51 protein-coding genes, 2 tRNA genes and 1 pseudogene (1 of these 54 running past the window's edge) are annotated in these 56,501 nt (G+C 63.7%); 26 read left to right on the top strand and 28 right to left on the bottom strand.

Translation table 11 applies throughout. The features are described from left to right. Positions 1-98: 98 nt before the first annotated feature. From CR105_RS02785 to ybiB, 10 genes and pseudogenes are all read right to left on the bottom strand, one after another. A complete protein-coding gene (locus tag CR105_RS02785; RefSeq protein ID WP_099786929.1) occupies positions 99-932 on the bottom strand; it encodes a hypothetical protein in 834 nt (277 codons plus the stop codon). Between the two features lie 172 nt (positions 933-1,104). Beyond that, positions 1,105-1,183: transfer RNA gene (locus tag CR105_RS02790), tRNA-Ile, on the bottom strand. Between the two features lie 101 nt (positions 1,184-1,284). After that, entirely contained in the window at positions 1,285-3,489 is a 2,205-nt protein-coding gene (gene rpoD / locus CR105_RS02795) for an RNA polymerase sigma factor RpoD (protein WP_099787418.1), read from the bottom strand. Between the two features lie 489 nt (positions 3,490-3,978). Beyond that, entirely contained in the window at positions 3,979-5,775 is a 1,797-nt protein-coding gene (dnaG, locus tag CR105_RS02800; RefSeq protein ID WP_099786930.1) for a DNA primase, read from the bottom strand. Positions 5,776-5,914: 139 nt separating this feature from the next. Beyond that, positions 5,915-6,364, bottom strand: a complete 450-nt coding sequence (locus tag CR105_RS02805) for a GatB/YqeY domain-containing protein (protein WP_099786931.1) — start codon at positions 6,362-6,364, stop codon at positions 5,915-5,917. Positions 6,365-6,488: 124 nt separating this feature from the next. Continuing rightward, complete coding sequence (gene rpsU, locus CR105_RS02810) at positions 6,489-6,701, bottom strand: 30S ribosomal protein S21 (RefSeq protein WP_008451879.1); 213 nt, start codon at positions 6,699-6,701, stop codon at positions 6,489-6,491. 126 nt (positions 6,702-6,827) lie between these two features. Further along, on the bottom strand, positions 6,828-8,039 hold the full coding sequence (locus CR105_RS02815) for a BaiN/RdsA family NAD(P)/FAD-dependent oxidoreductase (RefSeq protein ID WP_099786932.1): 1,212 nt from the start codon (positions 8,037-8,039) through the stop codon (positions 6,828-6,830). Further along, a pseudogene (locus tag CR105_RS29430) lies at positions 8,018-8,077 on the bottom strand (hypothetical protein); the annotation flags it as partial. The gene CR105_RS02815 and the pseudogene CR105_RS29430, both read right to left, overlap by 22 nt. 19 nt (positions 8,078-8,096) lie before the next feature. Further along, a complete protein-coding gene (cobA, locus tag CR105_RS02820; protein ID WP_099786933.1) occupies positions 8,097-8,870 on the bottom strand; it encodes a uroporphyrinogen-III C-methyltransferase in 774 nt (257 codons plus the stop codon). Further along, a complete protein-coding gene (gene ybiB, locus CR105_RS02825) occupies positions 8,854-9,843 on the bottom strand; it encodes a DNA-binding protein YbiB (protein WP_099786934.1) in 990 nt (329 codons plus the stop codon). The genes cobA and ybiB overlap by 17 nt, the downstream gene beginning before the upstream one ends. 111 nt (positions 9,844-9,954) lie before the next feature. On the opposite strand from ybiB, the gene CR105_RS02830 reads away from it, so the two are divergent. The 3 genes from CR105_RS02830 to CR105_RS02840 all read left to right on the top strand — a co-directional run bounded on the left by CR105_RS02830 (position 9,955) and on the right by CR105_RS02840 (position 13,078). Further along, entirely contained in the window at positions 9,955-11,028 is a 1,074-nt protein-coding gene (locus CR105_RS02830; protein WP_229413591.1) for a 3-deoxy-7-phosphoheptulonate synthase, read from the top strand. A 64-nt stretch (positions 11,029-11,092) separates the two neighbouring features. Next, complete coding sequence (tsaD, locus tag CR105_RS02835) at positions 11,093-12,133, top strand: tRNA (adenosine(37)-N6)-threonylcarbamoyltransferase complex transferase subunit TsaD (RefSeq protein ID WP_099786935.1); 1,041 nt, start codon at positions 11,093-11,095, stop codon at positions 12,131-12,133. A gap of 102 nt (positions 12,134-12,235) precedes the next feature. After that, a complete protein-coding gene (locus CR105_RS02840) occupies positions 12,236-13,078 on the top strand; it encodes an endonuclease/exonuclease/phosphatase family protein (RefSeq protein WP_099786936.1) in 843 nt (280 codons plus the stop codon). Here CR105_RS02840 and CR105_RS02845 read toward each other — a convergent pair. From CR105_RS02845 to metE, 6 genes are all read right to left on the bottom strand, one after another. Then, entirely contained in the window at positions 13,075-13,881 is an 807-nt protein-coding gene (locus tag CR105_RS02845; protein WP_099786937.1) for an ABC transporter ATP-binding protein, read from the bottom strand. The two genes, CR105_RS02840 and CR105_RS02845, sit on opposite strands and share 4 nt — an antisense overlap. Before the next feature lies 1 nt (position 13,882). After that, positions 13,883-14,788 carry a nitrate ABC transporter permease gene (gene ntrB, locus CR105_RS02850; protein ID WP_099787420.1) on the bottom strand — a complete coding sequence of 302 codons (906 nt, stop codon included), beginning with the start codon at positions 14,786-14,788 and terminating at the stop codon, positions 13,883-13,885. 14 nt (positions 14,789-14,802) lie between these two features. After that, on the bottom strand, positions 14,803-16,038 hold the full coding sequence (locus tag CR105_RS02855; protein ID WP_099786938.1) for a CmpA/NrtA family ABC transporter substrate-binding protein: 1,236 nt from the start codon (positions 16,036-16,038) through the stop codon (positions 14,803-14,805). A 242-nt stretch (positions 16,039-16,280) separates the two neighbouring features. Beyond that, on the bottom strand, positions 16,281-16,922 hold the full coding sequence (locus CR105_RS02860) for a DsbA family oxidoreductase (RefSeq protein ID WP_099786939.1): 642 nt from the start codon (positions 16,920-16,922) through the stop codon (positions 16,281-16,283). 434 nt (positions 16,923-17,356) lie between these two features. Next, on the bottom strand, positions 17,357-17,992 hold the full coding sequence (plsY, locus tag CR105_RS02865) for a glycerol-3-phosphate 1-O-acyltransferase PlsY (RefSeq protein WP_099786940.1): 636 nt from the start codon (positions 17,990-17,992) through the stop codon (positions 17,357-17,359). A 142-nt stretch (positions 17,993-18,134) separates the two neighbouring features. Next, positions 18,135-20,462 carry a 5-methyltetrahydropteroyltriglutamate--homocysteine S-methyltransferase gene (gene metE, locus CR105_RS02870; RefSeq protein WP_099786941.1) on the bottom strand — a complete coding sequence of 776 codons (2,328 nt, stop codon included), beginning with the start codon at positions 20,460-20,462 and terminating at the stop codon, positions 18,135-18,137. 96 nt (positions 20,463-20,558) lie between these two features. Between metE and CR105_RS02875 the strand changes: the two genes are divergently transcribed. Beyond that, a complete protein-coding gene (locus tag CR105_RS02875) occupies positions 20,559-21,485 on the top strand; it encodes a LysR family transcriptional regulator (protein WP_099786942.1) in 927 nt (308 codons plus the stop codon). A 3-nt stretch (positions 21,486-21,488) separates the two neighbouring features. Here the strand turns inward: CR105_RS02875 and CR105_RS02880 are convergent, their stop codons facing one another. Both CR105_RS02880 and ltrA read right to left on the bottom strand, forming a co-directional pair. Beyond that, positions 21,489-21,977, bottom strand: coding sequence for an aminoacyl-tRNA deacylase (locus tag CR105_RS02880; protein ID WP_099787421.1), 489 nt, complete (start codon positions 21,975-21,977; stop codon positions 21,489-21,491). Positions 21,978-22,092: 115 nt separating this feature from the next. After that, entirely contained in the window at positions 22,093-23,796 is a 1,704-nt protein-coding gene (gene ltrA, locus CR105_RS02885; RefSeq protein WP_099786943.1) for a group II intron reverse transcriptase/maturase, read from the bottom strand. Positions 23,797-24,872: 1,076 nt separating this feature from the next. On the opposite strand from ltrA, the gene CR105_RS02890 reads away from it, so the two are divergent. Then, entirely contained in the window at positions 24,873-25,847 is a 975-nt protein-coding gene (locus CR105_RS02890) for an endonuclease/exonuclease/phosphatase family protein (protein ID WP_099787422.1), read from the top strand. On the opposite strand, the gene CR105_RS02895 is transcribed toward CR105_RS02890, so the two are convergent. Continuing rightward, the gene (locus tag CR105_RS02895) at positions 25,828-28,308 is read right to left on the bottom strand and encodes a sensor domain-containing protein (protein ID WP_229413596.1); all 2,481 of its coding nucleotides are present in this window, start codon (positions 28,306-28,308) and stop codon (positions 25,828-25,830) included. The two genes, CR105_RS02890 and CR105_RS02895, sit on opposite strands and share 20 nt — an antisense overlap. A gap of 334 nt (positions 28,309-28,642) precedes the next feature. On the opposite strand from CR105_RS02895, the gene CR105_RS02900 reads away from it, so the two are divergent. Both CR105_RS02900 and CR105_RS02905 read left to right on the top strand, forming a co-directional pair. Then, positions 28,643-29,872, top strand: coding sequence for an efflux RND transporter periplasmic adaptor subunit (locus tag CR105_RS02900; protein WP_099786944.1), 1,230 nt, complete (start codon positions 28,643-28,645; stop codon positions 29,870-29,872). A gap of 3 nt (positions 29,873-29,875) precedes the next feature. Further along, positions 29,876-33,007, top strand: coding sequence for an efflux RND transporter permease subunit (locus tag CR105_RS02905; protein WP_099786945.1), 3,132 nt, complete (start codon positions 29,876-29,878; stop codon positions 33,005-33,007). 91 nt (positions 33,008-33,098) lie between these two features. Here CR105_RS02905 and CR105_RS02910 read toward each other — a convergent pair whose 3' ends face one another. The 4 genes from CR105_RS02910 to CR105_RS02925 form a co-directional block, all read right to left on the bottom strand. Next, positions 33,099-33,284, bottom strand: a complete 186-nt coding sequence (locus tag CR105_RS02910) for a hypothetical protein (RefSeq protein WP_099786946.1) — start codon at positions 33,282-33,284, stop codon at positions 33,099-33,101. A gap of 77 nt (positions 33,285-33,361) precedes the next feature. Beyond that, complete coding sequence (xerD, locus tag CR105_RS02915) at positions 33,362-34,318, bottom strand: site-specific tyrosine recombinase XerD (protein ID WP_180288071.1); 957 nt, start codon at positions 34,316-34,318, stop codon at positions 33,362-33,364. Then, positions 34,291-34,833 (bottom strand): methylated-DNA--[protein]-cysteine S-methyltransferase, encoded by a 543-nt coding sequence (locus CR105_RS02920; RefSeq protein ID WP_099786948.1) that lies wholly within the window; start codon positions 34,831-34,833, stop codon positions 34,291-34,293. The genes xerD and CR105_RS02920 overlap by 28 nt, the downstream gene beginning before the upstream one ends. Before the next feature lie 441 nt (positions 34,834-35,274). Beyond that, complete coding sequence (locus CR105_RS02925; protein ID WP_099786949.1) at positions 35,275-36,267, bottom strand: TRAP transporter substrate-binding protein; 993 nt, start codon at positions 36,265-36,267, stop codon at positions 35,275-35,277. Between the two features lie 128 nt (positions 36,268-36,395). Here CR105_RS02925 and CR105_RS02930 point away from each other — a divergent pair, with 128 nt between their 5' ends. The 4 genes from CR105_RS02930 to CR105_RS02945 all read left to right on the top strand — a co-directional run bounded on the left by CR105_RS02930 (position 36,396) and on the right by CR105_RS02945 (position 39,978). Continuing rightward, positions 36,396-38,378: a two-component system sensor histidine kinase NtrB gene (locus tag CR105_RS02930; protein ID WP_099786950.1), complete on the top strand. Its 1,983-nt coding sequence runs from the start codon at positions 36,396-36,398 to the stop codon at positions 38,376-38,378. Positions 38,379-38,419: 41 nt separating this feature from the next. Continuing rightward, entirely contained in the window at positions 38,420-39,004 is a 585-nt protein-coding gene (locus CR105_RS02935; protein ID WP_099786951.1) for a response regulator transcription factor, read from the top strand. A gap of 104 nt (positions 39,005-39,108) precedes the next feature. Then, positions 39,109-39,525 (top strand): MarR family winged helix-turn-helix transcriptional regulator, encoded by a 417-nt coding sequence (locus CR105_RS02940; protein WP_099786952.1) that lies wholly within the window; start codon positions 39,109-39,111, stop codon positions 39,523-39,525. 51 nt (positions 39,526-39,576) lie between these two features. Next, positions 39,577-39,978 (top strand): tautomerase family protein, encoded by a 402-nt coding sequence (locus CR105_RS02945; protein ID WP_099786953.1) that lies wholly within the window; start codon positions 39,577-39,579, stop codon positions 39,976-39,978. Here CR105_RS02945 and CR105_RS02950 read toward each other — a convergent pair. Continuing rightward, positions 39,975-40,688 carry a hypothetical protein gene (locus tag CR105_RS02950; RefSeq protein ID WP_099786954.1) on the bottom strand — a complete coding sequence of 238 codons (714 nt, stop codon included), beginning with the start codon at positions 40,686-40,688 and terminating at the stop codon, positions 39,975-39,977. The two genes, CR105_RS02945 and CR105_RS02950, sit on opposite strands and share 4 nt — an antisense overlap. Next, the gene (locus tag CR105_RS02955; RefSeq protein ID WP_099786955.1) at positions 40,657-41,259 is read right to left on the bottom strand and encodes a hypothetical protein; all 603 of its coding nucleotides are present in this window, start codon (positions 41,257-41,259) and stop codon (positions 40,657-40,659) included. The genes CR105_RS02950 and CR105_RS02955 overlap by 32 nt, the downstream gene beginning before the upstream one ends. A 204-nt stretch (positions 41,260-41,463) precedes the next feature. Here CR105_RS02955 and CR105_RS02960 point away from each other — a divergent pair, with 204 nt between their 5' ends. Next, positions 41,464-41,838, top strand: a complete 375-nt coding sequence (locus CR105_RS02960; RefSeq protein ID WP_099786956.1) for a DUF3052 family protein — start codon at positions 41,464-41,466, stop codon at positions 41,836-41,838. Positions 41,839-41,851: 13 nt separating this feature from the next. Here CR105_RS02960 and queG read toward each other — a convergent pair whose 3' ends face one another. Further along, positions 41,852-42,958: a tRNA epoxyqueuosine(34) reductase QueG gene (queG, locus tag CR105_RS02965; protein ID WP_099786957.1), complete on the bottom strand. Its 1,107-nt coding sequence runs from the start codon at positions 42,956-42,958 to the stop codon at positions 41,852-41,854. A gap of 62 nt (positions 42,959-43,020) precedes the next feature. Here queG and tsaE point away from each other — a divergent pair, with 62 nt between their 5' ends. Genes tsaE through CR105_RS02980 form a run of 3 tightly spaced genes read left to right on the top strand, consistent with a single transcriptional unit; the run spans position 43,021 to position 45,660 of the window. Continuing rightward, positions 43,021-43,509: a tRNA (adenosine(37)-N6)-threonylcarbamoyltransferase complex ATPase subunit type 1 TsaE gene (tsaE, locus tag CR105_RS02970; protein WP_099786958.1), complete on the top strand. Its 489-nt coding sequence runs from the start codon at positions 43,021-43,023 to the stop codon at positions 43,507-43,509. After that, positions 43,470-44,840 (top strand): N-acetylmuramoyl-L-alanine amidase, encoded by a 1,371-nt coding sequence (locus CR105_RS02975; protein WP_099786959.1) that lies wholly within the window; start codon positions 43,470-43,472, stop codon positions 44,838-44,840. The genes tsaE and CR105_RS02975 overlap by 40 nt, the downstream gene beginning before the upstream one ends. A gap of 10 nt (positions 44,841-44,850) precedes the next feature. Further along, the gene (locus tag CR105_RS02980; protein WP_099786960.1) at positions 44,851-45,660 is read left to right on the top strand and encodes a D-hexose-6-phosphate mutarotase; all 810 of its coding nucleotides are present in this window, start codon (positions 44,851-44,853) and stop codon (positions 45,658-45,660) included. Here the strand turns inward: CR105_RS02980 and CR105_RS02985 are convergent. Then, complete coding sequence (locus CR105_RS02985) at positions 45,644-46,693, bottom strand: carbonic anhydrase (protein ID WP_099786961.1); 1,050 nt, start codon at positions 46,691-46,693, stop codon at positions 45,644-45,646. The genes CR105_RS02980 and CR105_RS02985 overlap by 17 nt on opposite strands. Positions 46,694-46,768: 75 nt before the next feature. Continuing rightward, positions 46,769-47,413, bottom strand: a complete 645-nt coding sequence (locus CR105_RS02990) for a VTT domain-containing protein (RefSeq protein ID WP_099786962.1) — start codon at positions 47,411-47,413, stop codon at positions 46,769-46,771. A gap of 180 nt (positions 47,414-47,593) precedes the next feature. On the opposite strand from CR105_RS02990, the gene CR105_RS02995 reads away from it, so the two are divergent. From CR105_RS02995 to CR105_RS03045, 11 genes are all read left to right on the top strand, one after another. Next, positions 47,594-48,514 carry a peptidylprolyl isomerase gene (locus tag CR105_RS02995; protein ID WP_099786963.1) on the top strand — a complete coding sequence of 307 codons (921 nt, stop codon included), beginning with the start codon at positions 47,594-47,596 and terminating at the stop codon, positions 48,512-48,514. A 169-nt stretch (positions 48,515-48,683) separates the two neighbouring features. Continuing rightward, positions 48,684-50,555, top strand: a complete 1,872-nt coding sequence (gene mutL, locus CR105_RS03000) for a DNA mismatch repair endonuclease MutL (protein ID WP_099786964.1) — start codon at positions 48,684-48,686, stop codon at positions 50,553-50,555. Then, positions 50,552-51,781: a multidrug effflux MFS transporter gene (locus CR105_RS03005; RefSeq protein WP_099786965.1), complete on the top strand. Its 1,230-nt coding sequence runs from the start codon at positions 50,552-50,554 to the stop codon at positions 51,779-51,781. The genes mutL and CR105_RS03005 overlap by 4 nt, the downstream gene beginning before the upstream one ends. 20 nt (positions 51,782-51,801) lie before the next feature. Then, the gene (miaA, locus tag CR105_RS03010; RefSeq protein WP_218968656.1) at positions 51,802-52,719 is read left to right on the top strand and encodes a tRNA (adenosine(37)-N6)-dimethylallyltransferase MiaA; all 918 of its coding nucleotides are present in this window, start codon (positions 51,802-51,804) and stop codon (positions 52,717-52,719) included. Positions 52,720-52,789: 70 nt separating this feature from the next. Continuing rightward, positions 52,790-52,866: transfer RNA gene (locus tag CR105_RS03015), tRNA-Met, on the top strand. Positions 52,867-53,031: 165 nt separating this feature from the next. Then, positions 53,032-54,303, top strand: a complete 1,272-nt coding sequence (locus CR105_RS03020; protein WP_099786967.1) for a tyrosine-type recombinase/integrase — start codon at positions 53,032-53,034, stop codon at positions 54,301-54,303. 9 nt (positions 54,304-54,312) lie between these two features. Beyond that, positions 54,313-55,065 (top strand): hypothetical protein, encoded by a 753-nt coding sequence (locus CR105_RS03025; RefSeq protein ID WP_099786968.1) that lies wholly within the window; start codon positions 54,313-54,315, stop codon positions 55,063-55,065. A 117-nt stretch (positions 55,066-55,182) separates the two neighbouring features. Beyond that, the gene (locus CR105_RS03030) at positions 55,183-55,362 is read left to right on the top strand and encodes a helix-turn-helix transcriptional regulator (RefSeq protein ID WP_229413598.1); all 180 of its coding nucleotides are present in this window, start codon (positions 55,183-55,185) and stop codon (positions 55,360-55,362) included. Continuing rightward, positions 55,362-55,805: a helix-turn-helix domain-containing protein gene (locus CR105_RS03035; protein WP_099786969.1), complete on the top strand. Its 444-nt coding sequence runs from the start codon at positions 55,362-55,364 to the stop codon at positions 55,803-55,805. The genes CR105_RS03030 and CR105_RS03035 overlap by 1 nt, the downstream gene beginning before the upstream one ends. Beyond that, positions 55,802-56,098 carry a hypothetical protein gene (locus CR105_RS03040; protein WP_099786970.1) on the top strand — a complete coding sequence of 99 codons (297 nt, stop codon included), beginning with the start codon at positions 55,802-55,804 and terminating at the stop codon, positions 56,096-56,098. Before CR105_RS03035 ends, CR105_RS03040 begins: the two co-directional genes overlap by 4 nt. Next, positions 56,095-56,501 carry the 5' portion of a DEAD/DEAH box helicase gene (locus tag CR105_RS03045; protein ID WP_218968648.1) on the top strand. Its footprint extends 1,225 nt past the window's final position, so only the first 407 of its 1,632 coding nucleotides appear in the window; its start codon is at positions 56,095-56,097; its stop codon lies off the right edge, out of view. The genes CR105_RS03040 and CR105_RS03045 overlap by 4 nt, the downstream gene beginning before the upstream one ends.

Genomic DNA, 56,501 nt, shown 5'->3' on the forward strand with positions numbered 1-56,501 from the left:
CCAGTGTCCGTCGTCCACCTCAATCCGGAAAAGACCATCAGTGATGGCGCCCGAGTAGAGGAAACCGTGCTGCAAAAGAAAGCAGCATAACGACTATATTAGGCGACAACTAGCTTGACGGCCACCGCGAGCAGCGCGGCCGAAACTAACTCAACGCGGCTGAATGCCTTTGTGCTTACCAGGGTCGTAGAAGTTGCGCCATCAAAACCGAGATGCCCTACCGCTTTTTGAACGAGGTTCCAAACATATCTTCCCCGTCCAGGAAATCGACGATCGCCGGCCACGTAGATTTTATTTGACGCAGAGGTGCCAGATGAGAAAAATGACGCAAGCGTCGAGAGCTCAGCTTCAGTTAGCGCGACCGCCGCCCTCTCTTTCCAAGCAGCGTCGTTGGGACGCACAGAGCCAGCTGCAGGTAGGAGTTTGGGGACGTTGATCGCCAACGACGATAGTCGAATATTTAAGTAGCGGTCAAGCGTCATCCACTCGCACGTATCCGCGTCAGTCAACGCTTCGCCCAAGCCAAGTGAGCGGAAGAAATCAATCGGGATCCCCCGATGGATGGTGATCGGCCATACGTCTTGGACTTGGCCCACTGAGAGAAAATCTTCGAAGCACGTTAGACCGGTCAACTCTCTGAGTGCGATGCCCTGCCGCGCGTGTTCGGTATTGTTGTACTCCTCGGCTGCGCTCCCAAACATGAAGTCACGCACGGAACCTAGTTTGTATCGCACTGGCCCTTTCACACCCCACGGCTTCATTGCCGGTGGCGGATTTCCAACCTTGCGGTCTTCATCGAGCTGATCGACAGAGCGAGCAAGGAGCATGGCGACCTGAGCAGCGATAATCCATAAGGCGTCGGAAAGTTTGTCACGGTCAGCCACATGAGCGAAGAGCAGTTCGTTGGGTATCCCGGGCGATCTCTTCGGCATGCCTACTTTCTATAGTTTACTGCCGTCTCAACTAGCCTGCCGAAGAGTCGGTCATCGAAAAGTCCAACCGTTCCAGGGAGCCATAAAGGAGCCATGCCAGAATCCCAGGAACAAAAAATAAAAAGGAGTTGCCAGAAAACGTCAGCAACCCCTTGATTCGATTAACTAATTTTGGTGGGCCTCCCGTGAGTCGAACACGGCACCAACGGATTATGAGTCCGCTGCTCTAACCAAGCATGAGCTAGAGGCCCGAAATCGGTGCGGCGGGAGATGCAGCCATCTCGCCACCGTCCGGACAGTGCCGGAACGAAGTGGCGAGAGGATATTGCCTTTGCCCTTACGCCGTCAAGCCTTAGTTTCCTTCCAGGAAGCTCTTCAGCTTGTCGGAGCGTGAAGGGTGACGCAGCTTGCGCAGCGCCTTCGCTTCGATCTGGCGAATGCGCTCACGCGTGACGTCGAATTGCTTGCCCACTTCTTCCAGCGTGTGGTCGGTCGACATCTCGATGCCGAAGCGCATGCGCAGCACCTTCGCTTCGCGCGGAGTCAGCGAATCGAGCACGTCCTTGACGACGCCGCGCATCGACGCGTGCAAGGCGGCATCCGACGGCGCCAGCGTGTTGTTGTCTTCGATGAAGTCGCCCAGGTGGGAGTCGTCATCGTCGCCGATCGGCGTTTCCATCGAGATCGGCTCTTTGGCGATCTTCATGATCTTGCGGATCTTGTCCTCGGGCATTTCCATCTTGATCGCCAGGGTTGCCGGATCGGGCTCGGCGCCGGTTTCCTGCAAGATCTGACGCGAGATGCGGTTCATCTTGTTGATCGTCTCGATCATGTGCACCGGAATACGGATTGTGCGCGCCTGGTCGGCGATCGAACGCGTGATCGCCTGGCGGATCCACCACGTCGCGTACGTCGAAAACTTGTAGCCGCGGCGGTATTCAAACTTGTCCACCGCCTTCATCAGGCCGATGTTGCCTTCCTGGATCAGGTCGAGAAATTGCAGGCCGCGGTTGGTGTATTTCTTGGCGATCGAAATTACCAGGCGCAGGTTGGCCTCGGTCATTTCGCGCTTGGCCTTGCGCGCCTTCATTTCGCCGGCCGCCATCTGGCGGTTGATGTTGCGCAGGTCCGGCAGCGGCAGCACGACGCGCGCTTGCAGGTCGATCAGGCGCTGCTGCAGTTCCTTGATGGTCGGGATGTTGCGGCCAAGGATGGCGCTGTACGCGTGCCCAGCGTTGACTTCGCCATCGACCCATTCCAGGTTCGTCTCGTTGCCCGGGAATACCTTGATGAAGTGGGCGCGCGGCATGCCGCACTTGTTTACCGCGACGTCGAGGATCTGCTTTTCGATGTGGCGCACTTCGTCGACCTGGCCGCGCAGGGTGTCGCACAGTTTCTCGACGACTTTTGCCGTGAAGCGAATGCCGAGCAGCTCGTTGGAAATGGTTTCCTGCGCCTTGACGTAGGCTTTCGAGTTGTAGCCGTCCTTTTCAAACGCCTTGCGCATCTTGTCGAACTGCACCGAGATGATCTCGAACTTGTCGAGCGCCTGCACTTTCAGCGCTTCGAGTTGCTCCGCCGAGAAACCGGCCGCGCCCGAGGCATTGTTTTCCTCCTCTTCGACTTCTTCCTCTTCGTCGCCTTCTTCGTCTTCTTCGTCGTCATCGGACGGCACCGGCGGCGCCACGACAGCCGGGCCGTCTTCCGAATCGACCATGCCGTCGACGATCTCGTCGATCTTGGTTTCGTCGTTCTGGATGCGGATGGCGGCGGAAATGATCTCGGCAATCGTCACCGGACAGGCGGAAATGGCCTGGATCATGTCCTTCAGGCCGTCTTCGATGCGCTTGGCGATTTCGATCTCGCCTTCGCGGGTCAGCAGCTCGACCGAGCCCATCTCGCGCATGTACATGCGGACCGGGTCGGTGGTGCGGCCAAAGTCGGAGTCGACCGTCGACAGCGCCGCCTCGGCGGCAGCTTCGGCTTCGTCGTCGCTGGTGACGGTGGCAACGTTGTCGGTCAGCAGCAGCGACTCGGCGTCCGGCGCGTGCTCGTAGACGGCGATGCCCATGTCGTTGAAGGTGCCGATGATGCCTTCGATCGCTTCCGGATCGACGATGTTCTCGGGCAGGTGATCGTTGATCTCGGCGTACGTGAGGAAGCCGCGTTCCTTGCCGAACTTGATCAGGGTCTTCAGTTTGTTGCGGCGGCGCTCGAGTTCTTCCTCGCTCGCTTCGGTGTCCGAAGAGAACGCGTCTTTCAGCAACGCTTTTTCCTTGGCCTTGCGGTCCTTCGCCTTGGCCTTGTCGACGGCCTTCAGCTCGGCACGCTCGACGGCGTTGAGGGCGGCCACTTCGTCGTTCTCGGGCTGGAATTCTTTCGGTTTGCGGCCGCGCCGGCCGGGCACCTTCACCGACGGCAAGACGTAGCCGGACGTGTCGATCGCGGCCAGGGTGGCGGCATCGGTGGTCTGGCTGACGGCAGTCGTGCTCGACACAGGAGCGGTCGGCGCGCGCGCTTCGGCCTTGTCTTGCGCTTTGTCTGCTTTGGCGGACATGTTCATTGGCTTTTCAACCACTTGGGATTCGGGTTTCTTGATTGGCACAGGCGCTTTCGATGTCACAACGACTATAGATTAAGTTTGTTGCCGCCCTTTCGGGCCTACGTCTCCTGGCCGGCCCTCGCAGGCCTACCTGGCATTACCGCATTCAACCACCTTTACTGCATCCTGCAGGCACGCTCCACGCTGCCGTTTTCCGCAGCATGTTTCCCTGCAGAACAGCGGCGGTTGGGGGCATAGACCATCTGGCTGCAAAGCGAACTGATGTTCGCCTGATGAGGGCAAACGCCCCGTTCGCAACCCAAGCCGGCCCTGGCCGCCGGCGCCGTCTTGCGCGCCGATCAAGAGCCTGACTGTCGAAGATACTGTGCCCATGCGAATCCACAAAACGCTTTGTAAGAACACAATACTTATCGTTTTATTATAGCACGCACCCCAACTTTTTCCAGTCTCAGCAACCCCTTGAACGAGAGCAACATCCACCCATCAACGGGCGGCTTTCTCCGCATCTTCTTCCGCTTTCAGCTGGTTCTGGATCGCCGTGATTTCGCGGTACCGGATACCTATCTGATCTGAGGTCAGTCCCTTTGAAAACAACTCGTTTAGCTCCCGTTTTAATGCGTCCGCCTTGAGCTGCCTCACAGTGGCGACGAGCCACATTTTGACGCTGTCGACGTCCGATTCCGGCTCGGAAGCGATCTCGGCAATCAGAGAGTCGTATTCCACGCTCGATTCCTTCAGTTGCTGAGACAACGCCGCGAAGCCGCCGTTCGGTCCGAGCGCCTGTCCGGCCGCCACTAACTGCCGCAACCGCTCGGCCGACTCCGGTCCGAAGTGATCAAACGACTGCAACGCTGCGTCGTCGAGCTCCACGCACAGTGGCGGATGGGCCACCAGATGCCGCAAGATCTGCAACTCCAGCCCCACCGGTTGCGGCCGTCCCTGGCGCGGCGGCGCCCGGCGCGCAACCGATACCGGCTTGGCCAGTTCGAATAACGCTTCGATCTCCGCCGGGGTTGACTGGGTGATGCTGGCCAGGCCGCGCACGATCTGCAGGCGCAGCGACGACGGCGCCATCGATTGCAGCAGCGGCTTGGCGTCGAACTGGGCGCGCGCGCGCCCTTCCGGCGTGGAAAGATCGTGCTCGCCGGCCGCTTCGCGCAGCAGAAATTGCGACAGCGGCATCGCCTCGTGGATTTCCTGCTCGAACGCCTCGTAGCCGCGCTCGCGCACGAAGCTGTCCGGGTCATGCTCGCTCGGCAGGAACAGGAACTTGATGGTCTTGTTGTCGGTCACCTGGGGCAGGCACGCTTCGAGCGCGCGGCGGGCAGCCTTGCGGCCGGCGCGGTCGCCGTCGAAGCTGAAGATGACGGTGTCGGTCTGGCGCAACAGTTTTTGCACGTGGGTCGATGTGCAGGCGGTGCCGAGCGTGGCCACCGCTTGCGGAAAGCCCAGCTGCGCCAGCGCCACCACGTCCATGTAGCCCTCGGTCACCAGCACGTAGCCAGCGTCGCGGATCGCCTGGCGCGCTTCGAACAGGCCGTACAGCTCGTAGCCTTTTTGAAACAGCGGCGTTTCCGGCGAGTTCAGGTATTTCGGCTCGCCCTGGTCGAGCACACGCCCACCAAAGCCGATGACCTGGCCTTTGGTGTTGCGGATTGGGAACATGATGCGTTCGCGGAAACGGTCGTAGCGCTTCTTGTTGCTGCCGTCCTCGTCGACCTTGTCGATGACCAGGCCCGACTCCACCAGCGCCAGCGCATCGTAATCGGGGAACACTGCCTTCAGGCTGTCCCAGCCGCTGGGCGCGTAGCCCATGCTGAAGCGAGCGGCCACTTCGCCGGTCAGGCCGCGGTTCTTGAGGTAGGCGATGGCGTTGTCGGCGCCGCGCAACTGGCCGCGGTAAAAATCGCTGGCCTGGGTCATGGCGTCGGTCAAGGCCATCGCCTGGGCCTGGTTGGCCGCGCGCTGCGCCGGCGGAATCTTGTCGTCCGCATCGGGCACGACCATGCCGACGTTTTGCGCCAGGTCTTTTACCGCGTCGACAAAGCCCATGCCGGAGTATTCGATCAGGAAACCGATCGACGTGCCATGCGCGCCGCAGCCGAAGCAGTGGTAGAACTGCTTGGTCGGGCTGACTGTGAAGCTGGGGGATTTTTCGTTGTGGAACGGGCACAGGCCCATGAAGTTGGCGCCGCCCTTTTTCAGCTGGACGTAGCGGCCGACCACGTCGACGATGTCGACCCGGTTGAGCAAATCGGTAATAAATGATTGTGGAATCACGTTGGATGAACAGTCTTTGTCTAAAGTCAGACTATACCGCCCGGACCGCGTCAGGTTGACTTAAAACAACTGATGCGTTGGCCGGGGGGGCAGACCCTTTGAAAGCAACCGGGTCTGCCCCCTGCACCGGGTCTGAACCCTAGGCGCCGGACAGCGCCTTTTTGATCATGGTCGATACCAGACCCATGTCGGTGCCTTTTGGCATTTTCGGCTTGATGATGGCCATTACCTTGCCCATGTCTTGCGGGCCGGCGGCGCCGGAGGCGGCCACCGCGTCGGCGACCGCCGCGCTGATCTCCGCTTCCGACAGGCCAGCCGGCATGTACGCGTCCAGCACGACGAGCTCGGCTTTTTCGATGTCGGCCAGGTCGGGACGGTTGCCCGCCTCGAATTGGGCGATCGAATCCTTGCGCTGCTTGATCATCTTTTCGATGATCGCCAGCGCCTGGTCGTCGGTGACGTCGATGCGCTCGTCGACTTCCTTGCGCTTGATCTCGGCGATGATCAGGCGGATCGTGCCCAGCTTGCCCGCCTCTTTGGCGCGCATCGCCGCTTTCATGTCGTCGGTGATCTGTTCTTTTAAGCTCATGCCATCCTCGTTTCGAAAGCTATAAATAGCAAAACCCGCTGCGGTAAACCGGAGCGGGCCTGCGAAGCATCAGACCATGAATCCGGGCAGGCCATCGCCGTACCGGATCACTGGACCAGCTATCTTAGAATAATTTCTTAGGCAGTTGTTGGCTGCGAATGCGCTTGTAATGACGCTTCACAGCAGCTGCCAGCTTGCGCTTGCGCTCAGCCGTTGGCTTTTCGTAGAACTCGCGTGCGCGCAGTTCTGTCAGCAGACCGGTTTTTTCGATGGTGCGCTTGAAGCGACGCATTGCGACTTCGAACGGCTCGTTTTCTTTAAGGCGAATAGTGGTCATGTAAAAATCAAACCGTTAGATTAGGGGAAGAACGAGATTCTAGCAGCATTTGGCAAGCAGGGGAAGCTTTTCGCCAAGCTGTTTCGACACAGCCACATGCGCGGGGGCCGCTTTTGCCCCGCGACGCTAGGCAATCGCGGTGCCCGCCGCCACCCCTGACGCCCATGCCCACTGGAAGTTGTAGCCGCCCAGCCAGCCGGTGACGTCGACCGCTTCGCCGATGAAATACAGGCCCGGCACCTTGGTTGCCATCATCGTCTGCTGCGACAGTTCGCGCGTGTCGACGCCGCCCAGGGTCACCTCGGCCTTGCGGTAGCCTTCCGAGCCGGCCGGCACGATAGCCCAGCGGTTGATGGCGTCGCCCAGCTTGCGCAGCCTGGCGTCCTGCATGTCCGCCAGGCGCGCGTCCAGCGCGATGCCGTTGGCGTCCAACAAGCCTTCGGCCAGGCGCGTGGGCAGCCATTGCGACAGCACGTTGCCCATCTGCTTCTTGAACGTGCCCTTGCCTTCGATCAGCGTTTCCGCCACATCCATGTCGGGCAGCAGGTTGACGATGATCGGCGTGCCCGGCGTCCAGTAGCTCGAAATTTGCAGGATGGCCGGGCCGGACAGGCCGCGGTGGGTGAACAGCAGGTCCTCGCGGAACTTGCCCTTGAGCGCGGTCTTGCCTTTGCCGGAACTGGTTTCGACCTCGACTTCGAGGGCGATGCCGGCCAGCGGCGCGAACGTTTCCCAGCTCGGGCCGTCGAAGGTCAGCGGCACCAGGCCCGGGCGCGGCTCGATGAGCGCGAGGCCGAACTGGGTGGCGATCTGGTAGCCAAAGTCGGTGGCGCCGATTTTCGGGATCGACAGGCCGCCGGTGGCGATGACGACGTTGTCGGCCATGATGTCGCCGGTGTCGGTCGACAACAGGAAGCCTTCGGGAAATTGCTCGACCGATTCGACCTTGGTCGGCATGCGCCATTCGACGCCTCCCGCGGCGCACTCGGCCTTGAGCATCTGGATGATCTGTTCGGCCGATTCGTCGCAGAACAGCTGGCCGCGGTGTTTCTCGTGGTAGCCGATGCGGTGTTTCTTGACCAGCGCGATGAAGTCACTGGGCGTGTAGCGCGACAGCGCGCTCTTGGCGAAGTGCGGGTTGGCCGACAGAAAATTGGCCGGCGCCGTGTTCACGTTGGTGAAGTTGCAGCGGCCGCCGCCGGAGATGCGGATCTTTTCGGCCAGCTTCTCGGCGTGGTCGATCAGCACGACGCGCTTGCCGCGCTGGGCCGCGACGGCCGCGCACATCATGCCGGCGGCGCCGGCGCCGATCACCGCTACATCAAATTGTTTTGCCATGGTTGCTGCCGATTCCGCTGATCACTTAAAGCGTGATTGTAAACGGAGCGGCAGCAATCAGCCTACAGCTTCGGCCAGCCTGGGGTTGCCGACCACATCGGCGCAGCGCACGACGTCACCGACGACGATGATGCTCGGGCTGCCCAGCCCCGACAGCAACAGGTCGTCGGTCAGCGCCGCCAGCGTGGTCAGCAGATGCGCCTGGCCGCTGCCGGTAGCCGACTGGATCACCGCCACCGGCGTCGTGCCCGCCTTGCCGCCGGCCAGCAGCGCCGCCTGGATCTGCCGGCACCTGGCCACGCCCATATAGATCACCAGGGTCAGCCCGGTCTGGGCCAGCAGGCCCCAGTCCGGCGTGCGCGCGGCGCCGTGCTCATCCTGCCGCTCGTGCCCGGTGACGAAAATCGCGCCCGAGCTCCAGTCGCGGTGCGTCAGCGGCACGCCGATCGCCGATGGCGCCGCCAGCCCGCTGCTGATGCCGTTGACCACTTCAACTTCGACGCCGGAGGCCATCAGGAACGCGCGCTCTTCCCCACCGCGGCCAAAGACGAACGGATCGCCGCCCTTGAGCCGCACGACGCGCCGCCCGGCTTGCGCCTCTGACACCATCAGCCGCTCGATGAACGCCTGCGCCGTCGATTTGCAGCCGCCGCGTTTTCCCACGTGGATCACGCGTGCCGACGCCGGCGCGTGCGCGAGAATGTCCGGATTGACGAGGTCATCGACCAGCAGCACGTCGGCGCCGGCAATCGCCTTCACCGCTTTCAGCGTCAGTTGTTCAGGATCGCCAGGCCCCGCGCCCACCAGCCATACCTTACCTGTGCTCTCCATCATGCCCGCCCGTGTTTGCCTGTAATGACTTTGAAACTAGCAAACACTGTGCCACTTGCGCCGTGATCGAGGCCGGCACCGGCTCCTCGCCCCGTAGCGCGCGGGCAATCCAGGCAGCGGTGGTGGCCGCGTCGCGGTCAGCCGGCGCCTCCGCCAGGTCGTCCGTTGGTGCGTCCCGCTGCACCAGGATGGTGCGCTCGCTGCCATGAAACCAGTCGATCTGCTGGGCGCGGTTGGCGTTGGCGACGGTTTCGCCCTCGGTGCCGCGCATCAGGAAAGCGTCGCCGCGTTCTGGCGGCGCGGCGCCGGTAAAATATTCGCCCAGCATTTCCAGGTACTCGGGATGGGTGTACGACACCAGGCGCAAGGCCGACCCCTGGAACGGCTGCAGAATCTTCACCAGCGTGTGGGTCGAGTTGCGCACGCCCAGCACGCGGCGCAGCGCCAGCAGGCGCGCCATTTTCGGCGCCAGCACCTCGATCGGCATGAAGCTCGGCAGGCGCTGCGCGTGCGCCGCCCGCATGTCGGCCAGGTTGGCGGCGAGCGGCATGCCCATCGCCTCGAGGATTTCGGCGGTGGTCACCCGCCCCGGATCGCGCGTGACGCCGTGCACCAGCACCGGCACGCCCTCGCGCGCCAGCAGCATCGCCAGCAGCGGTGTCAGGTTGGCCATCTTGCGCGCGCCGTTGTAGCTGGGGATCAGCACCGGCGCGTAGTCGCCCTGGGGCGCCGGCAGCAGCTCGAAGGAAGCCTCGGACGCATCGAGGAAGCCGCCGATCTCGTCGACCGATTCGCCCTTGATGCGCATTGCCATCACGACCGCGCCCATTTCGAGGTCGGACACGCGGCCGTCCAGCATGGCCGCGTACAGCGCGCGCGCGTCATCGCGCGACATGCTGCGCGAGCCTTTCTTGCCGCGGCCGATCTCTTTGATCAGGTGAGCGGCGGCGAATTTGTCGTTGGATGTATTCATGGCCAAAGCTTACACCGGCGCGCACTATTTTTTTCGTTTTGGCCGCTGCGCTGCAACAGGCGCCGAATGACGCTAAACTGCTTGCACATAGTCAAGCAGGGAAGCAGAAACATGAAAACCCAGGATATCGAAAACACCAACGTCGAAAATACCAACGTCACCTCGTTCGGGCGGATGCCGTCGCCGGTCGAGCTGCACGCCAAGCTGCCGCTGCGCCCGCGCGCGTTCGACACCGTCATGAAGGGGCGCGAGACGCTGCGCAACATCATCGACCGCAAGGACAAGCGCATGTTCGTGGTGGTGGGGCCCTGTTCGATCCATGATCCGGTGGCCGGCCTCGATTACGCCGCGCGCCTGCTCAAGCTGCAAGAAGAAGTGAAGGACACGATGCTGCTGGTGATGCGCGTGTACTTCGAAAAGCCGCGCACCACCACCGGCTGGAAGGGTTACATCAACGATCCGGACATGGACGATTCGTTCCGCGTCAACGAAGGCATGGAGAAGGCGCGCCAGTTCCTGCTCGACGTGTGCGAGATGGGCCTGCCCACCGCCACCGAGGCGCTCGACCCGATTTCGCCGCAGTACCTGGGCGACCTGATTGCGTGGACCGCGATCGGCGCGCGCACAACCGAGTCGCAGACGCACCGCGAGATGTCGTCCGGCCTGTCGACGCCGGTCGGCTTCAAGAACGGCACCGACGGCGACATCAGCATCGCCATCAACGCCATTTTGTCGTCGGCGCATCCGCACTCCTTCCTCGGCATTAATGGCGAAGGCAGCGTGTCGATCGTGCGCACCAGCGGTAACGCGTACGGCCACGTGGTGCTGCGCGGCGGCGACGGGCGTCCGAATTACGACTCGGTGTCGGTGGCCATTGCCGAGCAGTCACTCCACAAGGCCGGCCTGCCGGCCAACCTGGTGGTCGACTGCTCGCACGCGAACAGCTACAAGAAGCCCGAGCTGCAGCCGCTGGTGATGTCGGACGTGGTGCAGCAGATCCGGCACGGTAACAAGTCGGTGGTCGGCGTGATGATCGAATCGAACATCGTCGGCGGCAACCAGAAGATCCCGGCCGACCTGTCGCAGCTCAAGTACGGCTGCTCGGTGACGGACGGCTGCATCGACTGGGCATCGACCGAAACGATGCTGCGCGCCGCGCACGCGGAGCTGCTGCAGCGGCCGTAAGCATGTCTGCTCGCATGCACCGGTGCTTTACAATGGCACATTGCCCCCTTTGTCTGCACCTTTCATGATTGTTCTCGGCGTCGAATCCTCCTGCGATGAAACCGGCCTTGCGTTGTACGACACGCAACGCGGCCTGCTGTCCCATGCCCTCCACTCGCAAGTGGCGATGCACGAGGAGTACGGCGGCGTGGTGCCGGAGCTGGCCTCGCGCGACCATATCCGGCGCGCCATCCCGCTGCTCGAGCACACGCTCGAACGCGCCGGCATTGCGCTGTCCGAGATCGACGCCATCGCCTACACCCAGGGCCCGGGCCTGGCCGGCGCGTTGCTGGTCGGCTCGTCGATCGCCTGCGCGCTTGGCCTGGCGACCGACAAGCCGGTGCTCGGCGTGCACCACCTCGAAGGCCACCTGCTGTCGCCGCTGCTGGCGGCCGAGCCGCCGCAGTTCCCGTTCATCGCGCTGCTGGTCTCGGGCGGGCATACGCAGCTGATGCGGGTCGACGGCGTCGGCCAGTACACGCTGCTCGGCGAAACGCTCGATGACGCCGCCGGCGAGGCGTTCGACAAGTCGGCCAAGCTGCTCGGCCTCGGCTATCCGGGTGGGCCGGCGATTTCGCGCCTGGCCGAATTTGGCGACCCGACCGCCTACAAGCTGCCGCGCCCGATGCTGCACTCGAAGGATTTCAATTTCAGTTTTTCCGGACTGAAGACGGCGGTGCTGACGGTGGTGAAGAACCACGAAGAAAAAGTCATCGCCAATATCTGCGAACAGGACAAGGCCGATATCGCACGCGGGTTTGTCGATGCGATCGTCGACGTGCTGACGGCCAAATGCGTCAGCGCGATCAAGCACACCGGCTTGAAGCGGCTGGTGATCGCCGGCGGCGTCGGCGCCAATTCGCAGCTGCGCGCGTCGCTCGATGCGGCGGCGGTGGCGAAGAAGTTCAAGGTGTTTTATCCGGAGCTGGAGTTCTGCACCGATAACGGCGCGATGATCGCGTTCGCGGGGGCGATGCGCCTGCAGATCAATCCGGACGCGGCGCAGAAGGATTACTCGTTCAATGTGCGGCCGCGGTGGCCGCTCGACGAAATCAAGGTCGTGTAGTTAGCATCCTAGAACAGATTTTGTAGCCATATCCTACGGTGTTCCCGTCCCCCGCCAAACAATGCCACTATCAGCCGGGTGGAGTTTTTCCGGAGGCGCGGCATGCGGGTTGTCAGCTGGAACATACACTGGGGATGCGGCAAGGATGGCAGGATCAGAATCCACGCCATCATCGACGTGCTGCGCAAACTCAATCCTGACGTGATCTGCCTGCAGGAGGTGGCCTCGAACCACCCCGAGCTCGAAGGCAGCGCCAGCGCAAACCAGTTCAAGCAGCTGGCCGGCGCGTTCGGCGCTTACCATTCGGTGCAGGCGCCGGCCAGCGAAATCTACCGCAACAACCTGCCGCGATTGTTTGGCAATGCGCTGCTTTCCAAATTCCGCATCACCCAGGTGCATCGCCACCTGCTGCCGTGGCCGCCCGATCCGTCCAGCCCGCCGGGCATGCCGCGCGGGATGATCGAGGCGGTCATCGACGCCCCGGGCGGCAAGGTGCGCGTGCTCACCACTCATCTCGAATACTATTCGCTGGCCCAGCGCATCGCGCAGGTGCGCCAGATCAGGTATCTGCACTGGGAAGCGTGCGAGCGCGCCCGCACTTTCGAGCCCGACCCGACGCTCGATGCGCCCTACCAGCTGGGCTTTCGTCCCGGTTCGGCGATCTACTGCGGCGACTTCAACCTCAATCCCGGCTCGCCCGAATACGCGGAGCTGCTCGCGCCCGAAGGCGTCGGGCTGCCGCTGGTGGACGCCTGGAGCGCCACCCATCCCGGCCAGTCGCACATGCCGACCGCCGGCCTGCACGGCTTCGCGTGGCCGGACAAGCCCGATTGCTACGACTACTTCTTCGTCACCGAAGACCTGGCGCCGCGCGTCAACGCCGTCGAGGTGCAGTCGGAGACGATCGCCTCCGACCACCAGCCGATCGTCCTCGACATCAGCTAGGCCGCTTCCTTGTTCGGCCGCGCCTGGCGGTGGTACAAGAACTCCAGCACCCGCGTGCGGTAATCGATGTACAGCGCGTCGTGCGCCAGGGCGACCCGGTCGCGCGGGCGCGCCAGCTTGACGTCGACGATCTCGCCGATCGTCGCCGCCGGCCCGTTGGTCATCATGACGATGCGGTCCGACAGCAGCACCGCTTCGTCGACGTCGTGGGTGACCATCACCACGGTCGATCCGGTCTGCGCGACGATGCGCAGCAGCTCGTCCTGCAAGTGGGCGCGGGTCAGCGCGTCGAGGGCGCCGAACGGCTCGTCCATCAGCAGTACTTTCGGCTCCATCGACAGCGCGCGGGCGATGCCGACGCGCTGCTTCATGCCGCCCGAGATTTCGTTGGGCCGCTTCGACGCCGCCGCCGTCAAGCCCACCAGCGCCAGCGCCGCAGTGGTGCGCTCGCGCAGCCGCGCCTTCGATTCCTTGGCGCCGAACACCCGCTCGACCGCCAGGTGGACGTTTTCGAAGCAGGTCAGCCACGGCAGTAGCGAGTGGTTCTGAAAGACGACGCCGCGCTCGGGCGACGGCCCGGCGATCTCGCGGCCGGCGCAAATCAGCACGCCCTCGGTGGCGGTGGTGAGGCCAGCGATCAGGTTCATCAACGTCGACTTGCCGCAGCCGGAGTGGCCGATCAAGGTGACGAATTCGCCCTGGGCGACCGTCAGGTTGATGTTGGTGAGCGCATGGAAGCTGCCCTTCCTGGTATCGAAGCGCATCTCGGCGCCCTGCACCTCGATGAATTTTTGCGTGCTCATGTCAGGCTCCCGTTTCTTCGTAGGTAAACGACTTGGCCAGTGCGACCAGCGCTTGTTCCAGCAGCAGTCCGACCACGCCGATCACCACGATGGCGATGATGATGTGCGGGACGTTCAGGTTGTTCCACTCGTCCCAGACCCAGAAGCCGATGCCTACGCCGCCGGTCAGCATTTCGGCGGCGACGATCACCAGCCAGGCGGTGCCGATCGCCAGGCGCACGCCGGTCAGCATGTACGGCAGCACCGACGGCAGCAGGATCTTGGTGAAGATCTTCCACTCCGACAGATTGAGCACGCGCGCCACGTTCATGTAATCCTGCGGCACGCGCTGCACGCCGACGGCGGTGTTGATGATCATCGGCCAGATCGAGCAGATGAAGATCGACCAGATCGCGGCCGGGTCGGCGGCCTTGAACACCAGCAGGCCAATCGGCAGCCAGGCCAGCGGCGAGACGGGTTTGAGCAAGCTGATGACCGGGTTGAACATCCCGGCCAGGAACTTGAAGCGCCCGATCATGAAGCCGAGCGGGATGCCGACCGCGGCGGCGAGGCCGAAGCCGACCGCCACGCGCTTGAGCGACGCATAGATATTCCAGCCGATGCCCTGGTCGTTCGGGCCGTTGCTGTAGAACGGATCGGCAAACAGGCGCAGCGCCTCCGCCGCGGTCACCGCGGGCGATGGGAAGTTGGTGTTCTTGACCGAGATGATCTGCCACACCAGCACCAGCAGTGCGACGCCGAGAAACGGCGGCAGCACCTTCAGCAAGATGGCGTTAAAGGCCGATTTACCGCCGCCGATGCGCACGCCCTGGCTGGCCAGGCGCTGGCTGCGGCGCCGCTTTTCAGGCTCCTTCGATAATGGGACGCCGGCGGCGCCGCGTGTTACGGGGTCGAGTACTGCGCTCATGTGCTGCTCCTCCATCAGGCTTTGATCTTGAATGAATCGGCATATGCCTTGGGGTTCTTGCCGTCCCAGATGCCGCCGTCGATCAGCTTGGTGGTGCGCATCGGCGACTTCGGCACGCTCGCCTTGGCCATCGTCGCCGCTTCCTTGTACAGCGCGATCTGGTTGACGGCGGTGGCGGTGGCCAGGTAGTCCGGCTCGCCCTTGAGCAGGCCCCAGCGCTTATGCTGGGTCATGAACCACATGCCGTCGCTCAGGTACGGGAAGTTGACGCTGCCGTCGTTATAGAACTTCATGTAGTTCGGGTCGTCCCAGGTCTTGCCCATGCCGTTCTGGTAGCGGCCGAGGATGCGCTGGTTGATGACGTCGACCGACGTGTTCACGTACGACTTGTCGGCGATGGTGCTGGCCATCTTGGTCTTGTTCGACAGCGACGCGTCGATCCACTTGCTCGCTTCGAGCACCGCGGCGATCAGCGCGCGCGCCGTGTTCGGATTGGTCTTGACCCATTCGGCGGTGGTGCCGAGCGTTTTTTCCGGGTGGTCCTGCCAGATGTCCTGGGTGGTGGCGCCGGTGACGCCGACGCCGTCGACGATGGCGCGGTGCCCCCACGGTTCGCCGACGCAGAAGCCGTCCATGTTGCCGACCCGCATATTGGCCACCATCTGCGGCGGCGGCACGGTGATCACCTTGGCGTCCTTCATCGGATTGATGCCGTAGGTGGCGAGCCAGTAGTACAGCCACATCGCGTGGGTGCCGGTCGGGAAGGTCTGGGCGAAGGTGTATTCGCGCTTGTCGGTGCGCATCAGCTTGGCCAGCGACGGTCCGTCGACGCCGCCCTTGTCCGACACTTTTTTCGACAAGGTGATGGCCTGGCCGTTGTGGTTCAGGTTCATCAGCACCGCCATGTCCTTCTTGGCGCCGCCGATGCCCATCTGCACGCCGTAGATCAGGCCGTACAGCACGTGCGCCGCGTCGAGTTCGCCGTTGACGAGCTTGTCGCGCACGCCGGCCCACGACGACTCCTTCGACAGCACAATCTTGATGCCGTATTTCTTGTCGAAGCCGAGCACTGACGCCATGACGACGGACGCGCAATCGGTGAGCGGGATGAAGCCGACCTTGACTTCCTCTTTTTCGGGCTTGTCGGACCCTGCGGCCCACACTCCCCCGGTGGCCAGGCCGCTGAGGGAAGCGGCGCCCGCTTTCAGGATGGTGCGGCGGTTCAGCGTGGTTTTGGTATCGTTGCTCATCATTTCCTCGTAGCTCGGCTGGCAGAACAGTCGGAGCAAGCGCGGGGCGCCTGCCGTTACCTGTCCATCAGCAAATGGCGTGCCAGCGAGAAAAAGAGGAAATGCACCAGGAATAAGTCGAATCGGCACGGGCCCGCACGGCTTTCGGCACCGTTCTTGTGCAGCGCACCAAAAACGCGCCAAAAATCACATCGGGGTCAGACTGGGGTCGGACCCCGATGATCTGGAACCGCGGTGTTAGCTTATTCCTGGGAGAGAATCTGGCGCAGCGCCTGCTCGAACACTTCGGGCGGCTGGCCGCCGGAGATCAGGTGGCGCTTGTTGATGATGATCGCCGGCACCGAGCTGATGCCCTGGCGCTGGAAGAACTGCTCGGCTTCGCGCACTTCGGCGGCGTACGTGTCGGCAGCGAGGATGCGGGCAGCTTCGGCAGTATTGAGTCCGACCTTGCCGGCCACGCGCACCAGCACCTCGTGCGAGCCTGGGCTGTCGCCGTCGGTGAAGTAGGAGTCGAACAGCGCCATCTTCAGCTCGCGCTGCAAGCCGTGCTCTTCGGCCCAGTGCAGCAGGCGGTGGGCGTCGAAGGTGTTGTAGATGCGGTCGCGCTGGCCGAATTCGAAGCCGAGTTCGGCGCCGCGCGCGCGGATCATCTCGCTGGTCTGGTTGCGTTGCTCGGCGCTGGCGCCGTATTTGCGGGCCAGGTGCTCGCCGATGTCTTCGCCTTCGGCCGCGATGTTCGGGTTCAGCTCGAAAGGCTGGAAATGCAGCTCGGCATCGGCGAGGTCGCCAACGTTGTCGAGCGCCTGCTCGAGCGACTTGAGGCCGATGACGCACCACGGGCACGACACGTCCGACACGAAATCAATCCTGATCTGTTTGCTCACAATGTTTACTCCCTATTTACCAGCCCACTATATTGACCCGAGCGATAGCATTTCAATAGGACAGAACAAAACCGGGTCACACCCGGTTTTTATGGCGCCGCCAATGCAAATCGCAAAATTTAAAACGGGTCTGACCCTGTTTTTGGGGAAACGATCGGCGATAAACCGAATTTAAAACGGGTCTGACCCTGTTTTTGGCGAAATTATCTTTTTGGCGGCGGGGGGCTTGGCGGCGGCAGTGACGTGCTGCCGATGCGGCTTTTCCGCGCCGGCGATGAGGTTGCTGATGTTTAAAATTTAAAACGGGTCTGACCCTGTTTTTGGGGAAACGATCTATCAGAAACCGAATTTAAAACGGGTCTGACCCTGTTTTTGAGGAAACGATCTGTTAGAAACCGAATTTAAAACGGGTCTGACCCTGTTTTTGGGGAAAGTCATTTTTTGGCGGCGGGGGGCTTGGCGGCGGCGGACTTGCTGCCGATGCGGCTTTCCTTGCCGGCGATGAGGTTGCTGATGTTTTTGCTGTGGCGCAGGGCAAGCAGCGCGCACATCGCAACTACCGCGAAGAATTTTTCGTCGATGCCGAACAGCAGGCCGTAGTAGAACGGCGCGAATACCGCCGAGATCAGCGCCGCCAGCGACGAGTAGCGGAACGCGTACGCAATCACCATCCACGTCACCAAGGTCGCCAGGCCCAGCCAGGGATTCAGGCCGATCAGCACGCCCAGCGCGGTGGCGACGCCCTTGCCGCCGACGAAACGGAAAAACACCGGCCACAGGTGGCCAAGAAACACTGCCAGCGCGACCATCGCGATGCCGGCGTCGGTCACGCCATACTGGTCGGCCAGGCGCTCGGCCAGCCACACGGCGAACCAGCCCTTGGCGCCGTCGCCGATCAGGGTGGCGATCGCCGCTTTCTTGTTGCCGCTGCGAAGAACGTTGGTGGCGCCAGGGTTTTTCGAGCCGTAAGTGCGCGGATCGGACAGGCCGAATACGCGGCTCATCACCACCGCGAACGAAATCGAACCGATCAGGTAGGCGGCAATTACAAAAATCAGGGTGGCGGTCATCGTCTCTCTCTTGTTATCGAACCCGGTCTCGGTCGCCGGGCCGGTGAATATACACCATCCCAGGCACCCGGCGAAAGCGGCGCGGACACCCGATCACGATAACAATAGAGCAAAATGGCGGCGGCGACAATCGCCGCCCCAATCAGGGCGCCACGCTGCCCGCTTCGCCGCGCAGCCGATGCGCCGCCGCCACCATGTTGCGCAGCGCCGCCTGCGTTTCCGGCCAGGCGCGCGTCTTCAGGCCGCAATCGGGATTGACCCACAGGTTTGCCGCCGGGATCACTTCGGCCGCCTTCTTCATCAGCCGCACGATCGCGTCGACCGACGGCACCTGCGGCGAGTGGATATCGTACACGCCCGGGCCGATCTCGTTCGGATACCTGAAGCTGCCAAAGCCGCGCAGCAGCTCCATGTCGGAGCGGCTCGTCTCGATGGTGATGACGTCCGCATCCATCGCCGCGATCTCCGGCAGGATGTCGTTGAACTCGGCGTAGCACATGTGCGTGTGCACCTGGGTGTCGTCGGCCACGCCGCTGGCGGCGATGCGAAACGCGCGCCCCGACCACTGCAGGTAGTCGTTCCAGCGCACGCGGCGCAGCGGCAGCCCTTCGCGGATCGCCGGCTCGTCGATCTGGACGATGCCGATGCCGGCCGCCTCCAGGTCGAGCACCTCGTCGCGGATCGCCAGCGCGATCTGCTGCGCGGTCGCCGAGCGGGCCTGGTCGTCGCGCACGAACGACCATTGCAAGATCGTGACCGGGCCGGTCAGCATGCCCTTCATCGGCCGCGAAGTCAGGCTTTGCGCATACGCGGTCCAGCGCACCGTCATCGCCGCCGGCCGCGAGACGTCGCCAAACAGCACCGGCGGCTTGACGCAGCGCGAGCCGTACGACTGCACCCAGCCGTTCGCGGTAAACGCGAAGCCGTCGAGCTGCTCGCCGAAATACTCGACCATGTCGTTGCGCTCGGCCTCGCCGTGCACCAACACGTCGATGCCGAGTTCTTCCTGCTGGCGCACGGCGTGGGCGATCTCGGCGCGCATCGCCAGCTCATACGCGTCGTCGCTCAGCTCCTTGCGCTTGTAGGCGGCGCGGGCGGCGCGGATCGCCGCGGTCTGCGGGAACGAGCCGATCGTCGTGGTCGGAAACAGCGGCAGAGCCAGGCGCGCCTGCTGCCCGGCGCGACGCGCGCCAAAGCTGCTGTTGCGGCGGTCGATGCCGGGCGCAAGCTGGGCGGCGCGCTGCGTCACCACCGGGTTGGTCACGCGCGGGCTGGCAGCGCGCGCGGCAATGGCGCTGCGCGCTGCCAGCAGTTCGACGGCCACGCTGTCTTCGCCGTCGTTGATGGCGCGCTGCAGGATGCGCAGCTCGGCCAGCTTGTCGGCGGCGCCGGCCAGCCAGCTGCGCAGTTCGTCGTCGATGGCGGCGTCGTCCGACAGGCTCAGCGGCACGTGCAGCAGCGAGCACGACGGCGCGATCCACAGCTGCTGGCCGCGCCGCGCGACCACCGGCGCCAGCAGGCGCAGCGCCTTGTCGAGGTCGGCGCGCCAGATGTTGCGACCGTCGAGGACGCCGAGCGACAGCACCTTGTGCGGCGGCAGCCAGTCGAGCACCGACAGCAGCTCTTCGCCGGCGCGCACGAGGTCGATGTGCAGGCCGGCAACCGGCAGCTTGCACGCCAGGCTCAGATGCTCCTGCAGCGGCGAAAAATAGGTCGCCAGCATTATCGGCAGCTGCGCCGTGTTGAGCATGTGATAGGTGCGCTCGAACGCCAGCGCCCATTCGCCCGGCAGGTCGAGGCCGAGGATCGGCTCGTCGATCTGCACCCATCCGGCGCCGGCCGCTTTCAGCTGGCTCAGCAGGGCGATATAGGCCGGCAGCAACTGGTCGAGCAGCGCCAGCTTGTCGAAGCCGGCCGTGCGTGATTTGCCCAGCCACAGAAAGGTCAGCGGGCCGAGCAGCACCGGCTTGACGCGGTGGCCCATCGCCGTCGCTTCCGCCACTTCACCCAGCAGGCGCGCCGACGCCAAGCTGAAGCGGGTGGCGTCGTCGAACTCCGGCACCAGGTAGTGGTAATTGGTATCGAACCATTTGGTCATTTCCAGCGCCGGCTTGCCGACGCCATGCGCGTGGTGGCAGGCATCTTCGTGCTGGCTTTCGCTGGCAACGCCGCGCGCCAGCGTGAAATAGCGGGCCAGCGCGGATTCGGCGCCGCTAAAACCGAACCTGGCCGGCTCGCAGCCGAACAGCTGGATGTGATTGGCAACGTGATCGTAAAAGGCAAAGTCGCCCACCGTCACGCAATCGAGCCCGGCATCGCGCTGCTGCGCCCAGTGGCGCCGACGCAGCATGGCGCCGCACTCCTCGAGCTCCTGCTCGCTGATTTCGTCGCGCCAGTGGCGCTCGAGGGCGAACTTGAGCTCGCGTTGCAGGCCCATGCGTGGGAACCCGAGTATATGAGACTTAATCATGTTCGCTTCTATTTTGTATGAATAATGGTTATGATGATCACCGCCCGTCAGCCAGAATTCAAACGAAATTTTTTGCAGCTCACCTGAAAATAATTCATGACCCATTCCCTGCTTGAACTGCGCCACCTGCGCACCCTTGTCGCGCTGAAGCAATCGGGCACCATCTCTCGCGCGGCGCAATTGCTCAACGTGACCCAGTCGGCGCTGTCGCACCAGGTCAAGATCCTCGAGGAGCAATACCAGGCCAGCCTGTTCGAGCGCAAGTCGAGCCCGATCGTGTTCACCGCGGCCGGCCAGCGCCTGCTCGACCTCGCGACGCGCGTGCTGCCGGCGGTGGAGACGGCCGAACGCGACCTGGCGCGGCTGGCCGGCCACGGCTCGGGCAAGCTGCGCATCGCGGTCGAATGCCATACCTGTTTCGACTGGCTGATGCCGTCGATGGACGCGCTGCGCGAACGCTGGCCACAGGTCGAGCAGGACATCATCTCGGGGTTCCAGGCCGATCCGGTCGGCCTGCTGCACCAGGACCGCGCCGAGCTGGCCATCGTCTCCGACATCGACGAGGACGAGACCGACATGGTGTTCCACCCGCTGTTCGAATTCGAAATGGTGGCGCTGCTGCCGCTGAACCACCCCTACCTGGCCAAGCCGTACCTGGAAGCGGGCGACTTTGCCGGCCAGGCCTTGATTACCTATCCGGTGCCGGACGACATGCTCGACCTGGTACGCCAGGTACTGAAACCTGCCGGCATCGAGCCGCCGCGCCGCACCACCGAGCTGACGGTCGGCATGCTGCAGCTGGTGGCAAGCGGACGCGGCTTTGCGGCGCTGCCGCTGTGGGCGGTCAACGGCTATCTCGAACGCGGTTATGTGGCGCGCCAGCGCATCGGCCCCGACGGCCTGACCGGCCGGCTGTACGCGGTGATCCCGAAACACTTGGCCGGCAACGCCTACCTGGCCGACTTCGTGCAGGTGATGCGCGAGACGTCGTTGCTGTCTTTCCCCGGCATCAAGCTGATGTAACGATTAGGGCAGCGCGACCTCGACCGCGATCGGCGCCAGCAGGCGCAGCAACTCGGCCGGATCCATGCCGACCAGGTAGCCGCGGCGCCCGCCGTTGATGTAGATGCGCGCCAGGTCGAAAATCGTTTTCTCGACATACACCGGCATCGCCTTGCGCGTGCCGAACGGGCTGGTGCCGCCGACCAGGAAACCGGTATGGCGGTTCGCCACGTCCGGCTTGCACGGCTCGACCGACTTGCACGGGATCGCGCGCGCCAGGTTCTTGGTCGACACGGTGCAGTCGCCATGCATCAGCACCAGCAGCGGGCGCGCCGCCTCGTCCTGCATCACCAGGGTCTTGACGACCGCGTGCTCGTCGACGCCGAGCTCGCGCGCCGACACCGCGGTGCCGCCCTTTTCCTCGTACGCATACGGATGTTCGCTGAACGCGACCTGGTGCTTGCGCAGGAATTGGGTCGCGGGTGTTTCGGAAATGTGCTCTTTCTTAGCCATGCGTGATACGCTGTTCATTCATTGGAGGGTAGGAGAAATCCATTACTGGATCTCTCCCCCCTAAGAACCGTGCTTGCGATTTTCATCGCACACGGCTCAAGCATAATAAAAGTTCCTATACTGGAACCGGCTTAACAACTTTCAAACCAAGACTATGCACTTGGGCATGACAGTTTGGGTGCAATAGTACGCGATTTCCAAGGACGTCCGAGCCTCCCGCCACACGGTATTCAATGTGGTGATCGTGCCAGCCCGTCTCTATATCCATCTCGTACCCGCAGAGCGCGCACAGACCGCTTTGATCCAAATACAGACGAGCCCACTGCTTCCGGTAACTCATGCTCTTGAGCATGCGTTCCTGTCGAAGTGTCTCACCGTACATTTCCCATTGCGGATCATAAGGCTGGTAAGCCCCTTTGACTTTCCTGTGTCGTTCGATCGGGGTATTCGCAAGCGAATACAGTTCGACCACACCCTTTCCACCATCTTTCGCGTTGATGTCCGCGGCGAACACCCAGTTCCGACCTTCGACCGTACGCCAGTACCGCCGGCGAATCCAGTCGGCGTTCTTCATCGGGTGTCTCCGCCTTGCCCACCGCATAAGCCGCCAGAACAGTAGCGACTCCATGCGCGAGTAAGCCTGCTTAGCAACGACAGGACTGTGATACTGCGCCCAGCCCCGCAACATCGGGTTTAGCAGTCGAATCAGATTCTCCTGCTTTGCCCCAAGGTTGTCGCCGATGACCTTCCGTAGCTTTTCATAGAACGCTTGCACGTTTTTCTTACTTGGCTTGATGAGTAGTTTTTCCGAATACTTCCGGAAGTTCCACCCAAGGAAGTCGAAACCTTCGTCGATGTGCACGATTTTGGTTTTCGCCTCAGACAGTCGCAACCCTCGAACTGCAAGGAAGCCTTCTACCCAAGGTTTGACTATCGTTTCAAGCACCTCTTTCGACGCGCCCGTTATGATGAAGTCGTCCGCATACCGTACAACGCCGACTTTGAGTTTCCTGGTCTTGAGCACGCCACATGTCGCCTCTAAGTGCGCGACAAGTTCCGTTTCCAAGCCATTCAGCGTCCAGTTAGCCAGCGCCGGGCTAATGATGCCGCCCTGTGGCGTTCCCGTTGTGGTTGCCATCAATTGCTCCCGGTCGACCACCCCGGCCTTCAGCCACTTCTTCAGGATCGACTTGTCCATTCGGATGTTGTCGATCATCCAGTCGTGATTGATGTTATCGAAGAATCCCTCGATGTCCGCATCCAAGATCCACTGTGCCGAGACCTTCCGACACGTTTGCAGGAATATCTGCGACATCGCGTCGGCCGTTGAGCGATTTTTCCTGAACCCATATGAGTTCGGGTCGCTCATCGTTTCCAAAACTGGGTCGAGTCCAAGCAAATGTAGTGCTTGCATGGCCCTGTCCCGCATGGTCGGTATGCCCAAAGGACGTAACTTCCCGTTCGGTTTCGGAATGTAGACCCTCCGTAATGGCAGTGGCCTATACCGCTGCTTCTTCAATCGAGCAATCGCAGCGAATTTCTGCTGCGGCGTATCCCATAGTTCACGATCCACACCTGCGGTTCGTTTGCCTTGATTCTCCGTCACTCGTTTGACTGCCAGTGCTTTCGCACTGAACGAGTGGGACAGCCATCGTTGCAGGGCTTTTACCTTGCGCCAATTTCCGTCCTGCGAAGCCTTCGCTAATCGACTCTGCATGGCTCTCACATTCCGTTGAACCAGCCGCCAGTTGATGGCGGCCCATTCATGCGGAGCGTGCGAGGACGCAGAACCGATATTTTTCATATCGATTACTTTCATGCTGTACCTCGGGTAGTGATGCCCACCGAGGACGCAGGTTCCCCCCGAAGGGTGAACTGCATCCCTTCGGGGCGGTTGAAAAATAACTACTTGGAGACAATGCGGTCGTATGACGACAATTACACCAGATGGAAGTCTGCACCTTTTCAGGTCGAACAAATCTTGAATTCGTATCCGAATCGTTACAATCCGGCATTCGCTTTTTCCATCATCCTATACCCGCTCTTCCAACAGTTCTCCTTACGGGTCCCCTGCCTCTTTCGGTGTTCTGAAGGTTGGCGGAAAATCGGGCTTACCACGTTCCCTGCAATGTCGACGCGGCTGACATACGCCGCGACCTACTGGTTAGGGCCTGTCTATCCCCCGATGGTTGTATAACGACGTATTTCCCACCTCACGGAAATATCTAACCATGCACCGTTTGGTTAAGGCCAACAGCAGATTGGGCCTTGCTAAGATAACGAGGGTTCGATCGACAGTTCACTTATGTTGCCCGTACAGCGCTCACCCTTCCCTCCACCGCCTTTCTGCTAGCAGTTTCCGCCGTTCCACTCGCGTGGGAACGACGCCACCGAGGTGGGGGTATTATCGGAGCTTCACACCCCACCGTTGCCAGTGACGCATGTCCGAATTAGGTGACGAACGGTCGTACGTTCGGTCGCAGTTCCTGATATTTTGGATGCGACAAGACATCACAGAGTTTGCGCTCTGACTTTTGCAGGACTTACGCTTACATGATCCAAACGCCATTTCTGGCTTGTCTGAGCTGTTTCTTGGTAAAGGAGCAGCACAACGTGTCGGAAGAAAAACTTCCGGCCATGTCGCATTTTGACAACACTCAACCGCCTTTTGGGCGAGAATTTGCGATCCAACGACCCGTAGGGTTCGGGATTGTCGTTCTATTTGGTGGAGTATTTTGAAGTTAAACTATACAAATTCGTTAGGCGAACCTGTAGAGCCGACGCTAACATCCTGTGAAAATCAAGGACTTAGCGCATGTTTGCGGTGTGTACTGCTTAGTGTTTGCCGAATTCCGGCACTTCAGCGACTACGTGTCGCACGAGGAGTTTCTTATTATGCAGCAGGAAATTCGCTTTGCGACGTTTAACGTCTTAAACTTGGCTCCCGCCGGCGCGAAACTGTACGACAACCTGGTGCCGTGCACCGAGGAAGAATTCGAGGCGAAGATCGATTGGACGGCGCGCCAGATCGACTTGCTCGACGCCGATGTGATCGGCTTCCAGGAAATTTTCTCGCAGGCGGCGCTGAAGCTGGCCTTGTCCCGCACCCGCAATTACCGCGACGCCTACCACGTCGGCTTCGATCCCGATCCCGCCGCCGAGCGCCTGACGCCGAGCGTGGCGCTGGTGTCGCGCCTGCCGCTGGCAGCACCCGGCGCGGCGCACACGCTGTTCCCGAACGGCATCGAGATGCCTGCAGGCAGCCGCGACGCCGACCGCTTCGCCCGGCCCGTCGTGCATGCACAGGTGATCGTCTCGCCCGACGTCACCGTCGACGTGGTGGTGATCCACCTGAAGTCGAAGCGCCCCGACTACCGCACCGGCGACAGCTGCGAGGATGCGCAGCTGTACGCGCTGGCCTGCCTGCGCTCGCTGATCCGGCGCGGCACCGAGGCGGTGGCGCTGCGCGTGCTGCTGTCGAACCTGGCGCGCGAGAACCAGCGTCCGCGCGTGGTGCTGGGCGACTTCAACGACGTCGCCGATGCCGTCACCACCGGCATCGTGCTTGGCGCCGGCGCGCCGCTCGGCGAGCGCATGTTCGACGCCTACCAGCTGCAGCGCCGCCAGGACCACCTGCGCCACGTCGGCTTCTCCAGCCTGCACGACGGCCACTACACGACGATCGACCATATCTTGGTGTCGGAAGAATTCAACGGCGCGCTGCCGAACGCGATCGGCGAAGTGGTCGACGTGGTCTACCTGAACGACCACCTGGTGCTGGAACTGCCGCAGGCGTCCGACCACGGCCAGGTGCTGGCGCGCATCCGCCTGTTCGACGTCGCCAGCACCCTCATGGATGCCGGCGCCTGAGATCCGGCTCGCTCGACGCCATGCTGGCGTAGTAACCCTGGTACTCGTCGCAGCCGTGCTGCTGCAGGAAGCGCAGCTGCTCGGCCGTCTCGACGCCTTCGGCAATCACCCGCAGCTTCAAACTGCGCGCCACCGCGATGATGGCCGGGATGATGGCCGCGTCGTCCGGCTCGCGCATGATGTCGTCGATGAACGAGCGGTCGATCTTCAGCTTCGATAGCCGGTAGCGCCGCAACGTCGACAGGCTCGAGCAGCCGGTGCCGAAGTCGTCGACGGTAATCTGCACGCCGCGCCGGTGCAGCGCGTTGACGGTATCGATCGTCGCCTCGTCGCCCTTCATGATCATCCCCTCGGTGATCTCGAGGTCGAGGAACTGCGGCGCCAGGCTTGAGGCGGCCAGCGCATCGTCGACATACTGCAGCAGGTGGTCGTGGATGAACTGGACGTTCGACAGGTTGACCGCCACCACCACCGGGCAGCCCTGGTCGCGCCAGGCGCGCGCCTGCGCGCACGCTTCGCGCAGCACCCATGCGCCGATCGGCACGATCAGGCCGGACGCTTCGGCGATCGGGATGAACTGGTCCGGCTGCAGCAGGCCGCGCTCCGGGTGGCGCCAGCGGATCAGCGCCTCGAAGCCGATGGTGCGCCCGCTGGCGATGTCGATCTCGGGCTGGTACTCGAGCACGAACTCGTTGTTGGCCAGCGCCTGGCGCAGCTTGTTTTCGATCTGTACCCGCTCGACGACGTGGGCGTTCATCTCCGGACTGAAGAAGCGGAAGGCGTTGCGCCCGTTCTGCTTGGCGTGGTACATGGCCACGTCGGCGTGGCGCATCAAGGTGTCGACGTCGTGGCCGTCGCTGGGAAAGATGCTGATGCCGATCGACGCCGACAGCGCAATCTCCTGGCCGAGCACCTTCATCGGCTGGCCCACCGCGTGCATCACGCTGCCGGCCACGTGCGCGGCCTGGTCGGCGCCGCCGATGTCGGCCAGGATGACGACGAATTCGTCGCCGCCCTGGCGGCTGACGGTGTCGACGCCGCGCACGCAGCGCGTCAGCCGCGCCGCCACTTCCCTGAGCACGACGTCGCCGGCCTGGTGGCCGTAGCTGTCATTGATCGCCTTGAAGCGGTCGAGGTCGAGGAACATCACGGCCACCCGCGTGTGCTGGCGGCGCGACGTCGCCAGCGCCTGCTGCAAGCGGTCGAGGAACAGCACCCGGTTCGGCAGGTCGGTCAGGAAGTCGTGTTCGGCCAGGTGGCGGGTATGTTCTTCGACCTGCTTGCGGTCGGTGATGTCGGACAAAATCGCCATGTAGTTCGACACCTTGCCGGCGCCGTCGCGAATGGCCGTCAGCGCCGCCCACACCGGGTACTCCTCGGCGTTGCTGCGCACGCACAGCACTTCGCCCTCCCAGTGGTCGTGCGCGACGACGAAGTCCCAGATCTCCTGGTAGAAGGCCGGCTCGTGCACGCCGGAGCGCAGGCTCGGCACCTCGCGGCCGATGATGTCGGCCGGCGCGAAGCCGGTGATGTCGGTAAACGCCTGATTGACGGCGACGACGCGGCAGGCGCCGTCGAGGATCAGGATGGCGTCGCGGCAGTTCTCGAACACCTGCGCGGCCATCGTCAGCGTGCGCTCGGTCGACTTGCGCTGCGAGATGTCGCGGATGACCGCGAACGACAGCTGCTCGTGGTCGATCGCGACCGACGTCAGCAGCACCTCTGCCCAGAACAGCCCGCCGCCGCAGGAGCGGTACAGCCATTCGTAGCGCTGGTTGCCGTCGCTGGCCGCCTGCGCCGCCAGCGCCTCCTGGCGCGTGCTGGACGCTTCGCCGGACGGCTGCTGCGGCGGCGAGAAGTCGGCCAGGCCGTGCCCAACCATGCGTTCGCGGCCGTCGCAGCCGAACAGGCGCAGCGCGGCCGGGTTGACGTCGATGATTCGGCGCCCGCGCACCAGCACGATGGCGTCGGTCGAGCGCTCGTACAGGCGGCGAAAATCGGCACCGGCGCGCAGCAGCGCCAGCTCGTCGGTCTTGCGGCCGGTGACGTCGAGTTCCATGCAGATCACCTGCTGGGTGACGCCGTCGCGGATGACCGGGAAGTGGCTCGAACAGACCCAGCGCTCGGCGCCGTCGGCGCGGCGGATGGGCCATTCGCGCGGCGGCGGCGCGATGCCGGTGCGCCAGATCGCCGCGATGGTGGCGGCAAACTCGCCTTCGTAGCCGGGGCGGACGATCACGCTGGTGAGCTGGCGGCCGAGCGCTTCAGCCGGCGCCAGCCCGATCAGCTCGGCGCAGGTGCGGTTCCAGTAGCGCACCACGCCATCGCGGTCGCTGCTGTGCACCGCCACGTTCGGCGTCAGTTCGACCGCGGCGACCAGGCGGTACAGCAGTTCCAGGGCGGCCAGGCCGGGCGCGTCCGGTTCCGCGCCGGGCAGCAGGGCAGGTATCACGTCTTCCACTGAGCATCCTTTGTCGGTTCGCGCCCCCGCGCGCGATGTTCAGTCTGCACTTATCTGACTGCATCACTATCGGACAGGTCATTTTTGACCGCACAATCCGAAAACCGCTTGTGCGCGCGCAAACGTTCCAGCCGTGGAAGTTTCCGGCGGACACCATTTGCACTTTATCGGGGATTTATGCCGTCCGTCGTGCCGAATTGGCTGCCTGTCGCATTCCCATGACGGCGTCAGTTGTCTTTTTCTATAGTGTCACCATGCGCATGACGCTCCCACTGCCTGCAGGCGGAGCCCATGCGCCCCCGCTCTCGCGAAGAACAAAAACGGATACCAAACAATGAAAATCGAAACCCTGCCGCTGGCGCAAGCACATCCCACCACCCGTCCACGCCGCTGGAAAAAGCCCGTCGCCGCGCTGCTGATCGTGCTGCTGGCCGGCGGCGGCTACGCCTACTTGCAGAAGTCGAAGGCGCCGGCCGCCACGACGGCGCAGGCCACGGATGGCAAAGACGGCAAGGACGCGCCGAAAGTCGACGTCTACGAACTCTCCAGCGCCGACGTCGCCGCGGTCGAGGCGCGCGAGGTGCGGCTCGACCTGTCGCTGTCGGGCTCGCTCGCGCCGCTGACCCAGGCCACCATCAAGTCGAAGGTGTCCGGCGTGGTAACGGAGACGGCGGTGCAGGAAGGCATGAACGTCGCCGCCGGCCAGGTCATCGCCAGGCTCGACGCCGCCGACCAGCGCGCCCGCGTGGCGCAGCAGCAGGCCGCCCTCGACGAGGCGTCGGCGCGCCTGGCGATGGCGAAGAAGAACAACGCCAACAGCCAGGCGCTGCTCAAGCAGAACTACATCTCGCAAAATTCCTACGACACCACGCTCAACAGCGTCGAGCTGGCGCAGGCCAGCGTCAACGCCATGCGCGCGCAGCTCGAGCTGGCGCGCATTGCGCTGGCCGACACGGTGATTCGCGCGCCGCTGTCCGGCGTGGTCAGCAAGCGCCACGTGCAGGCGGGCGAAAAGGTGGCGCCCGACATGTCGGTGTTTACCATCGTCAATCTGCGCCAGCTGACCCTGGAAGCGCAGGTGCCGGCGTCGGAAGTGCCGCGTGTCAAAGTGGGTCAGGACGTGCGCTTCAAGGTCGACGGCTTCCCGCAGCGCGATTTTGCCGGCAAGGTCGCCCGCATCAGTCCGACCACCGAGGCCGGCTCGCGCTCGATGCTGGTCTACATCAGCGTCGACAACGCCGACGGCGCACTGCGAGGCGGCATGTTCGCCAAGGGCGGCATCACCACCGAGAAAACGGCTGTCACGCCGGTGGTGGCGCTGGCGGCGCTGCGCACCGAAAAAGGCCAGCAGGTGGTCTACATCGTCGAAGGCAACAAGGTGGTGGCGCAGCCGGTCACCCTGGGCCTGCGCAACGAGGATGAAGGCATGGCCCAGGTCACGTCGGGCCTGGCCGAAGGGGCCAGCGTGATCGTCGCCAGGCTCGATGGGGTGAAACCCGGCGACAAGGTGCGCATTGGCGCCGCGCCGGTGGCCGCCGCCGCCCCAGCGCCGGCGAAGGGTTAAGCCATGTGGATCACTAAAACCAGTATCCAGAATCCGGTGTTTGCCACCATGGTGATGGTCGCTTTGATGGTGCTCGGCCTATTTTCGTACCGCAGCCTGGGCCTGGAGTCCATGCCGAACGTCGAGATTCCGTTCGCCTGGGTCGAGGTGCAGTATCCGGGCGCCTCGCCCGCGCAAGTGGAAAACGACATCACGCGCCCATTGGAAGACGCGATCAACACCGTCAGCGGCATCAAGTCGATCCGCAGCAATTCGTGGGAAGGGCGCGCCGGCGTGTCGCTCGAATTTCACCTGTCGACCAACATGGACAAGGCGATGCAGGAGGTGCGCGACAACATCGGCCGCGTGCGCCCGGGCTTCCCTAAAGAAGCCAAGGAGCCCTTCATCGTGCGCGCCGAAGGCGACAACTCGCAGCCAATCTACGAGCTGATGCTCACGTCCGACACGCGCAGCCTGCGCGAGCTGTCGACCCTGACCGAACAGGTCATCGTCAAGCGCCTGCAAGGCGTGGCCGGCGTCGGCCAGGTGCGTGTCAACGGCAAGACCAACCGCCAGATCCTGGTGAGCCTGAAACCCGAGCAGCTGCAAAGCCAGAACATCGGCGTCGACGAAGTGCTGCGCGCGATCCAGGCGACCAACGCCAATATGCCGGCCGGTAACATCAGCTTCGGCGCCAGCGAGCGCCTGGTGCGCATCGAAAGCAAGATGAAGCTGGCGCGCGACTTCAACCGCATCATCGTCGCGCGGCGCGCCAGCGGCCCGGTCTACCTCGACCAGGTCGCCACGGTGGTCGACGGCGAGCAGGAAGAAACGTCGATCTCGCGCATGAACGGCCAGCGCGCCATCTCGCTCGAAGTGACCAAGGTGCAAGGCGCCAACGTCGTCGAAGTGGGCGCCGCCATCAAGAAGGTAGTAACGGAGCTGCAGAAAAACTTCGGCGCCGACATCAAGATCAAGACGATGGAAGACCAGGCCGAGCGCGTGCAGAGCCAGCTCGACAACGTCAAGAAGACCATCATCGAAGGCGCCCTGCTGACGATGCTGATCGTGTTCCTGTTCCTGCATTCGTGGCGCAGCACCATCATCACCGGCCTCACTTTGCCGATCTCGGTGCTGGCCAGCTTCATCGCGATGAAAGTGTTCGGCTTCACGCTCAATTTCCTGACCCTGATGGCGCTGTCGCTGTGCATTGGCCTGCTGATCGACGACGCCATCGTGGTGCGCGAGAACATCGTGCGCCACCTCGGCATGGGCAAGAAGCACCTGCAGGCAGCCTACGACGGCACCAACGAGATCGGCCTGGCCGTGATGGCGACGACATTCGCGATCGTCGCCGTGTTCGTGCCGATCGCCTTCATGCAAGGCATCATCGGCCGCTTCTTCCTGCAGTTCGGCATCACCGTCGCGGTGGCGGTGCTGGTGTCGCTGTTCGTCAGCTTCACGCTCGACCCGATGCTGTCGTCGGTGTGGCCGGATCCGGTCAAGGACCGCTTCAAGTACGTGCCGTGGCTGGGCCGCATGATGGAGCGCATCGAGCACGGCATCGACCGCCTGCACGTCTGGTACGGCAAGACGCTGGCGGTGGCGCTGAACTGGCGCAAGTCGACCCTGCTGCTGGCGCTGCTGCTGTTTGTCGGCAGCCTGGCCCTGATGCCGCTGGTCGGCGGCGAGATGTTCCCGCAGACCGACAACGGCTATGTGCAACTGCGCTTCAAGACGCCGGTCGGCTCGAGCCTCGAGTACACCGACGTCAAGGTCAGGCAGGTGGAAATGGCGCTCAAGGAGTACAAGGAAATCGACAGCGTCTCGACCACGGTCGGCACTTACGATGGCCGCAACACGGCGCAGATCAACCTGAAGCTGACGGACGCGCGCCAGGTCAAGCGCCGCTCGCAGCACGTGATGGAAGAAGTGATCCGCGCGCGCCTGGCGTCGATCGCCGGCATCACGATGTCGGTCGGTAACCGGCCGATCTTCATCGCCATTCTCGGCCAGGACGAATCGAAGCTGGACGCGGTGGCGCGCAAGCTGATGGACAAGATGCGCGCGATCAAGGGCGTGGCCGACATCGAGTACAGCCAGGAAGGCGCCAATCCGGCCACCATCGTCAAGATCAACCACGAGCTGGCCAGCGACCTCGGTTTGTCGGTGCAGCAGATCGGCGCCGCGCTGCGCCCGTTCGTCGCCGGCGACCAGATCAGCCGCTGGCTGGCGCCGGACGGCCAGAACTACGACGTCAACGTGCAGCTGCCGAAGTCGGGGCGCCAGAAGGTGGCCGACCTGGCCGACCTGTCGGTCGCCTCCAGCAAGCGCGACGCCGCCGGCAATCCGGTGATGGTGCCGCTGCGCCAGATCGTCGAATTCGTGCCGTCGACCAGCCCGCAGGTACTCAAGCGCCAGGCGCTCGAGCGCCGGGTGGCGATCTACGCCGGCATCGAGGGCCGCCCGAACGGCGACGTCAACGGCGACGTGCAGAAGGCGATCAAGTCGATCGCGCTGCCCGACGGCGTGCGCTTCGACGTCGGCGGCGAGGCCGAGCGGATGGCCGAGACGATGTCGGGCTTCATCGCCGCGATCGTCATCGCGATCGTCTTCATCTACCTGGTGCTGGCCTCGCAGTTCGGCAGCTTCCTGCAGCCGGTGGCGATCATGGTGTCGCTACCGCTGTCGATGATCGGCGTGCTGATCGCGCTGCTGGTAACCGGCAGCACCTTGAACATCTTCTCGGTGATCGGCATCGTCATGCTGATGGGACTGGTGACGAAGAACGCAATTTTGCTGGTCGACTTCACCAACCACGGCCAGCGCGAGGGCAAGGGCCAGTACGCGGCCATTCTCGACGCCGGCCAGGTGCGGCTGCGGCCGATCCTGATGACGACCTTGGCAATGATCTTCGGCATGCTGCCGATGGCGATCGGCATGGGCGACGGCGGCGAGCAGCAGGCGCCGATGGGGCGCGCGGTGATTGGCGGGGTGATCACGTCGACCTTGCTGACATTGGTGGTGGTGCCGGTGGCGTACACCTACCTCGACAACCTGGGCAAGCGCGCGGTGCGCTGGTTCAAGCGCGGCGAGCACGCCGACGACGCGCCGGCGGCCGAAGGCCGCGGCAAAGGCCTGGCGGAAGTAGCGTAGCAGCAAACTGGCAGTGATTGAAAACGGAGCGCGGCCAGAACGGCCGCGCTTTTTTTCTTACCGTAAATTATAGACCGCTGGACGCAGCCCTTCAAGCCGGGTTCTGCGTCTCCGACGCGGCGGCCTCTTCGCCGTCGTCCTCGTCCTGCTCAACCGTCTCGCCACCCTCGCCCGGAGTGCTCTTCGCTTCGGCCTTGCGCTTGGCTTTTTCCTCCGCTTTCTTTTTCTTCTCTAATTCGCGTTGCCGCTTTTCGTACGAGAAATTTGTTTTAGCCATGAATCACCTCTTGAATTGTCGCGATAGAAAGGAATGCCGTAATCACATTATGACGCATTATGCCAAGTGCATTTGATTTAACCACGCGGGTGATGCTCGGCATGAAGCCGCTTGAGACGCTCGCGCGCAACGTGCGTGTAGATCTGCGTCGTCGAAATATCGGCGTGTCCAAGCAATAACTGCACCACGCGCAGGTCGGCGCCATGGTTGAGCAAATGGGTGGCAAATGCGTGCCGCAAGGTGTGCGGCGACAGCGGCCCCGTCACCCCGGCCTTGGCCGCATGCTTCTTGATCAGGATCCAGAACATCTGCCGCGTCATCGCCCCGCCGCGCGCGGTGACGAACAGCGCGTCGTCGACCTGGCCGTCGAGGATCACGCCGCGCGCCTCCTTCAGATAGCGCTCGATCCACTTGCGCGCCTCATGGCCGAACGGCACCAGGCGCGTCTTGCTGCCCTTGCCGGTCACCCGCAGCACGCCGTCGTTCATGCTCAGTTCGACCAGCTTCAGGCCGACCAGCTCGGACACCCGCAGCCCGCTCGCATACATCAGCTCGAGCATGGTGCGCTCGCGCAGGCCGAGCGGCGTGGCGACATCGGGCGCGCCGAGCAGCGCTTCGACCTGCTGTTCGGTGAGCGTATGGACGAAGCGGTCCGGCTGCTTGGCCGACGCCATCTTCAGGCATGGATCGGCCGCCACCTGCTTGTGCCGCAGCGCCAGCTGGTAGAAGCGCTTGAGCACCGACAGGCGCCGGTTGGCCGAACTCGGCTTCGACTCGGCGTGGCGCTCGGCAAAATAGGCCGACAAGTCGTGCGCCTGCACCTGGTGCAAGGTGGCACAGTCGGGCCGGCGCACCTGCAGCCAGCGGGCGAACAGGCGCATGTCGCGCCGGTAGGCGTCGAGCGAATTTTTCGCCAGCCCTTGTTCGAGCCACAGGTTGTCACAGAATTGGTCGATCAGCGCCAGGTTGGCCGGCGACGGCTGGGCGGTGTCGGCGGGAAGCTTGCTCACGCCCAGATGGCCTGCTGCTGCCACGGCGTGCCGGCCATCGCCGCGCCTTCGTGTTTCAGCAGCCAGCGCTTGACGCTGAGGTGGAAACCGTTTTCGTCGTCCTGGTTGGAAAAGCCGCCCAACCCGCCGGCGGCGGTGACGCGGTGACACGGGATGACCAGGGGGAACCAGTTGGCGCCACAGGCCTGGCCGACCGCGCGCGGCGCCGATCCGATGTGCTTGGCCACCTGGCCGTAGGTACGCACGCTGCCGCGCGGGATGCTGGCGATCGCGTCCCACACCTTGTGCTGGTACGCGCTGCCGACCTCGGCTAACGGCAGGCTGAACTTGAAATCGGCATCGGCGAAGTAGCGCGCAACCTGTTCGCCGGCCTGTTCGGCGAGCGCGTCGGTGGCGTCCTTTTCACTAAAATGGGGCGGCAGGTAGACCAGTTCGCGCAGCTGCCCCGCTTCGGTGCGGATGCCGATCGCGCCGAACGGGGCGGCCACGATGGCGCTGAAAATGTCGCTGCCCTGCTGGGCGATGAAGAGGGGTTTCATGACAGCAGTGTAAGCCGATGCGGGCAACAAAACAATGCAGCCTGGGTAGGGAAACCGCGGCTGCGGGCGAAAAAAAGCGCACCCTAGGGTGCGCTCCAAGTCAGTTCACGTTTCCGGTCGTTTGGTCGAGCCAACGACATTCTGTAAAACGTGTGTCTCCTCGATATTTCCCGGTATGGACTACCGTGCTCTTATCACTACTCCCCAAACTTTAAATCCGTCTTGATCACCGACGCACCATCGTGGTGCCCGGGAAAGATGCCAATCATAACGTATTTAAAAATGGACGGCGTGGTTTTTTTAGCACGATCCTTGAATTAATTTCATCTGTAAACATCTACCTGGCAATTTGTGCTACGCGCGCCGATCGCTCCCAGGAACCATTTGACCAGCCCACGGACGGCGCGTTCCTTATCGTCAGTTGACCATCGTCAAGCGGCCTTACTTTGGCGCCGCCTTGACGATCGCCTCGATCAGTTCCTTGCCAATGCGACTTTCCATTTCCTTGTGCACCGGCAGCAGCGCCTTGCGCCAGGCCGCCTGTTCGGCCGCGCTGAGCTCGTAAATTGCCGTCTTGCCGGTCTTTTTGATCGCTTCCATCGCGGCGTCGTTGTCGCGCTGGGCGATGGTTTTTTCGTAGCTGGTGGCCGCCACCATCGCTTGCTCGAGACTGGCGCGCACGTCGGCCGGCAAGCCGTCCCAGAACTTCTTGTTGACGATGACGGCGTAGCCGAGGTAGCCGTGGTGCGACATCGTGATGTGCTTTTGCACCTCGTGCATTTTCTGCGTGTAGATGTTCGATGGCGGGTTTTCGGTGCCGTCGACCACGCCGGCGGCCAGCGCGCGGTGCACTTCCGAGAACGCCAGCGGCTGCGGGTAGGCGCCCAGCGCGCGCATCTGCGCGTCGAGCACGCGCGACTGCTGGATGCGCATCCTCAGGCCCTTGAAGTCGGCCGGCATGCGCAGTGGCTTGTTGGCCGACATCACCTTGAAGCCGTTGTCCCAGTAGGCCAGGCCGGTGATGCCCTTCGGTTCGAGCTTTTGCAGGATGCGCCGGCCGATCGGCCCTTGCGTCACCGCGTACAGTGCCGCCTTGGTCGGAAAGATGTACGGCAGGTCGAACACCTCGAATTCCTTCACGCCGAGCGGGCCGAACTTGGCCACCGACGGCGCCAGCATCTGCACCGCGCCCAGCTGCAACGCTTCGAGCTCTTCCTTGTCTTTATAGAGCTGGCTGTTCGGGTACAGTTCCACCCGGACCCGGCCGCGCGTCGATTTTTCGGCCAGCTCCTTGAAGCGCTGGGCGGCCTGGCCTTTCGGCGTATCGGTCGCCACCACGTGGGAAAATTTGATGACGATCGGCGCCTGGGCGAACGCGCTGACGCTGACGCCGACCACTGCAGCCAGCGCCGCGGCAAGTTTCTTGAACTGCATGCCGGTCTCCGCGATTATGAGGTTACTGTTATTCTTCGCACGATCTCCCAGTCTGAGCGGCTGCACCCGGCCAGGCTATTGTGGAAAGCCACAATAGCACTTCCTCCCCATCAGCAACAACGTATGCCATGAAGATTCCGTTCACGAAAATTGCGCCGCACCTGCCGGCAGGGTCCCTGCGCTTCCTGCTGCCGGCGATGCTGGTGCTGCTGTTTCTCGCCGTGCTGGTGTGGCTGCCGTGGCAGGCGCGCGAAATGGAGAGCAATGAGCGGCAGGAAAAACTGATCGCCGACACGCTGTGGGTCGAGCAGGCGATCCGCTTCGAACTGAACCGCAGCGAGGAAGCCATCGTCGCCCTCGGCCGCGAGCTGGCCGCCGCCCCGCCGGCGGCCACGGTGCAGGCGCGCATCGCCCAGCTGCTCACCAACGGGCGCGAGCTGCGCCGCGTGCGCTGGCTTGATGCGGCCGGCAAACCGCTGCAGACCGGCGGCGCCGAACTGCCGGGTGGCACGATGCCGGCGCCGTCGAGCGAAGCGTGGGAACTGGCGCGCGCCACCCGCGTGGGCCGCTACAGCGAACCATACCTGACCGCGCGGGGCGAGCCGGCGCTGGTCGACTATCACCTGCCGCTGTTTGCCGCCGGCGCCTACACCGGCAGCCTGGCCGTCACCTACGACCTCAAGACCTTGCTCGACGACACGGTGCCGTGGTGGTTCGCCCAGGACAATGCGATCTCGCTGATCGACCGCGACGACCGCCCGCTGGCCACCCGCGCCGCCGCCGGCCCGGGCCGCGGCGTGTACACCCACAAGCGCCCGCTCGACTTGCCGGGCACGACGATGGTGCTGGCCACCGACAGCGTCAAGGGCGCGCCGCGCTTGCTGCCGAACCTGCTGGTCGGCTCGGTCATCGCGCTCGCGCTGGGCCTGCTGGTCAGCCTGGGCGCGCTGTGGCGCCACATCCGGCGCCGGCTGGAGGCCGAAGGCGCGCTGCGCCAGCAGATGGCGTTTCGTACCGCGATGGAAGATTCGCTCGTCACGGGCCTGCGCGCGCGCGACCTCGAAGGGCGCGTCACCTATGTCAATCCGGCGTTCTGCCAGATCGTCGGCCTGCCGCCCGAGGAGCTGGTCGGCAAGACGCCGCCGATGGCGTACTGGGCGCCCGAAGCGATGGCCGACTACCAGCAGCGCTTCGCGTCGGTACTGGCCGGCACCGCCATACCGCAGTTCGAGACCATCTTCCAGCGCGCCGACGGCGAGCGCGTGCCGGTGCTGATCTTCGAGGCGCCGCTGGTCGACAGCGAAGGCCGCCAGACCGGCTGGATGGGCTCGATCCTCGATATTTCGGACCGCAAGAATGCCGAGGAATTGGCGCGCCAGCAACAGGAAAAGCTGCACGCGTCGGCGCGCCTGGCGACGATGGGCGAGATCTCGTCGATGCTGGCGCACGAACTGAACCAGCCGCTGGCGGCCATATCGAGCTACACCACCGGCGCGCTGAACCTGCTCGGGCGCGCCGCCGACAGCGGCGTCGCGCTCGACCCGGCGATCCTGAAGCCGGCGCTGGAACAGGCCAGCGAGCAGGCACGGCGCGCCGGCCAGATCATCCGCAGCGTGCACGAGTTCGTCAAAAAGCGCGAACCGCAGCGCCAGCTGCTCGACATCGGCCACCTGGTCGACGGCATCCGCACCTTGATTGAACTGCAGGCGAACAAGTATTTCGTCGCCATCCAGACCAGCATCCCACCAGCGCTGCCGGCCGTCAGCGCCGACCGCATGATGCTCGAGCAAGTGCTGCTGAACCTGACGCGCAACGCCATCGAATCGATGCAGGGCGTGGCGCCCGAGCGGCGCGTGCTGCGCATTGCTGCCGTGCACGAGGCCGGCCAGGTGACGGTGTCGGTGATCGACCAGGGCCACGGCATCGCGCCGGCGGTCGCCGAGCGGCTGTTCTCGCCGTTCTTCTCGACCAAGGCCGAAGGCATGGGCATGGGGCTGTCGATTTGCCGCACCGCCATCGAATTTCACGGCGGCACCTTGAGCCATGGCGACAATCCCGGTGGCGGCACCGTGTTCAGGTTCGCCTTGCCGAGCCAGGCGTCGCCGACCTGAGATAGACTGCGTCCATCGGATAAAGAATTACGGAGACATCAATGCTGCATATCGTCGACGACGAGGACGTCATACGTGACTCGCTCGCGTGGCTGGCGCAGTCGCGCGGCATCAACGCCTGTGGCTACGCCACGGCGCAAGCGTTCCTTGACCAGGCCGGCGCCGCCTTCGATGCCGACGGCGACTGCGTGCTGCTCGATGTACGCATGCCGGACCTGAATGGCGTGGCCGTGTTCGAGCAGTTGAGCGGGCGCGGCCTGACCGCCCAGATGCCGGTCATTTTCCTCACTGGCCACGGCGACGTGCCGATGGCGGTCGACATGCTCAAGCGCGGCGCCTTCGACTTCTTCGAAAAGCCCTTCAACGACAACCAGCTGATGGACCGGGTGCAGGAAGCGCTGGCGCAGTCGCGCGCGGCCGGCGCCGGCGCGGCGGTGCGCGAGCGCTTGGCGACGCTATCGGCGCGCGAACGCGAAGTGCTCGACCTGATCCTGGCCGGCAAGATGAACAAGGTCGTCGCCGACAAGCTGGGCATCAGCATGCGCACGGTGGAAGTGCACCGCGCGCACATCCTCGACAAGATGCGCGTGAAGACGGCGGTGGAGCTGGCAGGTCTGTTGAAGTAGGCGCCGCGGCACCAAGGCACCCGAACCGTGCTGGCGCCCGGCCCCAGCCACCGCACGCTCGGAAAGTAGTTGCATAGCAAACCAATACAGGTTAAGGTGCATGCATGTTCGATCACTGCCTATATTTCAACACCACCGCCCTCGCCCGCCTGCTCGAACGCGAGTGGACACGCGCATTCAAGCCGTTCGGCCTGACGCCGTCGCAGGCCTTCATGCTGCGCGTCGTGCTGGAAAAGCCGGCCCTGCTGCAAAGCGAGCTGGCAAAGGAAATGGCAATCGCCCGGCCAACCGCCACGCGCACCCTGGACGGCCTGCAAAAGCTCGCGCTGGTCGAACGCCGCCACACTGAAACCGACGGCCGCGAATTCGCCATTCATCCCACCGCCGCCGCAGTCGAGCTCAAGACCGCCCTGAATGCCGCCAGCGCGGCCGTTACAAGACGCCTGAAAATTGCCCTGGGACCGGGCCATTTCAACGACACCGTCAGCAGGGTCAAGCAGACCCGCGCGACCCTGGCCTGACATTTTTTTTACTTAAGTAGTTGCATAGCTAACCAAAAAAAGGAAATTGACATGCCCATCATCAACGTTAAAGTCAGCGCCACCAAATCCAGCGGCCTGACCCGCCAGATCAGCGAGATGCTGCTTGAACTGGGTGGACGCATCCTGAAGAAGGACCGCCACGTCACCACCATCACGATCGACTACCTCGAGCACGACTGCTGGTTTGTCGGCGGCAGTTCGCTCAGCGAGCAGGGCAAGAACAGCTTCTGCTTCGATACCAAGATCACCGACGAAACCAATACCAAGGAGGAGAAGGCGCAGTTCATCAAGGAAGCGTTCGACGGCTTCGCCCGCATCCTCGGCAACCTGCACGACACCAGCTTCATCTACGTCGAGGACGTGCGCGCGACCGCCTACGGCTATGGCGGGCTGACGCAGGAATACCGCTACCACCACCACCAGGCCGACTAGAACATCGTCGGGCACTTGCCGAGCTTCGGCTCGCCGAAATTGGCGGCCCCGGTCTGGGCGCCGATGCGATTCTTGTCCGGGTAGTGCATGCAATAGCTGCCCAACGCGCCGGTGATCCGGTAGATCTTGCGCGCGTCGTCGCCGGGCGGCGTGATGTCTTCGATCTTGGCCGCCTGGTACCACTTGTTGGGCGCCATGTCGTGCGCCTGCTCGAAGCCTTTCGCCAGCCGCTGCTGACGGCTGTCGCCCGACTGGCTGAAGGCAGTCTTGCCGCCCGACTTGCCGTCTTCGCCGCGCAACTGGCGGTCGATCCTGGCGAGGTCGCGTTTGGCAAACGTCATGATTTGCTCCGCGCTGATGGGCGCCGGTGCGGTATCGGCGAACGGATCGGCCGCCGGTGCAATGAGGGCCGTTGCCGGCGCGGGTGCGCGGATCGGCGCTGGTGCCGACTGCACGCTTGCAGGCCGCTCTTTGGCGATTTTGGGCGGCCGCGGCGGCAACAGTCTCGGCTTCGGTAGCGCCGGCACGATGTTCATCCACAGCATCGTGCTGGGCGTCGTGTCCGGCCGCGCCTGGCGCGGTTGTTGGCGCAGCAGGCTGTTGAGAAACAGCGCGTGCAGCAGCACCGCGACGGCAAGGGCGAACCATTTGCGCTCGAAGGCCTTGTCGGTGTCGATGCTACATCTCCGCCATGCAAAGCGCCAGCGCATAGATGAATTCGTCGCGCAGGGCCAGGTATTGCTCGTAGGTCTGGAACTTTCGCTGCGCCGGTTTCTGGTCCAGCAGGTAAGCGGTGGCGATGACGTTGTTCTTTTCAGAGATCAGGGTGTAGATGCTGATGACGCCGCCGCCATTCAATGTCGGATTGTTCAGCGTCATGATTTCCACGCCCTGCCGCTCGATCACCTTGAATGGCGCCACTTTTGTGCCGGGCGTGGCGGCGAACGAGGTCATCTGCGCCAGGATGGCGGTGCGGTCGGCCGCCAGCTTGCCCGGCTGCGAGCGCTCCAGCTTCAGGTTGACCAACGGCGCCGTGTCGGGAAACGCCAGCATCATGCGGTAGCCGTCGGCCACCGACACCTGCATCGGCCCGGTCGATGTCTGCACCGTGCGCGACGCCATGTTGCCTGGCAAGCGTTCGACGCTGGGTGCCTTCAGCCCGTTCGCGTACGGGCAGGCCAGCAGCGCACGCAGCGGGTCGGACGTCGGGTCCTGGGCGTGCGCCGCCGCCGCGCCGCTCAGAACCATGGCCGCGAAAACGAATCGAATTGAATACGACATGCTGCCTCCTGGCGAATGCATTGACTATCTGTTGCCAATTCTTTCATATTGCCATGCTGAATGGCTACGGATTCATCAAAAGCACCGGCGCGCGATACCGGCGGTACTGCGTCCGGTGCCGCGCTCGCCAAAAATGGCGTTAGTTGTAGAATTAAAAGTCGTTTCAGCAGGGCAGATAGCAGGAATCGAGCCGAGGGAATACCGATGAGCGAAAAAACCGTTGCAGACAAGATGTTCCTGAAAAATGCGAAGTCGATCGCGGTGCTCAATGGCGCCGTGCATCCGGGCGTGGTGTCGCAGTTGCCGCCCGATCTGGTCGACAGCGGCAGCGGGCCGGCCGACGTCGTGCTGATGTTCGCGCTGAACCAGAAGGAGCTGGACCAGTACCTGCCTGTGGCGCAGGAGCGGCTCGGCGAGAAAGGGTCGTTGTGGATTGCTTACTTGAAGCAGAGTGCGTCGAAAGCGACCGACATCAACCGCGACACGATCAACGCGAGCGCTCAGCAGCAGGGCATCACGGCGGTGGCGATGATATCGATCGACGGCGACTGGTCGGCGCTGCGCCTGAAGCGCATTTGATGAAGACTGCCGGCTAGACGCCGTGCTGATCGCACCGGGCGTGTCGCGCCAGCGCCCATTCGACGTGCTCGCGCACCATCGCCGACGGGTGCTGCGCGCGCGCCTCTAAGGCGGCCACGATCGCCGCATCGCCCTTGATGCTGTCGGCCGCGTTGCCCAGCCCGACCGCCAGGTTGCGCAGCCAGCGTTCATGGCCGATGCGGCGGATCGGACTGCCTTCCATGCGGCGCTCGAATTGCTCCTCGCTCCAGCCGAACAGCGCGACCAGCGACGCCTCGCCCAGCCCGTTGCGCTGGTCAAAATCGGGCACCGTCGCGCGCTGCGCAAACTTGTTCCACGGGCACATGGTCTGGCAGTCGTCGCAGCCGTAGATGCGGTTGCCGATGAGCGGGCGCAGCTCGACCGGGATGCTGCTTTTCAGTTCGATCGTCAGGTAGGAAATGCAGCGGCGCGCATCGAGCCGGCCGGGGCCGATGATGGCGCCGGTCGGGCACACGTCGATGCAGGCGCTGCACTGGCCGCAGTGGGCGCTGGCCGGCGCGTCGATCGGCAGCGGCAGGTCGACCAGGATCTCGCCGAGAAAAAACATCGAGCCGGCTTCGCGGTTGAGCATCAAGGTGTGCTTGCCGCGCCAGCCGAGGCCCGCTTTTTCGGCCAGCGGGATCTCCATCACCGGCGCCGAATCGGTAAAGACGCGGTAGCCGAACTGCCCGGCCGCCGCCTCGATGCGCGCGGCCAGTTGCTGCAGCCGGGCGCGCAGCACCTTGTGATAGTCGCGCCCGCGTGCATACAGCGACACCACCGCCGCGCCCGGGTCGGCCAGCCGCGCCGTTTCGCGCTCGCGCCAGTCGGGCGGCGTGGCGGCCGGCAGGTAATCCATGCGCGCGCTGATGACGCGCACCGTGCCGGGCACCAGTTCGCTCGGGCGGGCGCGCTTCATGCCGTGGCTTGCCATATAATCCATCTCGCCGTGATGGCCTTCGTCGAGCCATGCCTGCAGGCCCGGCTCGGCGTGCGCCAGGTCGGCGTCGGTGATGCGCAGGTCGGCAAAGCCAAGCTCGGCGCCCCACTGCTTGATGGCGCGCGCTAGTTCTGGCAGGTCGGGTTGGGCAGGCAGCATGCGGGAGCGGGAAAATGAGAAGGCGCGCGGCGCCGTCAACGATCAACCTATCATTCTATTCGATGCAGCATTTTAAAGCCTACCTCCGCGATGAAGACGCGACCGCGCAGCTTGGCGCCGCGCTGGCGCGGGTGCTGGTGCCCGGCCTGACGATCTACCTGCACGGCGACCTTGGCGCCGGCAAGACCGCGCTCACGCGCGCGCTGCTGCACGCGGCCGGCCACACCGGCAAGGTCAAGAGCCCGACCTACACGCTGGCCGAACCGTACCAGGTGACGCTCGCCGGACGCGCCGTCGACGTGATCCACTTCGACCTGTACCGCATGTCCAGCGCCGAGGAATTCCTCGACGCCGGCTTCCGCGAGAATTTCAACAAGGACAACATCTGCATCGTCGAATGGCCGGAAAAGGGCGCGCCGGTGCTGCCCGCGCCCGACCTGAATGTGCTGCTGAACGTGGCCGGCGAAGGTCGTGAGGTAGAATTGCAAGCGTTGTCCGACCTGGGTTCGCTATGCCTCGACCGCCTTACCTTCGCAGCACCGCCCCTGTGACCATTCCGCTAACGCGCCGCACCTTGCTCAAAGCCGGCGGCACGCTGCTGCTGTCGGTGCTGTCGCCCCTCGCGCGCGGCGCGCAGATCATGGCGGTGCGGGTCTGGCCGGCGGCCGACTACACCCGCGTCACGCTGGAAAACGACAGCAACCTCAAAGCGACCCACTTCGTCGTGCCCGATCCGCACCGGCTTGTGGTCGATATCGAAGGGCTCGAACTCAATCCCATGCTGAAAAGCCTGGTAGCCAAGATCCAGTCGGGCGACCCGTACATCAAGCAGGTGCGCGTTGGCCAGAACCGGCCGAACGTGGTGCGCCTGGTGTTCGACCTGAAGGAAGAAATCACGCCGCAGGTGTTCGAGCTCGAGCCGGTCGGCGCCTACAAGCACCGCCTGATCTTCGACCTGTATCCGGTCACGCCGGTCGACCCGATCGCCGCGATGATCGAAAAAGGCGAATGGCTGCGCGATAGCGCCGCGCCCATCGGCCAGCCGGCGCTCCCGCCCGATGCGACCGCGCCGCAGCAGGCAGAAACGCCGGCCACGGCGCTCGACAAGCCCGAGCGGCCGGCGCTGGCACGCGCGGCCGAACCGAAGGCCGATGCGCGCCAGCCGAAGGTGGCGCGCCTGATCACCATCGCGCTCGACCCTGGCCACGGCGGCGAGGATCCGGGCGCGATTGGCGCATCCGGCTCGCGCGAAAAAGACATCGTGCTGGCGATCGCCAAGCGCCTCAAGTTCAAGCTAGAGGAGCTGCCCAATGTGCGCGTGATGCTCACGCGCGACGGCGACTACTTCGTGCCGCTGGGGGTGCGCGTCGAAAAGGCGCGCAAGGTGCAGGCCGACCTGTTCGTGTCGATTCACGCGGACGCCTTTGTGGTGCCCACCGCGCGCGGCTCGTCGGTGTTCGTGCTGTCCGAAAAAGGCGCCAGCTCCACCGCCGCGCGCTGGCTGGCCAACAAGGAAAACCTGGCCGACTCGATCGGCGGCATCAACCTCGGCTCGGCCAGCAAGCAGCTAGCCAGCGTGCTGTTCGACCTGTCCACCACCGCCCAGATCAACGACAGCCTCAAGCTCGGCCGCGCGGTGCTGGGTGAAATCGGCGGCATCGCGCGGCTGCACAAGGGCGCCGTCGAGCAGGCCGGCTTCGCGGTGCTGAAGGCGCCGGACATCCCGTCGATCCTGATCGAGACGGCGTTCATCTCGAACCCTGAGGAAGAGGCGCGCCTGAAGGACAACGGCTACCAGGACCAGATCGCGAGCGCCATCACCAAAGGCATCCGCCGCTACTTCGCGCAAAATCCGCCGATGGCCAAGAGCCGCACCACCTGAGGAAACGCATATGGACGCAATCACCCTGGCCCCGTTCGGCGAGCTGCCGGCCGTGCACCTCACTGCCGCCGACGGCGCCGAAGCGATCGTCACCTTGTTCGGCGCGCATTTGGTGTCGTGGAAAAGCGCCGACGGCAGGCAGCGCCTGTTCTGCAGCGCCGGCTCGGCGCTCGACGGCAGCCGCGCCATCCGCGGCGGCGTGCCGGTCATCTTTCCGCAGTTTAACGAGCGCGGACCGGGCATGCGGCATGGCTTCGCGCGCGTCAGCGACTGGGCGCTGATCGACAGCGGCAGTGTCGCCGGCGGCGCTTTTGCCGTGTTCGCGCTCGAGCCGCACGACCTGTCGGACGAACGCGCGGCGGCCTGGCCGTACGACTTCGCGCTGCGCTTGCGCGTCGAAGTCGGCGGCGCCGACCTGGCGATGACGCTGGAAGTGGAAAACTGCGACGTGGCGCCGTTTTCGTTCTCCAGCGCGCTGCACACCTACCACCTGGTCGACGATGTGGCGGCGGTGCGCATCGACGGCCTGGGCCAGCAGCCGCTGGCCATTGGCGACACGCGCGACGAGATCTTTGTCGGCGTCGCGCCACGCCTGGTGCTGCACAGCGGCGCCGGCACGCTGCAGCTGGAACAGGATGGCTTTACCGATGCGGTGGTGTGGAATCCGGGCGCCGCCAATACGGCGGCGATGCCGGACATGCAGGACGACGACTACAAGCGCTTCGTGTGCATCGAGCCGGCGGTGATCGAGCCGCTGACGCTGCAAGCAGGCGAAACCTGGTCCGGCCGCTATCGCATCGCGCCTAGTTCGATTCCTTGACGACGCGGCCGCCGCCTGGCTGGATCGGGCGGGCGTTCATCGGATACAGGCGGCTGAACAGCGCCATCTGCGCCGGCGAGGCCGGCATCGGCTCCTTCATCACCATCCACAGCACGCCTTCGCTGCATGGCGGCTCGGTCATCGAACCGAGGAAGGTGAAGTAGTCGCGCCTGGCCGGCAGGATCTCGTTGACGTCGATCGCCACCACCGGCGCGATGGTGCTGTGCTTCTCCAGCGGCAGGTTGTTCCACACCGTCTGGATCATGCTGTTCGGGGCGCCACGCTGCAGCAGCACCGCCACGATCGCCAGCTTGCCCTCGCCGTCCTTGTGCACCAGGTGCACCACCATCTCGGTGCCGCGGCCGTTGATGCGCTCTTCCGACGGCCGGTGGAAGTGAAATTGAACCAGCTCGAAGGTGCGGTTCTGCACCGTGATGAAATTGCCGTAGCCGAGGCCGACCTGGATCGTGTGGCCGTTGTCGACGACGTTAAAGCCCGACGGGCGGTAGTCGAAGGCGATCTGCTCGAGGTCGACCTTCATGCCGTCGCGCAGGTCGATCGGCGACTGGCGGTTACCGGTGCCGCACTTGGCCCATTCCGAATTGATCTTGCCCCAGTTGGCCGGGCCGTTCTCGCCTTCGTACGACCAGGTGCTGCTGTGACGCGGCGCCGCGGCGACGGTCGCCTTGAGCATCGTTTCCTTCTCCTTGACGGCGGCGAGCTTGCGCGCCCTCGCCGCCGCGGCGGCGCGCGCGGCCTGCTTGGCGCGCATTTCGGCCAGCCGCGAGGCGATCTTGATCGACAGCTCCGCTTCGGCCTGTTCTTCGTTCAGGCGCTGGGCGGCCGGCGACAGCGGCGGCGCCGGCTTGACCACGGCAGGCGCCGAGGCGGCCTGCTTGACGGCGGCAGCCACGGCGGCCGCGTCGGACTTGGCCGGAATGACCGCCGTTTTGGCAGGAGCGGGAGCGGGATCGTTTGCGCTTGCCGTCGTAATGACGAAGCAGCAAGCGAACAGGGCGATCAGGTTACGCATGGGATTCCAGAGAGTTGCTGTACAGTCCGGTAACGGTCCCGATCACCGAAAACTTGAGAGCGGCCGCCGCAACAGCTATCGGCTCATCATCTTGCGGCCGAATTTCCACAGGCCGCCGAGCATGATCGGCACGACCGCGGCGCCCACGCCAATCAGCACGATGGTGGTCAGGTTTTCGCGCACGATCGGGATGTTGCCGAAGAAGTAGCCAGCGGTGACGAGGCTGACGACCCACAGCACGGCGCCGGTGACGTTATAGAACTGAAAGCGCGAGTGCGTCATGTCCGACACGCCGGCGACGAACGGCGCGAAGGTGCGCACCACCGGCACAAAGCGCGCCAGGATGATGGTCTTGCCGCCGTGTTTTTCGAAGAACTCGTGGGTCTTGTGCAGCGCGTCCTTGTTGATCCAGCGGTAATCGTGGGTGAACACGCGCTGGCCGATCTTTTCGCCGATCCAGTAATTGAGCGTGTTGCCGGTGACGGCGGCGGTAATGAGCAGCGCCATCAGTATCGGGTAATTCATCTGGCCCGTCGCGCAGAAGGCGCCGGCGATAAACAGTAGCGTGTCGCCAGGGAAAAAGAACAGCACCACGAGGCCGGTTTCGCAAAAGACAATGGCGAACAGCACAGCGTAGACATAGATACCGTACTGGGCCAGCAGCATGCCCAGGGTTTTATCGACATGCAGAATCATGTCGAAAAATTGCATCAGATCCATAATTTTCCTAAAAGGTAGGCGCGAATCATACCATCACCGTGCCCCGCCCTACCCCCAAGAAAGGCGGCCGGCGGCGAAAATTTCGCTTTCTCGCAAGTTTCCTCCTTGTCCATTTTCCGGATTACAATCGCCAGCACGCAGCGCAGCGGCGCCATGCCTACTATTATCAGGAGATCCGCGATGCAAGGTTTCAGTGGAATCAACAAGATGGCGCTGGCAGCGGCGGCGCTGGCGGCGGTGGCGGCCGCGCCGGCCGGTTCGGCCGAGCTGGCAGTCAAGCCGACGCTGGCCGACGTCATCAAGGCGTCGACGCCGGCCGACTGGCGCCCGCTCGACCCGGACAACACGATGTACCTGGAGCTGCCGGCCGGCCGCGTGGTGATCGAAATGGCGCCGGTTTTTGCGCCCGCACACGTCGACAATATCCGCACGCTGGTGCGCGAAAAGTACTTCGACGGCCTGGCGGTGATTCGCTCGCAGGACAACTGGGTGGTGCAGTGGGGCGACCCGGACGAAATAAATCGGCGGCCGATGAAGACGGCGAAGTCGTCGCTGACGGGCGAGTTCACCGTGCCGCTAAAGAACGACACCAGTTTCACGCGCCTGCCCGACCGCGACGGTTACGCGCCGCAGGTCGGCCACTCGAACGGTTTTCCGTCGGCGCGCGACCCCAAGTCCGGGCGCGCCTGGCTGGCGCACTGCTACGGCATGGTCGGCGTGGGTCGCGACACCGGCGCCGACAGCGGCAGCGGCTCGTCGCTGTACGTGGTGATAGGGCACGGCCCGCGCCACCTCGACCGCAACATCACTGTCGTTGGCCGCGTCATCGCCGGCATGCCGCTGCTGTCGACGTTCCCGCGCGGCGCCGGCGCGATGGGCTTCTACGACAAGCCCGAACTGAACGTGCCGATCGCCGCCGTCAAGATGGCCGCCGATGTGCCCGAGGCCGAGCGCAGCAAGTTCGAGGTGATGCGCACTGACAGCGCGACGTATAAAGCGGCGGTCGAAGCGCAGCGCAACCGTGGCGGCCCGTGGACCAAGGTCGCCGCCGGCCACATCGACCTGTGCAACGCCCCGCTCCCCGTGCGCGAGCAAAAGTAGCCCGAGAAATCGAGTCTGACCTACTCTTTTGTTGCCTCAAAACCAGGGTCAGACCCGTTTAAAATTGGCTCGCAGAGGGTTTAGCCCGAACGACAAACGGGTCTGACCCTGTTTTTGAGGCAACAGCGGGGCGCCGCCTGCAGTGGTTGGCGCAGGATATAATCGCCGCATGAACGCGCCCCTGCCCTCCCATCGCCCGATTCAGGCCCTGCCCGACCAGCTCATCTCGCAAATTGCCGCCGGCGAGGTGGTCGAGCGGCCGTCCGCCGTCGTCAAGGAACTGCTCGAGAATGCCCTCGACGCCGGCGCGACCGCCATCACGGTCCGCCTCGAGGAAGGCGGCGTCAAGCGCATCGCCATCACCGACAACGGCCGCGGCATCGCGCCCGAGCAGCTGCCGCTCGCGCTGGCGCGCCATGCGACGTCGAAAATCGCCTCGCTGACGGACCTGGAAAACGTCGCCACTCTCGGCTTTCGCGGCGAGGCGCTGGCGTCGATCGCCGCCGTGGCGGCCGTGTCGGTGACGTCGCGCACGGCCGACGCGCCACACGCGTGGGAGCTGGTCGGCTCGCACTTGGGCACGGTGGCGCCCTCCTCCGGCGCGCACGGCACCACCATCGACGTGCAGGACCTGTACTTCAATACGCCGGCGCGGCGCAAGTTCCTGAAATCCGAGCAGACCGAATACGGCCACTGCGCCGAAGTCGTGCGCCGCATCGCGCTGGCGCGGCCGGATGTGTCGTTCAGCCTGACCCACAACGGCCGCACCATCGACCACTGGAACGTCAGCGAAATGGCCAAGCGCAGCGCGCACATCCTCGGCAGCGAGTTCGCCGAAGCGCGGCTGCCGATCGACGAGACGGCCGGCCCGCTGCGCCTGCACGGCTTCGCCGGCTTGCCGACCGCATCGAAGGCGCGCGCCGACGGCCAGTTCTTCTACGTGAACGGGCGCTACGTGCGCGACAAGCTGCTGGTGCACGCGGTGCGCGCCGCCTACCAGGACGTGCTGCATGGCGACCGCTTCCCGTCGTACGTGCTGGGGCTCGACCTCGACCCGGCGCTGGTCGACGTCAACGTCCATCCGTCCAAGATCGAAGTGCGCTTCCGCGACGGCCGCGCGGTCCACCAGTTCGTCTTCCACGCGGTTCAGCGCGCGCTGTCGCAGACGTCGGCCACCGCCTACGGCAGCGTGCCGGCGCCACTGCCGGCGGCCGACGTCGGCGGCGCCGCGTCGACCTGGCGCCGCGAGCACGAACAGCAGTCGTTCGGCCCGCAGTTATCCAGCACCTTTTCGCCATCGCCCTACCCGCCGGCCAACCGCTACGAGCCGGCCGGCGTGGCGCAAAACACCGCCAGCTACGGCGCCTTGTATGCCGCCTCCAGCAGCGCAGCGAGCGCACCGGTGACGCCGTTCACGCCGGCGCCGCACACCATGTCGAGCGACGAATATCCGCTCGGCTTCGCGCTGGCGCAGCTGCACGGCATCTACATCCTCGCGCAGAACAACAAGGGCATGGTGCTGGTCGACATGCACGCCGCGCACGAACGCATTTTGTACGAGCAGCTCAAGAACGCGCTCGACGCCCAGGTCGACGGCCAGGACATGCAGGTGCAGGCGCTGCTGATCCCGGTCACCTTCTTCGCCGACGCGGTCGAAGTGGGCACCGCCCAGGAAAACCAGGACACGCTGCAATCGCTCGGCTTCGACATCGCCGCGCTGTCGCCAACCACGCTGGCGGTGCGCTCGGTGCCGACGCTGCTGAAAAACGCCGACGCCCAGACGCTGGCGCGCGACGTGCTGCGCGACGTGCGCGAATTTGGCGGCTCGCGCGTGCTGATCGAGCGCCGCAACGAGCTGCTCGGCACCCTCGCCTGCCACACCGCGGTGCGTGCCAACCGCATCCTGTCGGTGCCGGAGATGAACGCGCTGCTGCGCCAGATGGAAAGCACCGAACGCGCCGACCAGTGCAACCACGGCCGCCCGACCTGGGTGCAGCTCGAAATCTCCGCGCTCGACAAGCTTTTCCTGCGCGGCCAATGATGTCCCGAGCCAGCGACGCCATCCACCCGATCCCCGCCTACGCGCACGCGCCGATCCTGCTGCTGATCATCGGCTTCCTGATGCTGCAGCCGCTGTCGACCGACCTGTACCTGGCGTCGCTGCCGAGTCTCGCCACCGTATTCGCCGTGCCGGCATCGACGGTGCAGCTGACGCTGTCGCTGTTCGTCGCCGGCTTCGGTGGCGCCCAGCTGGCCATCGGCCCGCTGTCGGACCGCTACGGCCGCCGCCCGGTGCTGCTCGCTGGCCTCAGCCTGTACGTCGTCGCCAGCCTGCTGTGCGCCGCCGCGCCGGGCATCCAGTTGCTGATCGTCGCGCGCTTCCTGCAGGCGCTCGGCTGCTGCTCGGCCATCATCATCGCCCGCGCCATCGTGCGCGACGCCTACGCGCCGGCCGACAGCGCCCGCGTGATCGCGCGCGCCAGCAGCTGGCTGTCGCTGGCGCCGCTGCTCGGCCCCATCCTCGGCTCCTACCTGCAGGTGGGCTTCGGCTGGCGCGCCGCCTTCGTCGTCCATTCAATTCTCGGCCTGTGCCTGCTGGCGGCGGTGGTCATGCGCCTGCCGGAGACCAACGCGCACAAAGATCCGCGCGCCACCGAAATGGCGGGACTCGTCGAAAACTTCAAGCTGGTGCTGGGCGCGCGCGAATTCTGGGCCAACGCGCTGCCCGGCGCGCTGTCGTACGGTTCCATCTTTGCCTTCATCTCCGGCTCGTCGCTGGTGCTGATCCGCGTGCTGAACGTGCCCACCGAATGGTTCGGCTACTGCTTCGCGTTTGCCGTATCGGGCTACCTGGCCGGCACCATCGCCTGCCGCCGCCTGCTGCCAAAATTCGGCCAGACTGCCACCCAGCGCATTGGCGGCACCTTGTCGCTGACGGCCGGCGCGCTGTTTCTGATGGCAGTGGGATTCGGCGCGCTGCACTGGACGCTGGTGGTGGGGGCGATGTTCCTGACGATGTTCGCGCACGGGATCAGCTTCCCGGTCGCGCAGTCCGGATCGGTCACGCCCTTCCCGCGCCAGGCCGGCACTGCCGCCGGCTTGATGGGCGCGCTGACGATGTCGGTCGCTTTTTTGGTCGGCACCGCGGTCGGCGCTTCCTTCGACGGCACCTTGTATCCGCTGGCGATTATCGTCTGCGTCCTTGGCGCCACCATCTTCGTCAGCGTGCGCCTTATCGGCGCGACCCACGCCGAGGTGGCGCCGTGAAGCCGCGCGCAGTCGCCATCATGGGTCCGACCGCATCCGGCAAGACGGCGGCGGCGCTGGCGATCGCGCGCGAGACGCCGGCCGAAATCATCTCGGTCGACTCGGCGCTGGTCTATCGCGGCATGGACATCGGCACCGCCAAGCCGAGCGCCGAGGAACTGGCAAGCGTGCCGCACCACCTGATCGACATCATCGACCCGACCGAGTCGTATTCGGTGGCGCAGTTCCGCGCCGAGACGCTGCGCCTGGTGGCCGACATCAGCGCGCGCGGCAAGCTGCCGCTGCTGGTCGGCGGCACGATGATGTACTTCAAAGGACTCACCGATGGCCTGGACGACCTGCCCGGCGCCGACCCGCAACTGCGGGCCGAGATCGAGGCCGAGGCGGCGCGCATCGGCTGGCCCGGCATGCACGAGAAGCTGCGCGCGCTCGATCCCGTCACCGCCGATCGGCTGGCGCCGAACGACGCGCAGCGCATCAACCGCGCGCTGGAGATCACGCAGTTGGCGGGGCGGCCGATGTCGGAGCTGCTGTCGGGACGCGGAAAGCTGGATCTGCCGTTTGATCTGGTCTCGTTCGCGCTCGAGCCGTCCGACCGCAGCGTGCTGCATGCGCGGATTGCGACCCGCTTCGACCAGATGCTCGGGCGCAGCGACGACAGCGGCATCGTCGCCGAAGTGGCCGGCCTGCGCGCGCGCGGTGACCTGCACCCTGGCCTGCCGTCGATGCGCTGCGTCGGCTACCGCCAGGCGTGGGACTATCTGGATGGGACGATCGACCGCGCCGCGCTGCGCGAGACCGGCATCATCGCCACGCGCCAGCTGGCCAAGCGCCAGCTGACCTGGCTGCGATCGATGCCGGAGCGGATCGTGATCGATTGCCTGGCCGGCGACCCCGCGCCAGCGATGCTCAAGCAGTTGGCAGCAAAGCAACGCTAAAAGATTTTGGGCGCGATGGCCACCGACCCTTGACAGGTTTTTTTAAACCTCGGATAATAATGGCCTGTCCGGTGATATAGCTCAGTTGGTTAGAGCACAGCATTCATAATGCTGGGGTCGGTGGTTCAAGTCCACCTATCACCACCAAGAATATGGCAATGTATGACCAAGTTTGCCCAAAAGCCCTTAAGAAATCAAACGCTTAGGGGCTTTTTTACGCTCAGGATGCCAAAGTATGCCCATTGACACCCACCTTTTTTGCATCCATCCTTGGTCACATGGATGCATGGATCAAAAAAGGATGGATGCAAAATGCCGAAGCTCGCCACCCCGCTCACCGACATACAGGTTAAAAATGCCAAGCCCAAGGACAAGCCTTACACGCTTGCCGACGGCGACGGTATGTATCTCGAAGTGTCGCCGGCCGGCTCCAAGATCTGGCGCATGGCCTACCGTCAGCCGAACGGCAAGAACACCAGGCTGACCTTCGGCGCCTATCCAGAGGTCTCGCTCTTGGATGCACGCCAGAAGCGCATGGATGCAAGAAAGCTGAAGGCGGCGGGCACTGACCCGGCGCAGGCCAAGCGGATCGACAAGGTCAACAAGGCGACCGCGAACGCCAACACGTTCGAGGCTGTCGCGCGCGAGTGGCATGCAAACAAGCTTGAGAGCTGGCAGCCGCGCACCGCGACCAACATCCTGCACCGCCTGGAGATGGATGTATTCCCCCTGATCGGACGGCACCCAATTTCGGCGATCAAGGCTCCTCTCATCTTGGATGTCCTGCGCCAGATCGAGAAGCGCGGCGCGCTGGATATGGCCAAGCGCCAGGGCCAGGTGTGCGGCCAAATCTTCCGCTACGCGATTGCGTGCGGCAAAGCCGACGTCGACCCGGTCCCGAGCCTTCGCGGCGCGCTCAAACCTAGCTCCAACGGCACCCACGCCGCAATCACGGCAGACGAGCTCCCCGAGTTCCTGCGCGCCTTCGAAAAAATCGAGGGCCGTATGTTCACGCCGACAAGAGTGATGTTCCGCTTGATGATGATGACATTCGTCCGGACCAGTGAACTGACTGAAACGCCCTGGTCGGAAATCGACCTCGAGAACGAGTCCTGGATAATTGACTGGCGCCGGATGAAAATGGGGAAGAAGAAGGTCAGGCCGCGCAAGGTGAACCACCATGTGTTCCTTCCTACGCAAGGCTGGTCACTCCTGCGCGAGCTCCACGCGATCACCGGAGGTAACCAATATCTCTTCCCGAACATGCGCGACCACTCTAAGCCGGCAACCAATTTCGGCATCCTCGCCGCGCTGAAGCGCATGGGCTACGCCGGCAGAATGACCGGCCATGGCTTCCGCGCACTGGCCATGGGCGTCATCAAAGAGAGGCTGCGCTACCGTCATGAGGTGGTCGACCGCCAGCTGTCACACGCCTCCGGTGACGTCTACGGCGAGTCCTACGACCGCGCCATGTTCTTGGACGAGCGCCGCGTGATGATGCAACAGTACGCTGACTATCTGGATATGGCTGCTGACGGTAAGGTTGTCGCCCACCCGTTCGGTACCTCGAGTGCCGGCGAATAGAGCGCCGCTATGTTCATTAAATCTATTGACACCACAGCATCAGTAGATGCCGCTACACGGGCCGTGTCAAATTTGAGGCCAGAGGGATCTGTCGAGGTTCGCGGCTTCCTAGACGCTCTCTTCGGGACATGGAAGTTCGATTTTGGCCGCCCCCCAAGCACGCGCGGCGTCGGCCTGCTGGACTTCTATACCCCACCTGCGCCGGAGCCGACTGAAGACGAGCGGCTCTCTGCTGTTAGCAAACTACAAGCGTGGGAATGCGCCGGCCCGCTCTGTGGCAACTCCATCGACCTGTTCATAAAAATATGGACGGAACACGGCGCATGGTTGCAGGGTCACCTCGATGCAAATCCAAATCTGTTTTATTGGATGCTAGGCACGTTAATCCTTGATCATTCCGACCGAAAATTCGGTCATTCAGTGGTCAGCGCCGGCCAAATTCTGATTTCTTTGTACGCGTCTGCTGACCGAGATTGGATCGAGTACAGCGACAACAAGCTGGCGTATTTAGGTGGACAGCAAGCAGCTATCAACCGAAGCCGACGAAACGGAGGAAAAGCTACTGGCGAAACCAGGAAACTGCAAGGCAGCGAGACGAAGGCGGAGATTCATCGCATGGCAACCGCTCTGTTGCTCACCAAGGAGAAGCGGGAAATTGCGGGAATAATCACGCAGAAGGTCGGGAAAAGCAAGTCGACGGTGCACGAGGCACTTCAATCCCATCCGTCGGGGAAGTGGAGAAAAGATCCTCCGGCAAGCTGAGCATGCCGAACTCCTGATCTATTAAATACAGCCATGTTCAACGACGCCCAGAAAGGCTCAAACATGGCTAGCAACGCAAGAGTAAAACACCCCCCGGCGACCCTTCCAGAAGTTGGCATGAGTAGGTGGGAGCAGTTGCGTCATTTCATTCCAGTAGGCCGGGAGACGTGGCGCCAGCTGACGCTTGCGGGCAAGGCCCCGAAGCCCATCCGTCTTTCCGAGCGCTGCACGATGTTCGACAATGTCGAAGTGCACCGCTGGCTCGCCGCTCCGACCGAATTTCGCGCGGAGGGCTAATGAGGACTCCCGAAAAAGCAAACGCCTCCGGCAAGGGAGGCGCTCACATCACGAAGCGGGCCGGCCGAGTGAGTGGGAAACAAAAGCAAACGTTCGTCTGCGGCGTCAAGCATATCAGCAAACTGCGTCGCGAGCTACAAACAGCCGGCTTGGGCCTGCGTGACACCAGTGGCCGCACTCAGTGTGAAACTCTCCTCCGTATTCTGCAGTACCTCGGTCCACGCGGCATCAATACGCCGGAAGGTGTTGGCTGCGGATTTTATAGAATTGCCACACGGATACAAGAAATCGAGGAGGCTGGCTGGCTGATCGCGTCGTACCGGGAAAGCCTGATCGGTGCAGACGGATTTCGGCACGTCGGCATCGCAAGGTATTCGCTGCTTGGCCGGCGCGTCGACGTCGACAACCCACAGGGCGCACTCGATCTGGGGGCGCCGGCATGAAATTCCTCACTATCAAAAACTGGGACACGTTCCAACACTACGGCAAGCGCAATCCGCCGTGGATAAAGCTTCATCGTGCGCTGCTTGATGATTACGTTTTCTGTGGTCTGCCCGACATTGCGAAGGCACATCTCGTCCTGATCTGGCTATATGCAAGTCAGCACAACGGACGTGTACCGTACGACGCGGCATTTCTTGAGCGCAAACTTTCGTGCGAAAACGTCGAGCTGGGCGAACTGATTGCGGCCGGTTTCCTGATCCCTCCGCAGGGCGCTAGCGAGGTGCCAGCATGATGCACGCAAACGATGCTAGCAATGTGCTGTTCTCAGAAGAGCAGGTGCCTCACTTAGACTATCGCCAGAAGAGGAGAGAAGAGACTAAGGGCGAAACCCGGCCCGACCATGAAGTGGATGGTTTGACTTCCGCGCTTGCCCTCCGCCCATACCAAGCGAACGCGGTCCAGAACCTTCGCCTCGCCCTGGCTGGGGGTGTCCTCCGGCTGATGCTTTGCTCGCCGACTGGGTCAGGGAAGACCGAGATCGGAATGGCGCTGGTCAAAGGCGCTCGAGCGAAACACAAGCGGGTGGCGTTCCTGTGCAATCGCGTGCACCTGGTCGCGCAGACCTCGCGCCGCTTCACCCGGTCGGGAATCGCTCACGGGATCATCCAGGGCGAGAACACCGCTCGCATCTACGA

The sequence above is a fragment of the Massilia eurypsychrophila genome, from assembly GCF_002760655.1.
In the GTDB taxonomy this organism is placed as follows: Bacteria; Pseudomonadota; Gammaproteobacteria; order Burkholderiales; family Burkholderiaceae_D; genus JAFCUW01.

Excerpts from the sequence above, each read along its gene's own strand:
- CR105_RS02785 (WP_099786929.1), bottom strand. The coding sequence starts at position 932 with ATGCCGAAGAGATCGCCCGGGATACCCAACGAACTGCTCTTCGCTCAT.
- rpoD (WP_099787418.1), bottom strand. The coding sequence starts at position 3,489 with ATGTCCGCCAAAGCAGACAAAGCGCAAGACAAGGCCGAAGCGCGCGCG.
- CR105_RS02805 (WP_099786931.1), bottom strand. The coding sequence starts at position 6,364 with ATGAGCTTAAAAGAACAGATCACCGACGACATGAAAGCGGCGATGCGC.
- rpsU (WP_008451879.1), bottom strand. The coding sequence starts at position 6,701 with ATGACCACTATTCGCCTTAAAGAAAACGAGCCGTTCGAAGTCGCAATG.
- CR105_RS02815 (WP_099786932.1), bottom strand. The coding sequence starts at position 8,039 with ATGGCAAAACAATTTGATGTAGCGGTGATCGGCGCCGGCGCCGCCGGC.
- cobA (WP_099786933.1), bottom strand. The coding sequence starts at position 8,870 with ATGGAGAGCACAGGTAAGGTATGGCTGGTGGGCGCGGGGCCTGGCGAT.
- ybiB (WP_099786934.1), bottom strand. The coding sequence starts at position 9,843 with ATGAATACATCCAACGACAAATTCGCCGCCGCTCACCTGATCAAAGAG.
- CR105_RS02830 (WP_229413591.1), top strand. The coding sequence starts at position 9,955 with ATGAAAACCCAGGATATCGAAAACACCAACGTCGAAAATACCAACGTC.
- tsaD (WP_099786935.1), top strand. The coding sequence starts at position 11,093 with ATGATTGTTCTCGGCGTCGAATCCTCCTGCGATGAAACCGGCCTTGCG.
- CR105_RS02840 (WP_099786936.1), top strand. The coding sequence starts at position 12,236 with ATGCGGGTTGTCAGCTGGAACATACACTGGGGATGCGGCAAGGATGGC.
- CR105_RS02845 (WP_099786937.1), bottom strand. The coding sequence starts at position 13,881 with ATGAGCACGCAAAAATTCATCGAGGTGCAGGGCGCCGAGATGCGCTTC.
- ntrB (WP_099787420.1), bottom strand. The coding sequence starts at position 14,788 with ATGAGCGCAGTACTCGACCCCGTAACACGCGGCGCCGCCGGCGTCCCA.
- CR105_RS02855 (WP_099786938.1), bottom strand. The coding sequence starts at position 16,038 with ATGAGCAACGATACCAAAACCACGCTGAACCGCCGCACCATCCTGAAA.
- plsY (WP_099786940.1), bottom strand. The coding sequence starts at position 17,992 with ATGACCGCCACCCTGATTTTTGTAATTGCCGCCTACCTGATCGGTTCG.
- metE (WP_099786941.1), bottom strand. The coding sequence starts at position 20,462 with ATGATTAAGTCTCATATACTCGGGTTCCCACGCATGGGCCTGCAACGC.
- CR105_RS02875 (WP_099786942.1), top strand. The coding sequence starts at position 20,559 with ATGACCCATTCCCTGCTTGAACTGCGCCACCTGCGCACCCTTGTCGCG.
- CR105_RS02880 (WP_099787421.1), bottom strand. The coding sequence starts at position 21,977 with ATGGCTAAGAAAGAGCACATTTCCGAAACACCCGCGACCCAATTCCTG.
- ltrA (WP_099786943.1), bottom strand. The coding sequence starts at position 23,796 with ATGAAAGTAATCGATATGAAAAATATCGGTTCTGCGTCCTCGCACGCT.
- CR105_RS02890 (WP_099787422.1), top strand. The coding sequence starts at position 24,873 with ATGCAGCAGGAAATTCGCTTTGCGACGTTTAACGTCTTAAACTTGGCT.
- CR105_RS02900 (WP_099786944.1), top strand. The coding sequence starts at position 28,643 with ATGAAAATCGAAACCCTGCCGCTGGCGCAAGCACATCCCACCACCCGT.
- CR105_RS02905 (WP_099786945.1), top strand. The coding sequence starts at position 29,876 with ATGTGGATCACTAAAACCAGTATCCAGAATCCGGTGTTTGCCACCATG.
- CR105_RS02910 (WP_099786946.1), bottom strand. The coding sequence starts at position 33,284 with ATGGCTAAAACAAATTTCTCGTACGAAAAGCGGCAACGCGAATTAGAG.
- CR105_RS02920 (WP_099786948.1), bottom strand. The coding sequence starts at position 34,833 with ATGAAACCCCTCTTCATCGCCCAGCAGGGCAGCGACATTTTCAGCGCC.
- CR105_RS02925 (WP_099786949.1), bottom strand. The coding sequence starts at position 36,267 with ATGCAGTTCAAGAAACTTGCCGCGGCGCTGGCTGCAGTGGTCGGCGTC.
- CR105_RS02930 (WP_099786950.1), top strand. The coding sequence starts at position 36,396 with ATGAAGATTCCGTTCACGAAAATTGCGCCGCACCTGCCGGCAGGGTCC.
- CR105_RS02935 (WP_099786951.1), top strand. The coding sequence starts at position 38,420 with ATGCTGCATATCGTCGACGACGAGGACGTCATACGTGACTCGCTCGCG.
- CR105_RS02940 (WP_099786952.1), top strand. The coding sequence starts at position 39,109 with ATGTTCGATCACTGCCTATATTTCAACACCACCGCCCTCGCCCGCCTG.
- CR105_RS02945 (WP_099786953.1), top strand. The coding sequence starts at position 39,577 with ATGCCCATCATCAACGTTAAAGTCAGCGCCACCAAATCCAGCGGCCTG.
- CR105_RS02950 (WP_099786954.1), bottom strand. The coding sequence starts at position 40,688 with ATGCGCTGGCGCTTTGCATGGCGGAGATGTAGCATCGACACCGACAAG.
- CR105_RS02955 (WP_099786955.1), bottom strand. The coding sequence starts at position 41,259 with ATGTCGTATTCAATTCGATTCGTTTTCGCGGCCATGGTTCTGAGCGGC.
- CR105_RS02960 (WP_099786956.1), top strand. The coding sequence starts at position 41,464 with ATGAGCGAAAAAACCGTTGCAGACAAGATGTTCCTGAAAAATGCGAAG.
- queG (WP_099786957.1), bottom strand. The coding sequence starts at position 42,958 with ATGCTGCCTGCCCAACCCGACCTGCCAGAACTAGCGCGCGCCATCAAG.
- tsaE (WP_099786958.1), top strand. The coding sequence starts at position 43,021 with ATGCAGCATTTTAAAGCCTACCTCCGCGATGAAGACGCGACCGCGCAG.
- CR105_RS02975 (WP_099786959.1), top strand. The coding sequence starts at position 43,470 with ATGCCTCGACCGCCTTACCTTCGCAGCACCGCCCCTGTGACCATTCCG.
- CR105_RS02980 (WP_099786960.1), top strand. The coding sequence starts at position 44,851 with ATGGACGCAATCACCCTGGCCCCGTTCGGCGAGCTGCCGGCCGTGCAC.
- CR105_RS02985 (WP_099786961.1), bottom strand. The coding sequence starts at position 46,693 with ATGCGTAACCTGATCGCCCTGTTCGCTTGCTGCTTCGTCATTACGACG.
- CR105_RS02990 (WP_099786962.1), bottom strand. The coding sequence starts at position 47,413 with ATGGATCTGATGCAATTTTTCGACATGATTCTGCATGTCGATAAAACC.
- CR105_RS02995 (WP_099786963.1), top strand. The coding sequence starts at position 47,594 with ATGCAAGGTTTCAGTGGAATCAACAAGATGGCGCTGGCAGCGGCGGCG.
- mutL (WP_099786964.1), top strand. The coding sequence starts at position 48,684 with ATGAACGCGCCCCTGCCCTCCCATCGCCCGATTCAGGCCCTGCCCGAC.
- CR105_RS03005 (WP_099786965.1), top strand. The coding sequence starts at position 50,552 with ATGATGTCCCGAGCCAGCGACGCCATCCACCCGATCCCCGCCTACGCG.
- miaA (WP_218968656.1), top strand. The coding sequence starts at position 51,802 with ATGGGTCCGACCGCATCCGGCAAGACGGCGGCGGCGCTGGCGATCGCG.
- CR105_RS03020 (WP_099786967.1), top strand. The coding sequence starts at position 53,032 with ATGCCGAAGCTCGCCACCCCGCTCACCGACATACAGGTTAAAAATGCC.
- CR105_RS03025 (WP_099786968.1), top strand. The coding sequence starts at position 54,313 with ATGTTCATTAAATCTATTGACACCACAGCATCAGTAGATGCCGCTACA.
- CR105_RS03030 (WP_229413598.1), top strand. The coding sequence starts at position 55,183 with ATGAGTAGGTGGGAGCAGTTGCGTCATTTCATTCCAGTAGGCCGGGAG.
- CR105_RS03035 (WP_099786969.1), top strand. The coding sequence starts at position 55,362 with ATGAGGACTCCCGAAAAAGCAAACGCCTCCGGCAAGGGAGGCGCTCAC.
- CR105_RS03040 (WP_099786970.1), top strand. The coding sequence starts at position 55,802 with ATGAAATTCCTCACTATCAAAAACTGGGACACGTTCCAACACTACGGC.